Genomic DNA, 56,565 nt, shown 5'->3' on the forward strand with positions numbered 1-56,565 from the left:
TTGCGGGTTTAGCTCATTTGGTAGAGCGCCACCTTGCCAAGGTGGAGGTAGCGAGTTCGAACCTCGTAACCCGCTCCAACAAAGAGAGGCAGATGTGAATAACATAGTCTCTTTTTCCATATACTTGCCGTATATGGAATTCGGCGCCATAGCCAAGCGGTAAGGCAGAGGTCTGCAAAACCTTCATCCCCCGGTCCGATTCCGGGTGGCGCCTCCAGAGCAAGAATGAATCCTGTGTTTTATGACGCGGGGTTCATTTTTTATATCTCATACGTCAGTTAAAGACATAAAAGCCGTCCTGCGGAATTTTTTGTTCCGCAGGACGGCTTTTTTCGAAAGGCATATAGATTTTAAAACAGCGCGTATTGCACGCCGAGGGAAGTGACCGACAGCATAACCCAGCAGATCAGTCCCAGTAAAATCGGCTTGACACCGCTTTTCAGAAGCTTCACCAGATTGGTATTCAGCCCGATCGCGGACATTGCCATCACGATGACAAATTTGCCTGCCTGCGAAAGAAAATGGCTGATTTCAGCGGGCATGTGGAAGAAAGTATTGATAACCGAGGCGGCGAGGAAACCCAACACAAACCATGGGAATATTTTTGCAAATCTGTAATTGCCTTTTTGGGCGCCGGCAGTCTTTCTGGAGGTGTAAATCGCCAGAAAGACGGTAACAGGGACAATCATCAGGGTTCTGGTCAGCTTGACAATCACGGCGAGGTCTCCCGCAGCATTGCTGAACGAATAGCCTGCGGCAACCACCGACGAGGTATCGTTCACCGCCGTACCGGCCCAAAGCCCGAAATTCTGGTCGCTCATACCGAGCAGGTGTCCAAGGAACGGGAACAGGAAGGCTGCAATGACATTGAACAGAAAAATTGTGGAGATGGAATGCGCGATTTCTTCGTCATCCGCATGGATGACCGGCGCGGTCGCCGCGATCGCGGAGCCGCCGCAGATTGCCGAACCGACACCAATTAACGTTTTAGTGTTGCCGTTGAGCTTCAGCAATTTTCCGGCAGCGTATGCAGTTACAAAGGCGGCGGTCAGCGTAAAGGCCATCAGAATCAAGGTCTGTTTTCCGACCTGAAACACTTGAAAAAGGTTCATGTCAAAGCCCAATAAGATAATGGAGTATTGCAGCAGTTTTTTTGATGTATACTGTATTCCCCCATTTAATGATTCGGGCCTCCGCCAGAAAGCGAGCACCATGCCGAACAGGATTCCCAGAACAGGGCTTCCGACAATCGGAAAGACTTTCCCCAGAAGCCATGCGGGAATCGCGATGGCGGCGCAGAGGGCAATTCCGGGGAGCTTGCTAGTAATTGATTTCAAATAATCTCCTCCTCTTCGGTGTTTATCATATACCTTGACAGAGGATAAGTAAAATATTATTATCAAATCAATATCATAAGTGATTCATAATGAGAAGAAGTGATTTCCATGACATTAAGGCATTTTAAAATTTTTATTGCCGTTTGTGATACGATGAATATGACCTCTGCCGCAGAGGGACTTTTTATGTCCCAGTCTGCTGTCAGCCAGGCGATTGCGGATTTGGAACAGCATTACGGCGTGCGGCTTTTCGAACGGCTGTCGAAAAAACTGTATCTGACGCAGGCGGGGAAAAAGCTCCAGAGTTACGCCCGCCACATGATTCGGATGAATGAGGAAACAGAACGTGACATGGTCATGCTGCACGGTCATGGCCTGATCCGCGTCGGCGCGAGTGTAACCGTCGGCGCACATGTGCTGCCGAAGCTCGTGAAGCGGTATCAGGAATTATCGCCGAATGTTCAGATTGAGGTGGTCGAGCATAATACTGAAAAAATTGAGCATTTTATACGGAATGACCAGATTGATGTCGGGCTGGTGGAAGGGGAAACCTCTTCCACCGAGCTTTTGCAGAAGCCGTTCCTGCAGGACGAGCTGATCTTGGTCTGCGGATGCGGACATCCGCTTGCGGGCAGAACTTTCATCGAATCGCCGGAGCTGGAACGGGAGGATTATATTGTCCGCGAGGTCGGCAGTGGAACGCGCAAAACCTTTGAAGATGTGATGGCCGCCAACCGGCTGTCCTGGAAAGCAATCTGGACCTGTAATAATGCCGACACGATCAAAATGGCAGCTGCCGAAGGACTCGGCGTTTCGGTTATTTCCCGCCGTGCTGTGGAAACCGAAGTGGCTGACGGCAGACTGCTCCCAATAGAGGTTAAGGGGCTTCGGTTTCTCAGGCAGTTTAAAATCATTATTCATAAGAACAAATATCTGACGGAACCAATGCAGCAATTCATGGATGTATGTATGGGTTTGAACAAACAGGAGGAGGTATAAAAATGGCAGAGATTTATCTGGCGGGGGGATGCTTTTGGGGGATGGAAAAATATCTAGCATCGGTTTCCGGCGTAGAATCCACACAGGTGGGATATGCAAACGGAAGGACGGAGAATCCGACCTATGAAGAGGTTTGCCGGAACAATACCGGGCATGCCGAAACGGTCAGGGCGGTGTATGACCCGCGCGTTTTACCGCTGGAATTTCTGCTGAATCTGTTTTATGACGCCATCGACCCGACGTCGCTTAACCGGCAGGGAGGGGACGTGGGGACACAGTACCGCACAGGTATCTATTATGTGGACGAGCATGACCGGCCCGTGATTGAGCGCTCGCTTGCAGACCTTCAAAAACACTATCAAAAGCCTCTGGCAATCGAACTCAAGTTGCTGGATCAATTTTACCCGGCGGAGGACTATCATCAAAGCTATCTGGATAAGAACCCCGGAGGCTACTGCCACATCGGCGCGGACAAGTTCCGTAAGGCCAGATGCGCGGTGGCGGTACGCCCCGAAAACTATCAGGCACCCGATCCGGAATCCCTGCGCCGCACGCTGACGGAAACACAGTACCGCGTGACGCAGGAAAACGCAACCGAGCCGCCGTTTCAGAACGCGTTCTGGGATCATTTCCAGCAGGGCATCTATGTGGATATCACCACAGGCGAGCCGCTTTTCGTATCGGCAGACCAGTTCGAGTCCGGTTGCGGATGGCCGAGCTTTTCAAAGCCGATTTCTCCGGAGGTCGTTCAGGAAAAGACAGACCGTTCCTTTGGTATGCAGCGGACAGAAGTGCGCAGCCGCGTCGGGAACGCGCACCTCGGCCATGTGTTTGAGGACGGCCCGCGGGAATCGGGCGGCCTCCGGTACTGCATCAACAGTGCCGCGCTTCGTTTCATTCCAAAGGAAGAGATGGAGCAGGAGGGCTATGGGTATCTGTTAAAGCTGCTTGAATAACAGATACCTCTTTTCGTACTTGATACGGACATAATCGATGATCTTTTTGTGGCACGCAAAGTTGGAAATCCCGCCGACAACGCCGACAATCGGCAGACCCTGAATAAACTTCATCGTGATCATTTCAGCGGCCAGCGAACGGGAGGCCGCCTGCATTTGCAGGGAAAGATCATATAAAAAGGATTGTTTCCGGTTGAGGCCATAAGCGGCGGCGTCAATCTCCGCATTCAGCTTGATGAGCGTTTCCGGGCCGGCAAGCGAGGCTTCGATCAGCTTCAGGATATAATACTGCTCTTCCGGCTCGTCATAGGAAAAGCCGTAGCTGAGCGCGATTTCATAAATGGTTCTGAGCAGCGTGCCGATGAACAGCGGAATATCGGGAAGGCCGATCCCCAAAACGCCCAGAACGCTTCCTTCCACCGCCGCGGTAAGTCTGTTAAACCGCACGCTTTTGTCCGCCTGCCGGCTGATGCGCGACAGGTTTTTCCGGCTTGGTTTTTTCGTATAGCCAAGTTCATGCAGTTCATGGTCCAGCAGGAGCTGCTCTTTGTCGTAGGTTTTTTCCAGGATTCTGGAACCTTTTCCGAAAATCAGCTGAAAGCCCTTATAAAACGCGGCCTCCAGCGTCTGGTTCAGTCCGTCCGGAATCGGGAGCTTCCATTTTGCGGGAGAAGCGTACCGGAAAGCGGCGGGGCGCGACATTTTTGCCAGTAGCCGCGACTCTTTTTGTTCCACATGTATCAGCTGCCTGTTCAAATCGTTCTTCATAGTTTCCCCTTTGCAAAATGCAGTCTTCGTTTTGGATATCTTACCGCCGCTTTCTCTCCCTGTCAACCGGGGCAGAGGAATTCCGGATTTGACGGCTGATACAAAAAAGCACCTACAAGTTGTAGATGCTTCCTCAGAATCAGGCTTTCACAGGAGCCCCATCATTCATAAACGATTTTAAAGCCTGATTTTTCAATGCAGTCTTTGATTTGGGTCGCTGACGCCGGTTCGTTATAATCTACTTTGATGGTGCTTGTGCGCAGATTGACACCTATCTCCTGCACACCTTCAATTTTGTCCAGCGCGTTTTTGATCTGGGTCTTGGATTCCTTATTCGGAATTCCCGATACACTGCATAACATCGTATACATCTTATTCACCTCATTGCTTGCTCGTAAAAGCGGATTTTCTGTCAGCTTTTTTTCTCATGCCTGCTTTCGTGTACGCCGATTTTATGCCCGTCAATGATGCCGGCGTCGGCGTTCCTTTTCGGGTCCATTTTTCTCAGTTCGGGATTGCTTTTTTCCCTGTCCCGCATGCGGTTTTTATTGTTATCCATCCTGTGTTCTCCTTTCCATGCTCCCTGGCCGGCAACTTTAGTATCTGTTTTTCGGAACGGTTTATTCGATTCCGGCAGGCTTCCGATTATGAAGGACGCTTGCAAAAAATTTGTAAAAATCAAAAAACGCCCGGATACAATTTGTATCCGGGCCATTTCAATCAATTGGTTAAGTAGCTTGAGTTCCCACCATTTTGGAGGCGTTGCGTCGGAACTTTTTGACGACCGCCTTGATGAAGAACAGGAGGAAAAGGAGGAGCACTCCCGTCAATACGATGGTGCCGCCGGGTTTCAGCCCGCGATAATAGGCAACAAACAGCCCGACCCCTGTAGAAAGCACCGCGAACGTAATCGACCAGCAGACTGTCTGGCGGTAGCTTTTCGCAACCTGCAGAGAGCATGCGACCGGGACGACCATCAGGGAGGAAACCATCAGCGCCCCCACCGTTCTGGCGGCGACAGACACGGTTACAGCGGTCAAAAGGGTAAAAATGAAATTGACAAGGTCGACCGGCACCCCCGACAACCGGGCGGAATTTTCATCAAAAGCGATGTAGCAGAGCTCCTTATAAAACAGCAGAAAGCAGCCGGCGACGATGATGCTGACGGTGACCACCAGCTTTAGTTCAAAATCGCTGATTGCGACAATGCTTCCAAACAGAAAGCTGTTGAATCCTGCCGCGTTGGGGACGAACCCCGACAGGATTCCCGCGAGGCCCACGCCGGCCGACATCATGATGGCGATCGACATTTCCGCGTAACGGGGGATCTTTTTGCGGATGGCTTCAATCCCGAACGCCGCCCCGGTGCACGCAATCATGGCGCCGACTACCGGATTGATGTTTCCGATCAGTCCTGCCGCAACCCCCGCGAGCGAGGTGTGCGATAAAGCGTCGCCGATCATGGAAAGCCGCTTAAACACCACGATTACGCCGATACAGGGGATAATCACCGCAAGCAGAATTCCGACAAGAAAAGCCTTGCGCATAAATGCAAATTCAAAAATTTCCACTAGCATTCTCCAATTCTGACTTCACAGATCGTCTGATCCTTGAGCTCCAGAAACCGGTTTACATACTGCCCGGTTTCTTTGATATCATGGGTGACCATTAAAATGGTAATTCCCTGCTGGTTTAGGTTTTTCAGCAGGCGAAACAATATTTTTTTGGAATGGGCGTCAATGCCGGAAGTCGGTTCGTCCAAAATCAGAAGCTTCGGCTCGTTCACTAAAGCCTTGGCAATCATCACCCGCTGAAACTGGCCGCCGGATAATGCGCTTAGCTGGCGGTTCTGATAGTCCCCCATTTCGACTGCTTTCAGCGCCTGAACGGCCTTATCTATATGGCGCCTGCGGGGCATGCGCATGAACCTGATATCGGAAAACTCGCTGAGCGTGACAATTTCTTTTGCGGTCGCGGGAAATTCACGGTGGGCGTCGCCGCCTACCTGAGGGACATAGCCGATCTTAGGCCATTCCCGAAACTGGCCGACAGGCGTTCCCAAAATTGTGATTTTACCGGAGACAGGACGAAGCTGACCCAGCAGAAGCCGGATCAGCGTGCTTTTTCCTGTTCCATTTGAGCCGATGACACCGACAAAATCTCCATCCATGATCTCCGCGTTCACATGGTCCAGTATGATTTCCTTGTCATAAGCAAAGCATAAATCCTGAATTGATAATAGCTGTTTCATCGTTCGTTATTCTTTCAAAGAGGCGACGAGCGTTGCCAGATTCTTTTCCATAACAGATAAATAATCTTCGCCGGCCGCGAGCTGTTCTTCGGTGAGGCCTTCCAGTGGGTTGAGCATATCGGTTTTCACACCGATTTCAGAAGCGATGGCTTCGGCGGTTTTGGGGCTGACAAGCTCTTCGAAAAAGATGGTTTTGACGTTGTTGTCCCTTGCAAACCGGATAATTTCCGCCATGCGCGCGGGGTCAGGCTCGGAATCGGCGGACAGTCCCTCGATTCCCATCTGCGTCAGGCCATAATCGCTGCAGAGATATCCAAAAGCTTCATGCGCAACGACAATGGTTTTGTTCGGGAGCGCGGAAAGCTGATCCGTAAATTTTTGATCCAGCTCGTCAAATTTCTTCGCATAGCCGGCATAGTTCTCTTCATAATAAGCGGTGTTATCCGGATCTGCCTGGACAAGCGCATTTTTAATGTTTTCCATTTCCGCCTTGGCATTCCGGATACTGATCCAGACGTGAGGATCGTATGCCGACTCTTCCTCATGCTCATCCTCGTCCTGATCTGTCTCTTCCTCGTCATGGTGATGCCCTTCCTGAAGGGTAATGCCTTTTGAAGCTTCCACCGTAACGAGATCTTTATTTGTCAGAGAACCGACAACCTTATCAACCCAGTGCTCCATGCCCGCGCCACTATACACCAGTACATCGGCCTTTTCCAGATTTGCAAGATCGGTGGTTGAAGGCTCCCAGTCATGCGGCTCGGTCCCGGCGGGAACAAGATTGGTTACATTGACTTTATCACCGCCGACCTTTACCGTGAAATCGTACATGGGGTAAAAGCTGGTGTAAATGTTCAGCTTATTTGCATCCTCCGGAGACTGCGACGGTTCCGCGGTCTGTGAAGAAAGCGAACTGCTGTCGGCAGAAGACGACAAGGTTGCGGTTCCGCAGCCTGCCATCAGAATCACGGCAACAATGGAAGAAAGAATGGGGATGATCTGTTTTTTCATGTTCTGGCTCCTTGCTCAAGATGTAAAAGGTTTTTGTGATACGACTGATTTGCAAATGGAAATCATTTGCATTTAAAGTATAACACTTTTTCTGCCGCAGTCAAGCGTATTTCAAAAAAACATATGACCGTTTGGCGCCGTGCCGTTTTGGATATGGTTCCTATTATTTTTGGCGATAGGGCAGCTCTTATTACCATTTACATGCCAATTAGGAGAAAAGTAGTGTTGTATATCAGCCCGGATGATGTTATAATTTAACTGTTAATATTTGGGCATCGGCAGACACTTTTGGGTCGCGCGGGATGTATTACCAAAATAGAGGAGGAGCCTACGCATGAAGAAAAAGGTATTGGTCGTAATCCGTACGTCGCAGGATGATCGGGACAAAATGATGCAGGCGGCGCCTGACTGGGAATTCCGATTTCTGAAGATTCCGGAAGTTACACAGGAGCAGGTCCGAGAGGCGCATGTGATCATCGGGAATGTGCTGCCGCAGCTGCTGTCAGATGTGCCGAATCTGGAGTGGATGCAGCTTCAAAGCGCAGGAACGGACCCCTATACATCGATTCTGCCATCCAATGTTATAATCACCAGTGCCGCGGGTGCGTATGGGCTGGCAGTTTCGGAACATATGCTTGCCATGCTGCTTTGCCTTTATAAAAAGATTGATCGTTACCGTGACCATCAGGCTCGCTGCGAGTGGTCAGATGAGGGAGATGTCAAAACGATCATGGGTGCGCGGATATTGGTTGTCGGTCTGGGGGACATCGGAGGACAGTTCGCGAAAAAATGCAAAGCATTGGGCGGCTATACTGTCGGGCTGCGCCGTCATGTCGGAGAAAAGCCCGAATGGATGGATGAGCTGCTTTCGATGGAAGCGCTTGATGCGGAACTTGAAAAAGCGGATGTTGTGGCATTGTTTCTGCCCGCATCGGACAACACAATCCGCCTGTTTAATCAGGAACGGATTGCGCGCATGAAACCGGACGCGGTTTTGCTCAACGGCGGACGTGGCAGCGTCATTGATACAGAGGCGCTTTGTGATGCCATGAGGCGCAAAGTGATTGGGGGCGCCGCGCTTGATGTCACGGACCCTGAGCCGCTGCCCGCGGATCATCCGCTGTGGAAGCTGGAAAATGTGCTTATCACCCCGCACTCGGCCGGAAGCAACCATCTTGCTTACACCGTGCGCAGGATTTTTGAGATCAGCTTCAACAATCTAAGAAATTATCTTAGTGGAAAAGAACTGAATAATCTTGTGCGGCGCACGGAAAACTAAATAATCGCACAGATTTGATTTTGTAATTCTGGAAACAGACGTTGGTCCGCTTCCTATCTATATGGAGGAACAGTTGTATGTCAAAAATGGATTTGGTAAGGCAGGAAATGGTCGCTGCGATGAAAGCAAAGGACGCGGCGCGCAAGGACGTTTTGTCTTTGCTGCTGTCATCCCTGAAAGCAAAGTACATTGATAAGCGCGCCGACCTGACCGAGGAAGAAGAAAATGCTGTTATCCTTAAGGAAATCAAACAGACCAAAGAGGCGCTGGACAGTACACCCCCCGAACGTACGGACCTTTTGGAAGAATGCAAATTTCGCCTTGGTGTGCTTGCGGAATTTGCTCCGCAGAGCATGAGCGAGGAAGAAATTCACGCGGTCATTCAGAAGGTGCTTGCGGAACTGGGAATCACAGCTCCCCAGGCAAAGGATAAGGGCCGGATTATGAAGGCACTGATGCCGCTTGTCAAAGGAAAAGCAGATGGCGGCCTTGTGAATCAGCTGGTCGGCGAACTGTTTCAGGCATAAAGAAATCCCCCGGTTACCGGGGGATTTCTTTATGCTTTTTGAAAGCCGACAACCCGTAGGCCCCCATCTGTTTCCTGAAGATAATAGGTGGATGGCATAAACTGCTGATTTCCCGCTTCTATTTGCTTCACCGCGTAATTTTTGATCTCCTGCATAGACATCTTTCCGCTTTCCCAGCTGCCGTCCGGCGTAGACCAGATGCCGTTAAAGTCCCAGTAGCACAGGCGAAGCACTTTCACCGCGATGCAGCCGTCTTTGTCCGGCGTCTTTAGTTCGCCAATAATTACCGGGTAATCCGTTGCGAGTGAGGCGCCGTCCCTGTTCAGATAATAAAGATCAAGATCGGCGTCATATCGAATGGTCAGACCGGCAAGCTTGGGCAGCTCGTAATCTTCCCCGAACAGTTCCTTCGCTTTCGCGCGCACATCGTCCCCGTAAGACAGGAGCCCCACCGCGATGCCGGTATCTTTCTTTTGTTTAAAAAATTTGCCGAGAGCGCAGTCTACGGGTAAATTGCGGAAGGCCGCGCTGTATAAATCGATATGGGGCGCCTGGGATGCCGCGATTTCCACCAGAAAAGCGGGATCCGCCTGTGCGATATCGGAGAGGTCTTCCTCAAAAATCAGCGCGTTATGATAATCCCGATATCGATAAATTGCGCTTGCGATGCGGTAGTATCGTTTATCGTTCTGGAAGAACTGGGCTCCAATGGTCTCATAATTCTGCAGTTCCGCTTTTTTGTAATCGGTATTTTCCAGAGGAAGGCGAACCTGATCGTCTGCCGGCTGGGAAGAAAGACTGCTTTGAGGCTGGCCGTCGGGCGGGCTTTCCGATGATGGGGCAAGGGAAGCAGAGGAAGTATCGGCCTGGCTTGTGCCACAGCCGGCCAGAGGCCAAACAACCAATACGGCGCAGAACAGTACGCCTGCAAGATGAAGGACCCTTAACATATCATAACTCCTATTCCTGGAACTCAAATGAACAATGGCTGTTTTTAAAACTAGTTTCACTGGCCGCAGACCCTTAAAACTGTCCTTATTATAGCATTATGAATGCACAGTTTCTACAAAGATATTGCGTACAGATTTTATCATTTTTATGAACATCCATAAAATGGCAGAAATTTTAAAGAGAAACGGTACATACTAATCGGGACGTAAACTTTCTGTTGCGTCCTGATTTTGTTTTTACAAAAATTTTGAAAAGCCGAATGAGAAAGGGGCCTTCATCAATGATGGATCAAGAAAACATTAACCCGAGCATCGAATGCAGTGTTCGTCAGTGCGCCTACCATGCTCCCAAAGCAAATTACTGTTCTTTGGACTGTATCCAGGTTGGTACTCATGAGAGCGACCCGACCAAGGAACAGTGCACCGACTGTCAGTCCTTTATGCGCAAATAGTAAAATCCAATGAATAAGAGAACGCCTATGGGATTTTTCCATGGGCGTTCTCTTATTCATTACTCCGAAAGCTCTTTTTCAGCCGCAGGGTTGCCATCAGAGGGTAATGGTCCGAAGGATACCTGCCGTTCACAGGTTCTGTCAGGATTCGCGATTCGACAATTTCAAACTCGTCGGACACGAATATATAGTCGATGGGGTCAGCCTTGGAATTGACTTTTCCGCTGAAATTATGAAAGGTATTGGAAAGGGAGGAAGGCTCGAACTTTGAATAGACGTCCGTTAGGTGGACATCGGGGAAATCCAGTACATGGTCGTTTAAAAACTGAACCGGGCGGCTTTTCGGTTTGCAGTTCAGGTCGCCCATCAGAATTGTGGGCAGCGGGTTTTCCTGATTGAATTTAGAAATGTATTCCAGAATCACCTTGACACCCAGCAGCCTGGCAATCCCGCTGATATGGTCCAGGTGGGTATTGAACACCCGGATGGTGCGATCCGGTTTTTCGACATGTACTTCCGCTACGGTGCAGATACGCGGGAAAATTGCAAAATAGGCGCGGCTCAGCTGCTCCGGGCTTTTGGAAAGCCAGAAGGTTTTGATAAAAGTTACTTTTGCATCCTCATTTTTAATAATGATGTCACTGTGTTCGTCATTTTTGGGACGCAGCCCTTTATAGCGGCCGAACCCCAGGACACTGTATTCCGAATCCAATAGATTTCCGACATCCTCACGCATACCGGGAAGAAGTTCCTGCACACCTACAATTGTTGCCCCGCTTTCACGAATGAATTGGGCGGCGATGGAACGCCGTTCCTTCCATCTGCGGGACCGGTGCAGCGCAGGTCCGAAATCACGTTTTAAATTAAAGGAAATTACCCGGATCAAATCATTTTCGTTTTCGTCCATATCATCACCCGCCTGAAAAGTCTTTTGTTAGTCTACCACTTTTCCCATCCCCTTACAATCCAACGTATCAAAAATACGGTAACAATAATTGGAAATCAATTTTTTAAATTTGTGGGCTTAAACGGCGGAGGTTCGGGTTGTAATATGGGAATCAGACCGGTATAATAGAAAAAACAGCTATGAAATCAGGGAGGGTAAAGCAATGAAATTTATGGACGTGCAGGCGGTGGACGGGGTCCTGAAACTGTCAAAAATTGCAAAAGGGGCGGATTATTTCGGCGTCACAATTCAGGAAAAACGCGCGTGGGCGCTGATGGACCGGTATCTGGAACTGGGGGGCAATACCATCGATACCGCGCGCATTTACGGACGGAAAAATGCGGACGACACGATTTCCCGCAGTGAGCCGATTGTAGGCCGATGGATGGCGGCGCGTACAAACCGGAATGACATCCTCTTAGTAACAAAAGGCGCGCATCCGGACCGGAACAATCTGACCAAAAGCCGGCTTTGCCGGGAGGTCATCGATCTGGAACTAGAGACCAGCCTGAGCGAGCTCGGCGTTGACTATGTCGATATTTATTTTCTCCACCGCGATAATCCGGATATGCCGGTCGGAGAGATTGTGGATATGATGGATGAGCACGTGAAGGCGGGAAGGATCCGCGCGCTGGGCGCCTCCAACTGGACAGTGGCGCGCATCAACGAGGCAAACGCCTACGCGAAGGCGCACGGAAAAACCCCGTTTACCATCTCCCAGATTCAGTGGGGAATCGCGTATACAACAGGAGAACTGTGGAACGACCCCACGATGGTCTGCATGAACGAAACAGAGTATCAGGGCTATCTGGAAAACCGGATCCCGGTGATGGGATTTGCGTCTCAGGGCGGCGGTTTTTATTCCAAACTGCTGGAGGGCGGCACCCTGCAGGATAAATTTGTGCAGCGCTATGATAATCCTGTGAACCGGCATCGTCTTGACGCAGTGCGGGCGATGTGCGAAAAAACCGGAAAATCCGCTGCCGCAATCGGGATGGCGTTTTTGACCTCCAACCCGCTCCAAAGCGCGGCGCTGGTCGGCTGCTCTACGATTGAACAGCTTGAGGATACCATGTCCGACTGTGATTTTGCGCTGTCCGCGGAGGAATGCGCGGCATTGGTGAAATAGGATGCCGGGGGTGCTGACTGTCAACCTTGAGGCGGGCATGCCTACGGTTGAGGTTGCAAAATCGCGGATGACCGCCGCGCTGCGTTCCGCAAAGGCGCAGCGGATGACTGCGCTCAAGCTGATTCACGGCTACGGCTCCAGCGGATATGGCGGCCGGATTCGAACCGGCGTGCGCCGGGAACTGAGCCTGATGAAACAGTCCGGAACCATAAAAGAAGTGGTTACGGGGGAGGAGTTCTCCCCTTTTGAGGAGTGCGCGCGCCGCGCGCTCCAGTTATGCCCGGAACTTGCCCGCGACAGGGATTACACCCGCTGCAATCAGGGAATTACGGTGGTGATTTTATGAATGTTCAAGCCGGAGAGAAACATTTGATACATATCTTTTTCAGACGTTGGTGGCCGTTGTTGCTGGCGCTGGTTTCGTTTCTGTTTGTGTTCATCGCCCGAAGCGACCCCGGACTGGTGGAGCGGTATTACTCAACTGGTTTTTACCCTGTGATGGAAAACCTGTTTGGAACTCTGGTTTCTCTGCTGCCGTTCTCACTCGCAGAGTTTTTCATCTGTACAGCAATCGTTTTGCTTCCGACGCTCCTGCTGCTTGCGGCATTTCGCAAGATTCAGATTCCGTGGCGCAGATTACCCGGATGGGGACTGAAACTGGCCTGCTGCGTGCTGTTTGCGTTTGTTCTGCTCTGTGGGTTAAATTACTACCGGCCGGAGTTTACAACGTTCAGCGGGCTGGCGGTGCGGGATTCCTCTTCGGAGGAGCTGTCGGCTTTGTGTTCGGAACTGATTCAGCGGGCAAACGAACTGAGAAATGATGTCAGGCTGGATGAAACCGGTGTGATGATGCTTTCGCAAAACAGCCGCGCCACCGCAATAATTGCAAGGGACTCCTTCGCCCGGCTGGCGGAGGATTACGCGGTGCTGCCCAATATGAATATCACACCGAAGCCGCTGGTGAATTCCTGGTGGATGTCGATGATGCAGCTGACCGGCGTCTTTACCCCCTATACGTTTGAAGCAAATGTGAATGTTGCCTGTCCCGACTATTCCATCCCCGCAACCATGTGCCATGAGCTGGCGCATACAAGGGGATTTATGCGGGAAGACGAAGCGAATTTTATCGGATATCTGGCTTGTGAGCGCAGTGATTCCCCGGATTTCCGCTACAGCGGGGTGATGCTGGCGCTGATACATTCCTTAAACAGGCTTGCTTCCGACGACTGGGAACTGTTTACACAGGTCAATGACTTGCTTTCTGACGGTGTCCGGCAGGATTTTCAATATAACAACGCGTACTGGGCGCGGTATGAGGGGCCTGTCGCAAAAGTCTCGGATGCGGTAAATAACGCTTATCTGCAGGTCAACGCGCAAAGTGACGGCGTTCAGAGCTACGGGCGGATGGTAGATCTGCTGCTGGCGGATTATCGGGCGCGCCATACACTGTCGATTTGATCATTAGTCATACGTATGCGGAAACTTCTATGTTGTTTGCCGACGGTCGATAATAATTTGTAGATTAAGACTATTGAAGCGGTCCTAAAATAGTGATATGATAGTAAAAATATAGGAAAGTAAGCAAACACATGGAAGAAAGAATGGAGGACGTATGCTGAACACAAATACATCTGAGAAGTTTACGAAAGAAGGACTTACCTTCGACGACGTGCTTCTGATTCCCGCAAAATCGGAAGTCGTACCAGCCGACGTCGATATTTCCACTGACCTTGTGAAAGGAATTCGGCTCAACTCTCCCTTCCTGACCTCGGCAATGGATACGGTTACCACATCCAAAATGGCCATTGCCATTGCAAGAGAGGGCGGCATTGGTATCATTCATAAAAATATGAGCATCTCCGCGCAGGCGGACGAAGTGGATACTGTAAAGCGTTCGGAAAACGGGGTCATCGCCAACCCGTTTTATCTGTCCCCGGAGCATTTTGTTTATGACGCGGATGAGATCATGGCGAAGTATAAGATTTCCGGCGTGCCAATCTGCGAGAAAGGGAAGCTGGTCGGAATCCTGACCAACCGCGACCTTCGTTTTCTGGAGGATCATGGCACAAAAATCAAGGATGTTATGACCAAGGACCATCTGGTTACGGCTCCGGTAGGCACCACGCTGAAAGAGGCACAGGAAATCCTGAGACGCCACAAGATTGAAAAGCTGCCGCTGGTGGACGATCAGGGCTACCTGCGCGGTCTGATTACGATTAAGGACATTGAAAAAGCGGTACAGTATCCGAATTCCGCACGTGACAGCGGCGGCAGGCTTCTGGTCGGCGCGGCAATCGGGATTACGCCCGACTTTATGGACCGTGTGGACGAGCTTATCAAATCGGGCGTGGACGTCTTGGTTCTGGATTCCGCCCACGGTCATAATGTGATGATCTTTGACAGCCTGAAGGCAATTAAGGCGAAATACCCCAATCAGCCGGTCATCGCGGGCAATGTGGCGACGGCGCGCGCAACAGAGGATCTCATCAACGCGGGCGCGGATGCCGTCAAGGTCGGCATCGGGCCGGGTTCCATCTGCACCACGCGTGTGGTAGCCGGTATCGGCGTTCCTCAGCTTACCGCGGTTTATGACGCGGCGTGCGCCGCGGCGAAATATGGAATCCCGATCATCGCGGACGGCGGCATCAAGTATTCCGGGGATATTGTCAAAGCCCTTGCCGCTGGAGCGTCCACTGTTATGCTTGGCTCGCTGCTGGCGGGATGTGCCGAAAGTCCGGGAGAAATTGAAATTTATCAGGGCAGGAGCTTTAAAGTTTACCGCGGGATGGGCTCTCTCGCCGCGATGAATGAAGGTTCCAGCGACCGGTACTTCCAGTCCGGTAAGAAGAAACTGGTTCCGGAGGGCGTCGAGGGGCGTGTTCCTTATAAGGGCGCAGTGTCTGAAACCATCTACCAGCTGGTCGGCGGCATTCGTTCCGGTATGGGTTACACCGGTTGCAGCACGATTCCGGAGCTGCATGAAAAGGCGCAGTTTATCCGGATCACGGGAGCGGGGCTCAAGGAAAGCCATCCGCATGACATCTATATCACCAAAGAGGCGCCGAACTATTCGATTAATCCGTGAGAAAATGAAAAAGCGCACCCCGTTGGGGTGCGCTTTTATATAAGCTATTTTGCTCAGGACTTTGAGGGTTCACTCCCGTTTTCATCCGGGGCTTCCTGCTCGTTTTGTTCGATATAATCCAGCTGAACGCCGTTGGGATTAAACCGCTGCTCAACCTGGCGGATGATATCCTGCATGACATCGACGCGGTCATTCAGCACGAAAAGAATCTCCTCCACTGATTTTTGAAGATGCGCGGCGTCACTGCTGAAGGAGGATAATTCAGCGTAAAAGTTTTTCATATAATTCTGCGCCTGCTGGGAGATTTCCTCAGCGCGGACGTTGGCGGCCCGGATAATTTTTTCGGCATTCTGCTTGGCGTCTATAATCGCGTCGCCGATCTGTGTGGACAGGTCGTCATATTTGCGGCTTTTATATTCGCAGCTTTCCACCTTGAACTGAAGCTGGCGGTTCCGTTCAAGCTGAATCTGCATCTCACGCTCGTTATCGTCCAGCTTTTTTTGCAGAGCCTGATTTTTCGAGTCAAGTTCCGCAATCATGCTCTGTGCCTGCTTTGCCAGTTCCCGCTCGTCTTCGAGTTGTTTGGCTACGGCGCTTAATTTGCGGTCCCCGTCGGCAATCTGCGCCTCCAGGCTTTTGATGTGCGCCAGCTGGGATTCCTGCGCCTTTTCAAATGCCTCCAGCTTTTCCTGATAGGCCAACTCGGATTCGTGGAATTCCTCGTTCAGGGAATCTATGTATGTCAGCACTGACTTTTTGTCAAAACCGCCAAATGCAGTCGATTTAAAAACACCCGAGTCCTCCATCGTATGCCACCCTTTCAACAAGTAATGATTCCAGTCTCTTTATGGAACAGTATAACATTTCCGATGATAAAATACAAAGGAAATTTTCAATAAATGACTAAAACAGCGAAAAATGGATGAATATTGTCAGAAACCGTTTTCTGACACCGAAAACCGAGCGAAAAAGCTTTTCAGAAGATGGCTGGATAGCATTTGTATAATCTTAACAGAAGCAATTTGATAAACAGAGAATTATCCAACAACCTGACACTTTACAATAGTAATGCAATATGTTATAGTGTATTTCGTGGCAAAACAAAAGTTTGCAGGAGGCGGACAAAATGACTGACAATGTGAAATTCCTGCTGGTAGATGCGCAGGTGCTGCCGGAAGTCTTTACAAAGGTTGTGCAGGCGAAAATGTATCTTGCTCAGGGAAAAGCCAAAAGCTCTTCGCAGGCGGCACAGATGGCAGACATTTCGCGAAGCGCATTTTATAAATACAAGGACTCTGTATATCTTTATGATGAGCGCATGAATGAAAATATTGTCACATTTTATCTGACGCTGGAAGACCGGCCGGGCGTGCTGTCCTCACTGCTTGGGGAACTGTACCAGGCCGGCGCCAATATCATCACAGTCAATCAGAATATCCCGGTTGACGGTGTTGCATTGGTTTCCGTCTCTGTGCGCACCAGCAGCGCAAGTCTGTCCAGATCCGAAATTCTGGAAAAGCTGGAAGCGCTGGACGGAATTGTGGAAGCCAAAGCAATCTAAACGGGGTTTACACCAAATTTGATTGATCTTTCTTTTCCCCGCGGCCGGGGCAGATGAAACTATGGGAGGCAAATGAGAATGAATATTGCTGTTTTGGGGCACGGCACCGTCGGTTCCGGAGTGGCTGAGGTCTTTTTTAAGAACCGCGCTGCACTGGAAAAAAAAGCGGGGCAGGAGCTTGACCTGAAATATATCTTGGACCTTCGTGACTTTCCGGACCTCCCTTATGCTGACCGCTTTGTAAAAGACTTCAATATCATTGCGGACGATGACAGCGTAAAGGTGGTTGCCGAGGTAATCGGCGGTTTGGAGCCTGCGTACACCTTTACCAAGACCTGTCTGGAGCGCGGGAAAAGCGTGGTAACCTCCAATAAGGAGCTGGTAGCGCAGCGGGGAGCGGAACTGCTTGCCCTCGCGCGCGAGCACCATGTCAACTATTTCTTTGAAGCCAGCGTCGGCGGGGGAATCCCGATTATCCGGCCGCTGCATATGTGCCTTGCGGCGAACAGGATTGAGGAAATCGCGGGAATCCTCAACGGAACCACCAACTTTATCCTCACAAAGATGATTCGTGAAAATATGTCCTTTGGGGATGCTCTGGCGCTTGCACAGAAGCTTGGTTACGCGGAGCGAAATCCCGAGGCGGATGTGGAAGGCCATGACGCCTGCCGCAAAATCTGCATTTTAGCGGCGCTTTCTTTTGGCGAGCACGTCTATCCAAAAGATGTCCATACCGAAGGAATCACAAAAATTACGCCTGAGGACGTTGCTTATGCGGCAGACAACGATTGCGTGATCAAGCTGATCGGGCGCGCCAAAAGGGAAGAAGCCGGCGGCAAGATTACCGCGATGGTAACGCCGGCCCTGATTTATAAGGAAAGCCAGCTAGGTACCGTTGACGATGTTTTCAACGGGATTCTGGTGCGCGGAGATGCGACCGGAGATGTTGTGTTTTATGGGAAAGGCGCGGGAAAACTGCCGACCGCTTCCGCGGTTGTCGGCGATATGATCGACTGCGCCAAAGCAGCCGATACCAGCCCCTCCCTGCGGTGGGCGCCTTCCAATGGCGGCAACGTTGAGGAACAGGGAAAAAACAGAACCGCAATGTACCTGCGCTGCCGCTCTTTCTCAGAGACCCTTGTGCAGGAGGCGGGCCGCCTGTTCGGGGAACTTCACCTGCTCAGGCGAAATAATCAGCCCGCGAATGAACTTGCATTCATTACGCCGGTACTTATGGAATATGATATTGATGCGGCAATTGAAAAACTGGAAGGAATGGGCGTAGAATTCCTTGGAAAAATCCGGGTGCTTGATTACTGATGATTAAAATTCGTATTCCGGCCACCAGCGCCAATATCGGGCCGGGTTTTGACTCCATTGGCCTTGCCGTCAATCTCTATAACTACGTCACTATGGAGGAATCTGACTGCTGCCGGATTACTTCGCTGGACGGGATACCGGTACCAACGGATGAATCCAACCTGATCTATTCCACGGCCCGGGAACTTTACCGCATCTGCGGCGTTCCGTTTTACGGCATGGAAATCGGACAAATTAACAATATTCCGTTTGCCCGCGGGCTTGGCAGCTCTTCCGCCTGTGTCATAGCCGGGCTAAAAGGTGCCAACACCCTGATGGGGAATCCTGTCTCGGACGCCGAGCTGATCAATATCGCCGCATCCATTGAGGGGCATCCGGATAATTCTACCCCTGCGCTTGTCGGAGGCCTTGTGACTGCGGCAATGGAAGGGCGGAGGGTATTTTTTGTCAAGCAGGAAATCAAAAATGACCTGCGTTTTGTTGCAGTCATCCCCGATTTTGAACTGAAAACATCCAAAGCCAGATCGGTGCTCCCGGATTCAATCGACAGGAGGGACGGGGTGTTCAATCTTTCACGCGCCGCCCTGATGTCCGTCTCACTGTACAGCGGCAATTACCACAATCTGCGCGTTGCCGCCGACGACCGGATCCATCAGCCCTACCGTCTCGGCCTTATTAAAGGCGGGGCGCAGGTGATGGAAGCCTGCTACAATCTGGGCGCTTACGCCGCATTTATCAGCGGGGCAGGCTCCACGTTGATGGCAATTGTGGATGCGGGGCTGAGCGATTTTGGGGACTGCGTTGCCAGGAGGCTCCCGGAGCTGGGGCTGTATGGCTGGCGGGTGCATACACTTTCCATAGACAATGTGGGCACTGTGATTGAAAAAGAGGAAGATGGCTCGAAATAAGCAGCCGCGAAACGCGGGGAAGACCGCTTATTGGAGACACGCCTTTAGAATAATGGAGGAATTGGCATGAATTTAGTGGTGCAGAAGTTCGGTGGAACGTCTGTTAAGGATGCGGAACGCATTTTTAATGTGGCGCGGATCATCACCGAAACCTACCAGAAAGGGAATAATGTGGTCGCGGTGGTATCCGCTCAGGGCGACACCACCGATGACCTGATTGCGAAAGCGGAGGAAATCAATCCCAACGCTTCCAAACGGGAAATGGATGTCCTGCTCACGACAGGCGAACAAATCTCCATGTCTTTGCTGGCAATGGCAATTGAAAAGATGGGATTCCCGGTGATTTCCCTGACCGGCTGGCAGGCGGGCTTTTTGTCCGACTCGACGCATGGCGCGGCGCGCATCCGCCGTATCAATAAAGAACGGATCGATCATGAACTGACAAAGCGCAATATTGTGATTGTGGCGGGATTTCAGGCAATCAACCGCTATGACGACCTGACAACCCTTGGACGCGGCGGCTCGGATACCAGCGCGGTTGCTCTGGCTGCGGTACTTCATGCAGACCTCTGTCAGATCTTTACGGATGTTGACGGTGTTTATACGGCTGACCCGCGTTTCGTAAAAACAGCCAGGAAAATGGATGAAATCACTTATGATGAGATGCTGGAACTGGCGTCTTTGGGCGCCGGTGTGCTTCATAACCGCTCCGTTGAAATGGCAAAGAAATATAATGTGAATCTGGAGGTGCTCTCCAGTCTGACCAAAAATCCGGGCACGAAGATTAAGGAGGTTGTCAAGTTGGAAAAAATGCTTGTCAGAGGCGTTGCAAGAGATAATGATGTGGTGCGCATTTCGATCGTCGGGGTTCCCGACCAGCCGGGATTTGCGTTTAAGATATTCTCTCAGCTGGCCGCAAAAAAGGTGAACGTTGATATCATTCTCCAATCCATCGGGCGCGACGGCACCAAAGACATCAGCTTCACCGTCTCCCGCTCCCATAAAGACCTTGCGGTGTCCCTGATGGAGGAGATCAACGACCGTCTGGGCGGCAAGGGGATCCTCTGCGATGAAAATATCTCCAAGGTCTCCATTGTCGGCGCGGGCATGCAGACGAATCCGGGCGTGGCGAGCAAAATGTTTGAAGCGCTTGCCGAAGCGAATATCAATATCCAGATGATCTCCACCAGCGAAATCAAGATTTCCGTGCTTGTGGCGCTTGCGGATTCCGACAAAGCGGTCAATGCCATCCACGACGCGTTCGACCTTTAATCGATCAGCACCCCACAGAATCCGTAAAACCCCGGAGAGCAATCTCCGGGGTTTTTCAGTGCATAGCGGGATCTCTCCGCTTTATAGTTTTTTATTGCGCCGCGTCGGCATCCATCCGCTCGACCTGCAAAGGTTCCTTTGTGGCACCGTAACGCGCTGTAGTGGCAAGAATTTCGCCGACCAGCAGTTTAAAATCATTGGATGAAACGGTGGCACCCGCCACGTTTTCAATTTTAGTCACATCGTTATCGGCACTTTCAAAATTTTTCATGAGCTTTTCAAAGGCCTCAGTAGGGGCAATACCAGCTTTTTCTTTCATTTTGGCGGCATAGTCCTCGTCGCCTGATTTCTTTTTCTTTTCATCATCTTTGGAAATTGCATCGAAGTTGGTAACTTCCACTTTGCCGTTCTTAATTTTAACGGTTACGGTTTCTTTCCAGCCGTATTCATCAAAATCGGCATACTCAGCCTTATAGGTGCCGTCAACGAAGCGGGATGCGACAATATCCGTGCTGCCGCCCGACATCATGTTCGACAAAAGCGGGGTGAGCAGCTTTTTAAATTCTCTGGTTGCTTCCGCGCCGGATTCGGGCGCGCCAAGCTGTGTGAGGTCATAACCGCAGTCTTTATAATTTTGCACAATTTCGGGATAATACTTGGAGGGACTTGCTTCGCTGTCCTCCTTATTCAGGTCGGGATCCTCGGTAATCAGCTTCGCGTTGTCACCTTCGCTTCTGGCGTTATACTCCATGGTGTCGATATCGCCGTCTTTCACGGTAAGATGAACAAATTCTTTCCAGCCGTCCTCATTGAAGTCAGGCATCACAGCTTCATAATCGCCGTCGGCATACTGGCCAAGCTCGACAGGAGATGTTTCTCCTGATTTCGCCTGGCTGAGAACGGTCCGCATCATACGGATAAAACGGTATGAATGCTCTTCCGCGCCCTTAACCGGCTCGAACTGCATGGCATCCAGATCGCGGCCCATCTCTTCGTAGGTATCGAGGATATCCTGCGAATGGTCGGCGGCTTTCTGTTCCGCCTCGGTTGCGGAGGTATCTGCTTCGGGAGAAGCGGCATCGGATGATGCTCCGGATTCCGATGAAGCATCGGCTGCGGGTGCCTCGGAAGAAACAGGCGCGGACGTGTCCTCCTTGCAGCCATATTGATCAACGGTAATCTCATCGCTTTTAATTGTGACAGTCAGATAATCAAGGGTTCTGTCCTGCGCGGGGACCGAGAATTTCACACTGTAAGTTCCGTCCTGATACACCGTGGCGGATTGTTCAGAAGAGGACGAGCTGTTGTCCGGCCCCGCGTTCCGGTTGCAGGCGGTAAATGTACCGAGCATCAGTGTCGAAGCAAGCAGCAGAGCAATGATCTTTTTCATCTATGTAACGACCTCCGTTAATCGAACAGCAGTTGCCATTCAAACAAGAATTCCCTTATCTACGGGATATTCACATATAAAAAAATTATACCATTTTCCGGATATAAAGTCAATTGTACCGCATGTTTTCAGGCGGCACAGGAACAATACATTTGAAGAATCGCGGAAAAAACAAGCAAAGAAAATCCGTATATGGAAAGGATCTTTTATACAGTGTCAGAATTTGTATGATTTACTGCATATTGGAAAAGCGATTGTTGAAAAGTATCGGAGAATGCGTTATAATAACCGCAGCAACAAAATTTTGGCTGATAACAGAAAAGCCTGCAAAGGATAGAATAAGGGGAACAGTTATGCCGAATATCGACTATCTAGTCAAACGCATTGCCGGGATGAATTACCGGGCGATGCTTGATACCGCCCGCAAGGTTCATGAACGCTCCGGAAAAAACACGGTGGCTGCGCTGGCGGACATTATGTATTGCGGGTTTAAATATCAGGCGGGCTATATGGATTACCTTGTGTTTGAATTTTACAATCTCTCGGCGGGTCAGAGAAAAACATATATTACGCGCGGCAAAAACAACTATTATGTCAAGCTGCTGAATCCCCAGGAAAACTGGCACCTGCTGGAGGATAAAATTGAGTTTCTCAAGCGGTTCGACGGTTTCCATGGAAGGGCATGGATTGACCTGCGCGAGACTGACAGGGATACCTTTGAAAAGTTTTGCAGAGAGCATCCGAAACTGGTTGCAAAGCCACTCGACGGCACCTGCGGACGGGGAATCGAATTTATTGAACTTTCAGATGACAGCAAGATTGTGGGTCTGTACGACATGCTGCTGGAGGGAAAACAGTATCTTGTGGAAGAGTTTATTGTCCAGCATCCCGATATCGGCAGGATCTATCCTCTTTCGGTCAATACCCTGCGGCTTGTTACAATCCGCAACGGCGATACCGTTCATCTGGTGTTTTCCAGTATGCGCATCGGCAACGGGAAAAGGGTGGACAACCTCAACAGCGGCGGGATGGCTGTGCTGGTCGACATGAAAACAGGCAAGATTTCCACTCCCGGCGCCGACAAGGAGGGAAAAGCCTATTTCCAGCACCCGATGACCGGAGTGGATCTGGTTGGCGTGCAAATTCCCTACTACCAGGAAGCGGTGGAACTGGTCAGGCGCGCCGCGCTGAGGATCCCCGAGCTGGGCTATATCGCATGGGACGTTGCGGTTACCGAAAAAGGCCCGATCATCATTGAAGCAAACCATTTCCCGGGGCACGATATCTACCAGTTTCAGGTGCATCTCGCGCCCGATAAACTGGGGCTGATTCCGCGGTTCGACAGGGCTGTGAAAGGGCTGTCCCCCCGCTGAAACGGATGATACGCGTGTTTACGATATAGATAAAACACCGCAGACATGGTTCAAAAGAACCATGTCTGCGGTGCTGTTGATACCTTTTGACCGGCGCTGTTCAGGAGAGCAACATCCGGTCGTTATCCAGTTCCTTTTTGCTTTTATCTTTAAACATGGCGAGCAGGTCCGACACGGTCAGCTTGCTCCGCTCGGCGCCTTTGATATCCAGAATCATGCGGCCGCCGTCCATCATGATCGTGCGATTGCCGCAGTCCAGCGACTGCTGCATGTTGTGCGTGATCATCATGGTGGTAATCTTCTCTTTCGCGACGATTTTCTGCGTGAGCAACGCGACTTTTTCTGCTGTGGCGGGGTCCAGCGCGGCGGTATGCTCATCTAAAAGAAGGAGCTTGGGCGTTACAATGGTTGCCATCATCAGTGTGACAGCCTGCCGCTGTCCGCCGGATAAAAGTCCCATTTTGGTTTTCATGCGGTCTTCCAGTCCGAGCCCCAGTTCGGCCAGATGGTCACGGAAGGCCTGCTGTTCTTTTTTGCCGACGCCCAGACGGAAGCTGCTTTTAACGCCGCGCTGATAGGCCATCGTCAGGTTTTCTTCAATGGTCATGTTGGGGGCGGTGCCCTTCAGCGGGTCCTGAAGCAGCCGCCCGATGTTTCTGGCGCGCTTATAATCGCGCAGGAAGGTAATATCCTGTCCGTCCAGCAAAATATTGCCGCTGTCGATCAGGAACGAACCGGCAACCGCATTGAAAAGCGTTGATTTACCGGCGCCGTTTCCGCCGATGATGGTGACAAAATCGCCGTTTTCCAGCGTCAGGCTCAGATCGATCAGCGCTTTGCGCTCGTTGATTGTGTTGGGAAAAAAGGTTTTGCTGACATGCTTAAGCTCTAACATTGCGAGACGCCTCCCTCATCAGTTTCATCAGCCGGTACCGCCTGATAATCAACGGATAGGAGATCGCCAGAGCGACAATCACCGAAGAAATCAGCTTGAGGTCGTTCGTGGGCAGGCCGCGCGCGAAAACAAAAGCAATAATGCAGCGGTAAATGACCGCGCCGAAAACGACGGCAATCACATTTCTCCAGACGTTCGGGCGGCCGAAGATCACTTCCCCGATGATCAGGGAGGCCAGCCCGACAACAACCATCCCGATGCCCATGCTTAAATCAGTAAAGCTCTGATACTGCGAGATGAGCCCGCCAGAAAGCCCGACCAAGGCGTTTGCAAGGCCGAGCCCGATGAATTTCATCCGGTCGGTATTAATTGAAGAGGTTCGCACCATTTCCTCATTGTCGCCGGTCGCGCGGATGCAAAGCCCCACCTGCGTACGGAAAAACAGAACCAAAAAGATGCCGGCGGCAAGTACTACCGCAAGGGCCGCGAACATCTTTCCAAATTTTCCGGTTGCCGCAGAAAAGAGCGTATCGGTGCCAAGCAGAGAGATGTTTGCCCTGCCGCTCATGACGCGCAGATTGATGGAATAAAGCGCCGTCATGGAAAGGATGCCGGCGAGGATCGGCTGGATTTGCAGCTTGGTCTGCAAAAATGCGGTCAGCATCCCCGCCATCCATCCTGCGGCAATCGCCATGACCAGCCCCAGGTAAGAATGGCCGGCGGTGGCGAAAACGGCGGAAACCGCGGCTCCCAGGGTAAAGCTGCTGTCCACTGTCAGGTCCGGGATATCCAGAATCCGGTAGGAAACGAACAGCCCCAGCGCCAGCAGGGAATAGATCAACCCCAGCTCAACGGCTCCCTGAAAGGCAAACATACTCATGTTCATCACTCACTTCGTTAGAATAAAAAATCAGCGCAAGGGGATGCAGCGGATGCATCCCCTTGTGATTTGGCAAAACAGACCGGATTATTTGACAATCTGAGCGGAGGAAGCCAGATCCTCCGGAATTGTGACGCCGATCGCGTCGGCGGTTGTCTGATTGATAATCGTGGAGAAATCAGAAAGGGTTTCAACAGGGATATTCTTTACCGGAGTGCCCTCCAGAATTTTCGCGGCCATCTGCGCCGTCTGCTTGCCAAGCAGGGTGTAGTCGATGCCCACAGTGGCGAAGCCGCCGTCAATGACCATGGAATCGGCGCCGGTATAGATGGGGAGTTTTGCCTGCTTGGCGACTTCGGCATAAGCAGCCATTGCGGAAGCGACGGTGTTGTCGATCGGGGTGTAGAACGCTTCACACTTTCCAACCAGAGACTGCGCGGCCTGCTGGACTTCGCTGGAATTGGTGACGGTTGCTTCCACATAGTTTATGCCGTTCTCATCGCAATATTTTTTTGCCTGTTCAATCACGGATACCGAGTTGACTTCGCCGAGATTGTAGATCATACCGACGGTTTTCACGTCGGGGGTCAACTGCTTCATCAGCGTGAACACCTGATCGACAGGAATGGCGTCCGAGGTTCCGGTGATGATGCCGCCCGGCGCGTTCGGGTCGGTCACCAGCTTGGCGGCAACCGGGTCCGTGACCGCGGAAAACACCAGCGGGATATTGGGGGCCGCCGCTGCCGCCGCCTGCGCGGAAGGAGTTGCAATCGCGACAATCAGGTCTTTTTCATCGCCCGCAAACTTCTGGCAGATGGAGTTCAGGTTGGACTGGTCGCCGGAGGCGTTGGCATATTCAATCTCAGCTTTGTCGTCGCCATAGCCGAGCACCTTCATTTCTTCTATGAAGGATTCGCGGATTTGATTCAGGGAGGTATGTTCCACAATCTGCACAAGGCCGACTTTCACCTTTTCACCGGAAGCGGTCTGGGACGGGGCAGGAGCTTCCGACGATACCTCGGAGGATGCGGGAGCAGAAGCCGATGCCGCAGAAGAAGTGGCAGCGGAACCGCCGCAGCCGGTCAGCATGGAAAGCGAAAGGACAAGGGATGTCACAAGCACAGTTAACTTTTTCATAGTTCATTCTCCTTCATTCCATAAAAACAGGTCTATTTTATGTTGGGGCGGTAGGGCATTCGGCTTGCTGTCTCCGGAAACAACAAAAAACACCTGTCCTCTTGCAAGGACAGGTGTTAAACCTGCGGTACCACCTTGATTGATGCAAAATGCATCCACCTCTTCAGAGCGCCAACACGCCCATCGCCATTTAACGCTGGCTTGCGTTGCGGAATACTTAGCATTTTGCTGTTCACCGCACCCTCAGGAGTCCATTTGTCCGCTCCGCTTTCGTCCGGGTTTTCAGCATCCCCGAATCTCTGTGCGCGCGCTTGCGGTTTTACCTCTCCATCATCGGTTTATGGGAACTATTAAACCACAAAAGTCCTGAATTGTCAAGACCCATTTCTATACTATGCTCTGTGCGGCGCTTGTGCTCCATCCAGCACCGCCGGAATCCTGCCTTCGGACTTGAGGATATCCGTGATGGCAACCGCCGCCGCCGCTTCTACGACGGGAACCGCGCGCACCACGACGCAGGGATCGTGCCTGCCCTTGATGGAAAGTTCCGCAGGAACATTTTTTTGGAAATCCACGGTGCTTTGCGTCCGGGAAATGGAGGGAGTCGGTTTGAACACCGCCCGGAACAGGATCGGCATGCCGGAGGAGATACCGCCCAGAATGCCGCCGTGACGATTCGTCTGCGTGCGCACTGTGCCGCCGTCCATCACAAAGGGGTCATTATTTTCAGAACCGCGCAGGTCGGCGGCGGCAAAGCCCGCGCCGAATTCAATCCCCTTGACAGCGGGAATTCCAAACAGGATGGAGGCAATCCTGTTTTCGATTCCGTCAAAAATCGGGGAACCGATACCGGCGGGAACGCCGATTATCCCGCACTCTATAATGCCTCCCACCGAATCCTGCGCAAGCCGGGCAGCTTCAATCGCTTCCCGCATTCTTCCGCCGGCCTGCTCATCGAGTACCGGAAAATCGCGGGCTCCGGCGCTCAGCAGCGTCTGCGTATCCAGCTTTACATCATCGAAACGCTCGTCGTCAATGCCTGCCGCGCGGGCAATGTGCGCCCCGACGAAGATACCGTATGCGGCAAGAAGCTGTTTCGCAATCCCGCCGGCAAATACCAGAGGGGCCGTCAGGCGGGCGGAAAAATGGCCGCCGCCGCGCACATCGTTAAAACCGCCGTAACGCAGAAACCCGGTATAGTCGGCGTGGCCGGGACGCGCGAGCGAGGAAAGCTCCGCGTAGTCGCCGGAATGCGTATCGCTGTTGCGGATGAAAGCGGTCAGGGGTGCGCCGGTGGTGACACCGTTCAGAATGCCGGACAGCAGTTCCGGTCGGTCGCTTTCTTTTCGCGGGGTACTGGTTTTGTCCCTGCCGGGGGCGCGGCGTTTCATAAAAGCCTCCAGCATTTCAAAATCCAGTTTTAAACCGGCAGGCATTCCGTCGATCACCACGCCGACGCCCGCACCGTGGCTTTCCCCGAACAAAGAGATCTGAAAGGAGTTTCCCCAGTTAGATGACATCGTAACGACCTCCAAGCCTTTTTAGATCTTCAAAGAAATCCGGATAGGATTTCCGGACAGCCTGCGCGCCGCGGATGACGACCGGTTCGTGGCAGAACAGCGCGGCAATCGCGGCACTCATGACAATGCGGTGGTCGTTCATCCCGTCGACCTCGCCGCCCCGCAAACCGCCGCTTCCCCGGATAATCAGCCGGTCGGGAAATTCCTGCGCTTCGCCGCCCAGATTCCGGATCAGCCCGGAAACGGCGGATAGCCGGTCGCTTTCCTTGATACGCAGCCGCGCGGCATTGTAAATTTCGGTATCCCCCTGTGCAAACGCGGCGGTCACGGCAAGGATCGGGACCAGATCTGGAATCGGCGCCGCGTCGATGCGGATGCCGCGCAGCGGCGCGCTTTCAACAGTAATCTGCCCGTTTTGAGCGGATACAGACGCGCCGAATGCCTGCGCCAGTTTCACGATGGCACGGTCGCCCTGCACGGATTGCCCTTGAAGTCCGTCAATCGCAATTGTCCCTCCGATTACGCCCGCGCACAGCCAGAACGCGGCGTTGGAAAAATCCCCCTCGACGGTTTTTCGGCCCGGGCGGTAGAGTTGCCCGCCTTTGATCAGAAAACCATCCCCGGTGCGTTCAATTCGAATGCCCGCGTCCGCCAGTGCGGAGAGGGTCATATCGACATATGCCGCGGATTCCAGCGGCGTGGTCAGGCGGATTTCGCTGTCCTGCATGAGCAGGGGCAGAGCGAACAGCAGCCCGCTGATAAACTGTGAGCTGACATCGCCGGGCAGGGTAAAGACACCGCCGGTCAGCTTTCCTTTGATGGAAAACGGCATGCCGCTGCCTGTGACGGAAATGCCGTGCCGAGTGAGTTGTTCCGTCAGCACACCGATCGGACGTTCAGGAAGCCTGCCTTCCCCGAGAAAGGTTGCGGAAAGCCCCAGCGCGGCGGCAACCGGCAGCAAAAAACGCAGTGTGGAGCCACTTTCGCGGCAGTTGAGTACAACAGGCTGCTTCACCCACGGCATCCCGCGAAACCGGACGGTTTTTCCGTCACGTTCGGTCCGCTGCCCCATGGCGGCGAGCACGCCGAGCGTTGCCGCCATGTCGGTGGAATCGGACACCGGCGCGATTTCGCTTTCGCCTCGCGCCAGCGCGGCGCAGATCAGCGCTCTGTGTGCCGCCGATTTGGAGGGGGGGGCAGTCAGGCAGCCCGAGGGCCTGCCGGGATAAACACGCACGTCACTCACTGCGTTCACCTGCCAGAAAAGAGTACAGCTTCTTCGCTTCCACAGGGTAAAGCGCGGCTTTGCCGATCTTCTCCAGAACTACCAGACTGATTTTGGATCCGGTTCGCTTTTTATCCCCCATGCAGGATTTGCACAGAATTTCCAGCGGCGCGTCGGTTGAAACGGGCAGCCCGTAACGACGGCAGCAGTTCGAAATGCGCGTTGCGGTTCCCTTCGGCGTGACGCCCGCTTTTTCACAGGCCTCGCAGATCATGACCATACCGATGGCGACGCCGCGCCCATGGGGCAGGGTATAGTTGGAGCAGGCCTCTGCCGCATGCCCCAGCGTGTGCCCGAAGTTGAGCCATTGACGGACGCCTTTATCGCGCTCGTCCTGTTCCACAACCTCCCGCTTCAGATCGACACAGCGGCTGATCACCGCTTCAAGATGTTCCTGCAAATCGCCGCTTTCCAGTAATTCAAATAAATCGCCGTCGAGGATGGCGCCGTATTTGATTGCTTCCGCCACGCCGTCGGCGAAGGTCTCCTCCGGAAGCGTCCGGAGCGTATGAGGGTCGCAGACCACCAGTGACGGCTGCCAGAAAGCGCCCACAAGGTTTTTGCCCTGCGGGATGTCCACGCCGGTTTTGCCGCCGACGGAGGAATCAATCATCGCCAGAAACGTCGTGGGAACCTGCACAAAATCAATCCCGCGCAGCCAGCTGGAAGCCGCAAACCCCGCCAGATCGCCCACAACGCCGCCGCCCAGCGCAAGGATAACATCCGAACGCGTGATGCTGTTGGCGGCGAGAAAATCATAAACACGGCTGACAGTTTCCAGTGTTTTGGAGTCTTCCCCGTGCGCAAACGCAAACTTGCAGACCGGGTAGCCCGCATCCGCAAGCTGACGGCATAAGGGTTCCCCATAGAGCGCGTCGACCGTATCGTCAGTGACGATGGCAAGCGCCGGTTTTCTGTTGCCGTAAACATCCGCAAGCAGCTCCGGAAAACGTCGCAGCAGCCCGTCTTCAATCTGAATGTGATAAGGTCTTCCGGTTTTCACCGCGATGGTTTTCATTGGTCAAGCGCCTCCTTGATTTTTCTGCCTTCCTCCAGCAGCGCGTACAGCCGCCGGTCATCCTTTGCCGCAATCGCGTCGCGGTATTCCTGCAAATGTTCCTGAATGGTATCAATTTCGTCCAGCAGGCATTCCCGGTTTTCCAAAAACAGCTCCGTCCACATCTGTGGATTCAGCTTCGCCACGCGGGTCAGATCCTTATAGCTGCCCGCGGAAAATCCTTCATGCTGACGCGCGCGCGGGCTTTTGATATAGGCGCTGGAAACCACATGCGCCAGCTGCGAGGTGAACGCAATCATGCTGTCGTGCGCCTTTGGCGTGGTAACGGTCATGCGGCCGAAGCCGATCCCCGCAAACAGCTTTTCCAGCTGACTCAACAACTCCTGCGGAACCAGAGTATCCGGTGTGATAATCATGCTGGCTCTGCAAAACAGGTCCGCGTCCGCGCTGGAAAACCCCCACCGCTCTTTACCAGCCATCGGATGCCCGCCGATATAGGTGATCTGATGGTCGGCGCAGATACCGCTCAGGTTCTCTGTCAAATACTGCTTCACGCCGCATAAATCGATCACGATGCTGCCCTGACGAAAGCTGTCGATATTTTTCTTCACAAATTCCACCGCATGGCGTGGGTATAATCCCAAAAAGATCAGGTCGCATGCCGAAAGCCCTTCCGCGCCGATTTTACGGTCGATGGAACCTGTGTCCAGAGCGCTTTGGACGACGGAATCGTCGATATCATACCCGTAAACCGTATGTCCGGTATATTTTTTCAGCGCCTTTGCCATCGACCCGCCGATGAGCCCGAGCCCGATGATTCCAATGCGCGCCGTTTCCCACTCAAAATCCAATAAGACCCCATCCTTTCGGTCGGCCGTGAACCGCTCACTCCGATGCTGGACTTTATTATAGCAAAGTTCTAAAGAAAATGGTAGCGTAAATTTTAGAAAAGCAAAAACACCCTTCATTACAATGAAGGGTGTTTTTCGGATTCATGATTCAGTCGCCTGCTTTTGCGATCGCTGCTTTGGAAAGCTCGTCAATCTTTTTAAAATCCTCATCCGACAGCGAAAGCGCTCCCGCCGGGAAATTGTCCTCTACCTGCGGCAGGGTGCGTGCGCCGCAGATGACATTGAAGCTGCCGCTTCTCTTTGCCGTCCAGGCAATCACCAGTTGGGGCAGGGAGCAGCCGTATTTTTCACACAACGGCTTGATCTCGTCCAGCAGTTCGAGTACGAGCGGCAGACGGTCGGATTTGAGCCACTGGATGGTCTCGCGGGAGCTGCCTTTGGGCGGTTCATATCCAAGCTGGAACTTCCCGGTGAGCGCGCCGCGTTCCATCGGGGAATAACATTGGAAGGTGATGCCGTTTTCCTCGCAGAACGGGATCAGTTCTTTTTCCCCGGCGCGGTCGAGCATGCTGTATTTTTGCTGAATCAAATCCAGCTGCCCGTATTTCATATACTCTTTGACCTGCTCTAAAGAAATGTTGGAAGCGCCGATTGCGCGCAGCTTTCCCTCTTTTTTCAGATCCATCAGAGCGCCCATGGTTTCCGCAATCGGCGTGACGAATGGCGGCACGGACTGCCAGTGGGTGATGAAAACATCGACATGATCGGTCTGCAACCGTTTGAGGCTTTGCTCCATACCGGCCTTGATGCAGCGGGCGGATGTGTTTTTATAAACGTCATGCCCGTCGCGGGAAAAATGGTAAGAGCCTTCCTTGTCATCCCACCAAAGGCCGCATTTTGTGGAAATCAGCGCCTGATCATGGTATCCGGCCAGTGCCCGTCCGACGACTTCTTCACTGTGTCCAAATCCGTATACCGGCGCGGTATCAACAAGGTTCACACCAAAGTCCAGAGCACGGCGGATGGACCGGATAGACACCTCATCATCATTATCGCCCCACCATTCCCCGCCGCCGATTGCCCAGGCGCCAAGGGAGAGGGCCGAAGCCTTTAGCCCGGAATGTCCGATTTCACGATACTCCATGTCAAAACCTCCATTACTTTTTAGTCCGGTTTTATTATACCATAATTACAAACCAGTTTATGGTTTGATTCGCCGCAGCGCGGCGACAGCCGACATTGTCGGCTGGATTATGGTTTAACATCCGCAGCGCGGCGCATCAGCGTCGCTGACCACGCAAAGCGCGGCCACAAACAGCTTCGCTGTTTGTTCTGCGGTTATTATAACACGTAGGATGTCTTGCCTGCAACTCAAAAAGGCTGTTTTTATTGGACGATGCCCGGAATTTTGCTGTCAGCCATAAACGCGGAACCGCTTTCATAGACTGTCATGAGGTGATGATGATGTTTGCCGTATATACAGGGAAAAGGTTCGTACTGGTTCTGGCGGTGACGCTGGCAGTGGTATGCTGTCTGCTTGGCACTGTAAAAACCGCGATCCGCACGAACGCGGTCCCGCGGGAACTGCCGATTTATTCGGTCAATACGCCGGAAAAACAAATGGCGCTGACCATTAACTGCGCCTGGGATGACAGCGACGTCGACCAGCTGCTGCAGATTTTAGAGGACAGGAACATCAAGGCGACCTTTTTTATAGTCGGGGACTGGTGTGACAAATATCCGGACGCGGTCCGAAAACTTGCGGACGCGGGACATGAGCTCGGGAGCCATTCAGACACCCACCCGGATATGGCACGGCAGACCCGCGAGCAGATTACGGCGGAGCTGAATGCGTCCAGGCGAAAAATCGAAGATGTTTCCGGGCAGGAGATTCATCTATTCCGGCCGCCTTCCGGCTCTTATAACAACCTGGTGGTATCCGCCGCGCGGGCACTCGGATGGGAAGTCATCCAATGGTCAAATGATATTGGCTATACAAATTCAAACCCCTTTGCAATCGGGGATTAAACCGCATGAGAATGATGGCGTGCGGCGTGCGGGATATACTTTGAAAAAGGATGCTTGCGGGAAAACATGGTTTTTGTCTTGCACATTTTAAGAAAAATAGATATGATGATGAAAAAATAAAAAAGAGGGATCGAAAAATGTGGAAGATATCTTTTCGGGCAAAACTGATCCTCATTTTTATAGTTGTCGCAATCGTGCAGGGAACTTTGATCGGGTATTATTCTCATCAGTATGCTTCAGAAATTGTCATGAGCAATAAGAAAAGTGATATGGCCGATCTTGTCAACAGGATTGATATTAATATCAACGATAAGGTCCGCTATATGACAAGGCAGATTGAAAATACAGTCAGCAGCCATGTGCTTCGTAATTATCTTGATAACAGAAATCTGGCATATGATAAATCGGCCTATTTTTCAGAATATTTCCATTTCATGGCAAATTCTTTTTCCGCAATCACCAATGTGATGATACTGGATGAGAGCGGGATTCTCTATGATCAGGACGGAGGGGCGAAAGGCTTGCAGGGAGCGGATCGTCTGAGCGGCATTTTTCAAGCGGTATCACAAAAAAATGGACAGGCAGTCTGGCTTGGGATGGTTGACGAACTTTCGGGGAAACGGGATGAAGTTGGAAAGCAGGTCATCTCTGTGGCAAGTGCGATTGTGAACCCGGCGACAGAAAAAACAGAAGGGATTTTGCTGATCGAACTGGACCCGGACAGTTTCAGCAGTATGCTGCTGAACAATTACAATACCTATCAGAATCAATACACCTTTATTATCGATAAGAAATGGGAAGTGATCTGCAGCAACAAACTCATCGATTCGCAGTGGGTGGATCTGATTGCCGCGGAATTTGACCTGGGAAACCGCAGATTTGAAATGAACTGGCAGGGAAAGGACTATTATGTTTGCGGCCAGTATAATGGGGTTACGGGCTGGGAGACTTTTTCGGTGATCGCAAAGGATAATATTTTTACACAAACCAAAGAACTGCTCCAGCTGATTAAAGCGTTTGTTATTCTGTGCACTTTCGGCGTGTCGATGATCATTATGGCGATTTCCTACACCATGACAAAACCCTTGCAGCAGCTGTCCGAGGCCATGCGGCGGCTGCAGGCGGGAGATTTTTCCCAACAGATAAAAACCGAACGCAGAGACGAAATCGGCAGGCTGATCAGCTCCTTTAACTATATGGCAAAGAAAATTGATACGCTGATCAATGAGGTGTATCAGGAAAAAATCGCGCAGAAAAATGCGGAGATCAAGGCACTGCAGTCCCAGATTAATCCCCATTTTCTCTATAATACGCTGGATTCCATCAACTGGATGGCAATTGACAGAGGCGCGTATGACGTCAGCGACATCATTATCGCCCTTGGCGACCTGATGAAATACAGCGTGGATCAGCATAGCAGCATGGTCAGGCTCGAGCAGGAGATGCGATATGTCGTAAGCTATCTTCGCATCCAGAAAAACCGTCTGGAAGAAAAGCTGCAGTATGAGATTGAAATCCCGGTAGCCCTCATAACCTGCCTTGTACCAAAGCTGATGCTCCAGCCGATTGTCGAAAATGCCATTACGCACGGGATAGAACCGATGAAGCAGGGCGGGCTGATCCGAATTGAAGGCAGGGAATCCAACGGAATCATCTATATCGAAGTATCTGATAACGGGAAGGGGATGGATCAGGAGACCTTAGAACGGATTATGCATCATATCGACCATGAGGATGAGGGGTTCACCAACATCGGTGTCAGGAACGTGCACAAACGGATACAGCTTCATTACGGCGACGAATATGGTCTGGAAATTGAAAGTGCTCCCGGAAAAGGTACGAAAATTATTATCCGCATTCCACACAGGGAAGGGGGAATCGGCAGTGAAAATTATGATCGTTGATGACGAGGCAAAAATTCGCAACGGGCTGTTAAAACTGTTAAGCTCCTATCAGCAGTGGGAAATGCCGGTCGTGTTCGGAGACGCGGAATCGGCGTTTGAATATCTGCGTGAAAACCGCGTGGATGTGATGATAACGGATATCAAAATGCCCGAAATTTCCGGACTTGAACTCATCAGAAGAATCCGGGAAATCAACGGGCAGGTACAGATCATCATTCTCAGCGGATACAGCAATTTTTCCTACGCGCAAAAGGCAATTGAAATGGGGGTACGCAGATATCTGACCAAGCCTACCAACCCACGGGAGGTCATTTCCATTCTGATGAAGCTGGAGGAAGAATTGGAATCAGATCAAATTGCGGATGAGGAGGAATCCCGTGGAGAGAAGGAACCTGTTGAGGTATCCAATCTTGCGGTGGCGAAAGCAATCCAGTATGTGGAAAGCAACTACGCGAAGAAGATGACGCTCAGGGATGTCGGGGACAAACTGTATCTGTCGCCTAATTATCTTTGCAAGCTCTTCAAAAAGCATACCGGGAAAAACCTGTCCGAATTTATAACTGAATACAGGATCGAAAAAGCAAAGGAATATCTGCGGGACGTTCGATATAAGGTGTCCGACGTTGCCGAACTGGTCGGATTCGGCGATACAAAATATTTCAGCAGCACGTTTAAAAAGCTGTGCGGCATGACACCTATGGAATTCAGAAACGGGAAAAACGCCGATACTGAGTAATATTTTAAACCAAATGGCAATTTTGAATCATTGTTTTCATTTTTTCTGCTCTTTATAATTGATTCATAGAACATATTCTAAGCTTGGAAGCTTGGTTTATCTGGCGGACAGAAGTTTGTTCAATCTCAAAGCTGAAAAGCCGGAGATGTGCAATATGAATTTATGATAGCAGGAGGAATGAAGAATGAAAAAGAAACTGAGTATGCTGTTGGCGGCGCTGCTGGTTGCGTCAACCACCCTGTTGGGTGCATGCGGAAGCTCCGCACAAACCGCGGGCTCGCAGAGCGCTCCCGCAAGTTCCCAAAGCGCGGCCGAGAGCTCGCAGGGTGCAAGCGAGGCTCCGTCGTCCGCCACAGGAAAGAACGCGGAAGACTACAAAATCGTATTGCTGCTGCCCGGACCTATCAACGACCAGAGCTGGAATGCCACAAACTATGCCGGGCTGGAAGCCTGTAACCAGAATCTCGGAACCAAGATGGAATATGTGGAAAACGTGCAGGCCTCCGATTTCGAGTCGACCCTGAGGGAATATGCGGAAAGAGGATACGATTTGGTCATGGCTGCAGGTTCCCAGTTTGACGAGGCGGTTGCAAATGTCGCTCCAAACTACAAGGATACGACTTTCTGTGTCGTGAACGGTTCCAAATGCGACGGCGACAATGTTGCCCCGATCTTCCCGAAGGAATATGAAGCAAGCTATCTCGCCTCGATCATCGCGGGCAATGTCACGACAAACGGAAGCTTCGCCACCATCGGCGGATTCCCGAATGAGCCGATGGAACACCTGATGGATGTCTATGAGACCAATGCGGTCGCAATCGCCAAAGAGCGCGGCATTGCGGATTCCAAGGCGACCAGAGCCTATGCGAACAGCTGGGACGACGTGGCGCTTGGAAAGCAGATGGCGGAACAGATGATTGACAACGGCGCCGACACCCTGTTCGTATACGCGAACGAGGTGGGCCTTGGCAGCATCGAAGCGGCGAAGCAGAAGGGCGCGAAGGTAATCGGCTTCTCCAGTGACCAAACAACCATCGACCCGAACACAGTCGTTGCTTCTGTGGTGTTTGATTTCGAAACGTTCTATGTATGGTCGATTATGCAGTATATGGACGGAACGCTGACCGGCAATACGGTGCACGAGGCAGGCATTAATGAAGATATCTTCAAACCGGTTTACACCGACAGCATTTCGCAGGAAACCAAGGACGCTGTGGACGCGGGGATTCAGAACTTTAAAGACGGCAAGGTTGACCTGAAAGCGATGTTCGCAAAATAATCAGTCATAAAAACGGAAACGAATGGCACTCTTATGAGTGCCATTCGCAAATCCGGAGAAAACAGCCGGGGAGTGATGAGAATGCAAGCACCTTTTTTCGAATTGCGGAATATTTCCAAATATTTTACCGGAGTTGTTGCGAATAAAGACATCTCTTTCTCTATCCAGCGCGGTGAAGTCCTGGCTCTCCTGGGAGAAAACGGCGCGGGCAAAAGTACCATTATGAAGATCCTCTACGGGCTTTATAAAGCCGATGCGGGCAAAATCCTGATGGAAGGCAGGGAGCAGAAGATCACCTGCCCGAAGGACGCGATGGCGCTTGGGATTTCCATGATCCAGCAGCATTTTTCGCTTGTCCCCGCCCATACGGTCACAGAAAATATCATCCTGGGCAGCGTACACGGGAAAATCGATTATAAAAAATGCGAAAGCGAAGTCAAACGGCTTGCGGACCAGTATGGGTTTGAGATTCCGGTGGATGCGAAAATCAGCGAATTGGATGTGGGTGTCCAGCAGAAGGTTGAAATTATCAAGGCACTGTACCTGAACGCCAAACTGCTGATTATGGACGAACCGACAGCGGTCCTCACCCCGCAGGAGTCCCAAAAGCTGATGGACTTTGTGAAGGATTATGTTGCGAAAGGCAATTCCGTCATTTTTATTACGCACAAACTGAAAGAAGTCATGGATGTCGCCAACCGGATTATTGTTATGCGCAACGGGGAGGTCTGCGGCGATCTGAACGCGTCGGAGACAAATGAAGGGGAGCTTTCCCGTCTGATGATCGGCAGGGAGCTCGTCATGCCGGAAAAGGACCGGCAGGAACATTCGGGGCAAAAGGTACGGTTATCCGTAAAAAACATAACGGTTGAAAAAAAAGGCGAAACTCCCGTTTTAAAAGACATCTCCTTTGAAATCCATGAGGGCGAGATTTTCGGAATCGCGGGCGTCAGCGGAAACGGGCAGGAAGAACTGTGCGAGGTGATTTGGGGCGCTTTAAAAGCGGATACCGGAACCATCAGCCTGGATGGGCAGGATATCACCCATTTATCCATCCGCGGCCGGATTGGAAAAGGAATCGGCTATGTGCCGGTGGACCGCCACCGCGACGCGATGGTGATGGACATGACGCTTGCCGAAAATATGATGCTGAAATCGAGCTATGACGCAAAATGGACCCGGCACGGATTGATTGACAGGAAAAAACTCAGCGATTATACCAAACAGGCAATCAGCGATTTTATGATTAAAGCGCCTGGGCCGGATGCACAAGCCAAGGGTCTCTCGGGTGGAAATCAGCAGAAGGCCCTGTTGGCAAGGGAAGTCGGGCACGCCGGCGCGCTGCTGATTCTGAACCAGCCCACCAGAGGGCTTGACCTCGGCGCCATCAATAACATCCATACCACCATTTTGGAAGAACAAAAACATAAAAAAAGCATCCTGCTGGTATCCACGGAACTGTCGGAAATCTTCAAGCTGTGTGACAGAATCGCGGTGATGTATAAAGGCTCCTTTATGGGAATTTATAGCGGCGATGAACTCAATACCGAGAAAATAGGACTTTTAATGGCCGGATATTCTGCGAAAAGAGAGGCGGCGAAGGGATGAATGCGAAATTAAGGGATTTAATCGTAACAAACCTGCTGGCTGTTTTTGCCGGCCTGTTTTTAAGCGGAATACTGCTGCTCTTTTTGAAGATTAATCCGCTGATTGTCTTTAAGCAGGCAGTAGTAACAATGGTAACAGATAAGTATACCCTCGGAGACGTCTTTCTGAAAGCAACGCCGCTCATCTTTACGGCATTGGCGTTCGCCTTTACCTTCAAGGCGAACCTGTTTAATATTGGCGCGCAGGGGCAGTTCTATATGGGCGCAATTGTTGCGGTTGCTGTTTCCCTGAAACTGGACGGAGTGGTTCCGACCCCTGTTTTACTGGTTGTTGTGTGTGTGCTCACCTTCCTTGCGGGAGGGGTTGTCGGCGGGCTGATCGGCTTTTTAAAAGCGCGGTATCACGCCAACGAATTTCTGGTCAGCATGATGTCAACCTATGTGGCACTTGCAGTTATGAATTATCTGCTTCGCACTTTTTTAAAGGAATCAAAAGGAGAATATCCGCAGACGGACGCAATCTCAAACAGCGGCTGGATTCCAACCCTGATCAAGGGTACAAGGCTCCATGCCGGATTTCTGCTGGCGATGCTGACCGCGGTTGCCGTTTGGATTCTGCTTTATAAAACACCGCTCGGCTATCGCATCCGGGCGGTCGGCAGCAATGCCTCGGCGGCTCAGATGTCCGGAATCAATTCCGGCAGAATCTATGTCGCCGCATTCTTCATCAGCGGCGCTCTGGCCGGAATGGCGGGGTTCACCGAAGTAAACGGCGTGCAGCACATGCTGATACAGAACTTTAATCCGGATGTCGGCTCCGCCGGGCTTGGAATCGCAATCCTGGCAAACGCGAACCCAATTGGGATTATCTTTGCGTCCCTGCTTTTCGGAGCGCTAAATGTGGCGGGGAACCTGATGGGACGGATGCCTGGGGTGAATGTCCCGTCCAGCATTATCGATCTGATGCAGGGATTTGTCATGACATTCGTGATCATTTCTTACTTTGCAAGAACTTATCTGGATCGTCAAAGGAAAAAACGCGAATTGCAGAAGGCGGTGGAAAAATGATGATCAGTTTGTTGAGCCGTGCATTAATGATGAGTACCCCCTTGATGCTGGGGTCGATCGCGGAGGTCATTGCGGAACGTTCCGGCATGATGGTGACCGCGATCGAAGGAATTTTTCTGGTAGGCGCGTGGGGTGGCTTTGTCGGGACCTACCTGACCGGAAGCGCATGGATCGGAATGCTCACTGCAATTCTCTGCGGTCTGACAGTTGCCGCCATCTATGGCAGCATCAGCATTTTTATGCGGCAGCATCAGGTTGTGACAGGTACCGCCCTGAATATCCTGGCGGCCGGATTTTGTGCTTATTTTCAGAGGGTACTGTTCGGAGTACCGACGTCTCCGTTGAAAATAACGCCGCTTCAAAGCCTGAGCATCCCGCTGCTTTCCCAAATACCGGTGCTCGGGCCGATCTTTTTTCAGCAGAATGCTTTGACCTATTTTGTCTATCTTTTAATCCCAATCGCATATATTGTCCTTTATAAAACATCCGTCGGGCTGACCATCCGTTCCACCGGCGAAAACCCGGAAGCGGTTGACGTCGCCGGCATTCATGTGAATACCGTCCGCTTTTTGACCGTGCTGACGGCGGGCGTCTTAGGAGGGCTTGCGGGTGCGTTCTATTCCGTCGGATATCTGGGAATGTTTACGACCAACATGATCGGAGGCAGAGGCTGGATTGCGTTCGCAATCTGCTTCCTCGGAAACTGGAATCCGAAAGGGGCTGTGATCGGGACAGTCGTGTTCGGGCTTGCGGAAGCGGTTGCGATTTATATGCAGTCGATCGGCGGCAACGGATATTTCCCGAATGAGCTGTTTATCGCGCTGCCTTACATCCTGACGATCGTGCTGACCGTTGCGCGGCGGAACTTCAATGTCCCTGCCAAACTGGGCGTTGCATATTGCAAGGAAAGCTGATGAGCATACTGATCGGTTATTCTCAGTGCCTTGCATGAAAAACAGATTTCTTTTGACGGAGTGAATTTGTCAAAAGAAATCCGTTTTATTTTATAGATTCTGTAAAAACAGTTGCGGAAAATGGTTTCGTCAAGTAATATGAAAAGCGGAAACTACTTTTTTAGGGAATTTTATTTTGCCTGAAGTTTCAGACAGCCAGGCGGGGAGGAATCGGATATGACAAAAAGAGCGAAATCAATACTGTTCGGTACAGCGGCAGCTTTTTTGCTGATCGCCGTTGTCTGGGGGTTCTCTTATCTGAACAGGGTTTCCAGTTATAAAAACGAGGTTAACACGCTGGCGGTCGGCGATGTTGATTTCAGTCAGGTTGCGGACGGTGTTTATATCGGGGACTGCGATGTGGAGTTCATTTATGCCAAAGTGCAGGTGACTGTGGAGAACGGAAAAGCAACGGATATTCAGATTTTGGAGCACCGGAACGAACGGGGCGCTCCGGCCGAAACAATCATTGATGCAGTTCTGCAAGAGCAAAGCCTGTCGGTTGATACTGTTTCCGGAGCGACAAACTCCAGCAGGGTGATCTTAAAAGCCGTTGAAAACGCGGTTTCGCAAAAACAACAATAAAGACTTAACTATGGCGCATAGGAAAGAACCGTTTCGGCAGAAGCTGAAACGGTTCTTTTACAGTTTCCAGATGACTTCCAGGCTGTCGGATGACAGCAGAATTTTTTCAATGATTCTGAAAGCGACTGCCTTTTTCTCTTCAAATTGCAGCTTTTCAAAGTCAAACTTTGCCGGTTCCTTTTTAAACTCCAAACGTTCCAGTTGTTTTATCTGTTCTCGCAGGGATTGTTTCTGTTGGTCGAGCCGCAGCAGTTCGGCATTTATGTACTTTACTGAAACGGAATTCCCTTCGGCAAGGGCACCGATTAAACGGCAGATTTTGGTTTCGACAGCGGATAAATCCTCCCGAAGCCGCTGGCCGGTATCGCCCGGCTGTTCCGTGCCGGCACAGCCGGAGAAGAGCGCTTTGACTTCTTCGGAGACTGCGTGCTCAATTTCTATGATGGAGAGCCGGAAAGACTGGCTGCAAATCCTGTAGTTGCTGCGTCCGGTACAGGACAGGTATTTCCGTCCTTTGCTGACGGATACCTTGGCGCTGTAACCGCAGCTGGCGCATTTGAGCAGCCCGCTCAGCCAGGTGTGTTTCCCTTTTCCGGTATTTTGAATCTGCCGGTTATGACAAAGCTTATATTGGCAGTTCAGCCACAGATCGGCGGGGATCACTCCTTTGTGGTTGAGAATGATAACCCGCTGTTCCTCCGGCTGCGTATATCGGCTTTTTGCACGGTCACGCCTGCCTTCAATCCGGCAGGCGGAGGTTCCGTCAAATGCCTCCTCAGGGGGAAGTCCCCTGATTCCCTGTGAAGCGAAATAATCCCGGACTGCTGTTGTCGACTGCACATAGGCGGTGTTGTGCAGAATCCTTGAAACGGAAACACTGTCCCAGGCGGGCCTTTTCCCGCAGGGAATTGCTTCTTCATTCAGCTCTTTTGCGACTGTGCTCAGCGAGGTCCCCGGCAAAGCGTATGTTTCGAAGATGCGTTTTACGATTTCACATTGCCGGTTGGGGATCAGGGCGGGGGATTTTTTCCCGGTTTCCTCCGTGACCCTGCCGAGATCAAATCCGAAAGGCGCACTGCCTCCCGCCCATTCCCCGCGTAATATTCTTTGCTGGTAATTATCCCGGATGCGTTCCGCGATGGTTTCTCGTTCCAGTTGGGCGAATACCATAATGATGTACAGCATGGCGCGCCCCATGGGGGTTGAGGTGTCAAATTTTTCATTGATGGATACGAACTCAACATCTTTGCTCTGAAAAATCTCCCAAATTCGTCCGAAATCCGCTATGGAACGGCTGAACCGATCCATCCGGTAGACCACCACTTTTTGAATCCGTCCTGCTTTCACAGAGTCAATCATTTTTTCAAAGGAAGGACGGTGCGTATTTTTCCCGGAAAATCCCTTGTCCTTATATATCATGAACGCATCCCCGATACATTCACTCCGACACAGCTCAATTTGCCCCTCAATGGAAAGACTGTCCTTTTTGTCTACAGACTGCCGCGCGTAGATTGCTGTCAAAGTGTGTACCTCCCCCCGGCAACATTGATGAACGTTACGGAGTTTTCCGCCTTTGTTTTTTGGGGGACCGAGCAGTTACATGAGACGACGGGCTTTCCTTTCCCTGCAGAAGTTGGCACAGTTCACAATAGACGGCGCTGATCTGCTGTTTTCTTGTGTTTTCGTCCGGATAACCGGGATGAATATGCTTTACCGTCATACCGCCGCCTCCTGCTGTGCTAGTTCAATTGTATGTAACAATCTATGGGAACTTTACCTTCCTCCTGAAAAAGATAAAAAGCACAGCAAGAAGAAGCCCACAGCCGGATTAAAGGCTGTGGGCTTCTTATAAAGTAAAAATCAATGTAAAAAAGTTGTCCGATTTATTCGTGCAGCGGAGCGTGCTGCATACCGTCAGAAGTGATATCCAGCATTTTTACGGTTGCCGCCGCTGACTGTCTCATCTGCAAGGTTTCCCAAAAATGATGCGCCGACAACAACAGAATTACGGCCGCGCAGCCCGCAAGCGTTTCCATCAGACTCCCATGGCTCAGCACGACCTGACGCGTAATGGCAAACAGCAGGATTTCCATAATCGACTCCGGCGTACGGTTCAGGAATGTTTTGATAAATTCAATTCCGATTACAAGGATCAGCAGGTCCGCTAAAAAGTTCTGCAGCCCGCTGGGACCGATGAGCGGAGAGGGAATGCAGAAATATTTTTTCAGCAGGCAAAAACCGCAGATGGTGATTCCCGCAAATACCACCCACGAAAGGGCCCCTTCAAAAATTGCCGCAGCAATTTGTAACCCTTGCTGTGATTTTTTTCTGATGATTTGATGCAAAACCATGCTCCCTTCTGCCTGTAAAGATACTTAAGCAGGTCATTCCGGTTTGTGGCTTTTCATGATAGAGATGGAGGCGGAGCCAATCGCAGAACGAAAAACCGTATATGCAGTCGTGCTGCCTGCGGGGATTTTCCAGATGTCCTCCAGAAATAAAGTCATCCATGCGCAGGCCAGCAGGTCCGCGCAGCCTCCTGCGCTCAGGTTCTGCTGGCGCATAAATGTATCGAGCTGCCATGCGGAGGCGGTTTGTTCCTGAACGGTTTGCCGTCTTTGCAGCAGTCTTCCGATCACTTGACTGAACTTGTGCTGGACGCTGAGACTGGAGCGATGGATCAAAGTGCTGTCACTGACATTTGCCATTAAGGAAAGAAGCGCGGCTGTTCCCGCCTCGTCTTTGCTGTATCCGTCCGCCAAAGTCTTTTTCAGGACCGGCAGGGCGAAGTCTTTGACAGATGGAAAGCCGCCTGCGGCTTCTCCGCGTACGCCGGTCAGCCCATATTGGATAAAAAGGCGCTCCCCGGCGGTTTTTGCGCTTTGTGCTGTTATGGTCTTGAAATCATCGAGCGCGCAGGCGGCAATCTGTGCACTCAAAGAGAACATCTTTTCTTCCGACATCTGCTGCCCTTCTCTTAGCAGGCGGCCGCCGGCCGCCACGAGAATTCCGAGCAGAAAAATGGCGCCTTTATGGGTGTTGACGCCGTTTGTTGCGGCGTGCATGGCGCGTTCCGCTTCCACTCCGAGAAGACGAAGTTTCGAAAACAGCTCGGATGGTGTACCGGCAAACCGGAATCCAAGCCGTGCCGATTCGCGGAAGTAGGGGAGGAGCGCTGCCGTACTGTCAAGAAACAGATAGAAATCCATATCCTGATGCGATCCGTTGTTGCTGCGGTCTACAAGCCCGGGTTTGGGGGTTACGGCCACCTCGTAGAGCAATGCGCGGACAGCGCACGCGGCAATCCGGTCGCAGACGGTTTCCCCGAAATAGCGCTTCATGACGGAGATCGTATGTACAGTCAGTTTGTCAACCGTATGAGCGCGGCTTCGCGCGCAGACAGCCGCCGCCTGATCGCAGATCAGGCATTTTCGCTCTGCAAAGCCAACCTCCACGCGCGAAATCTTACTTCCATCGGATTTCAAAACATCAATATCAAAGATGCGCCCAAGCGGGCATCCTTCTTCGAGCCGGGTCATCCACTGCTTTACTTTACGGGCGTCTTCCTGAACCGAGAAAAAAGCTGTTGGCCCGGTTTTATTCAGCTGCTGCTCAAAATGGGCGACAGGCGTTTTTTTCTCCTGTAAAAGTTCGGTGATCTGTGAGACAGCCTCGCGGAACGTCTGAATTGCCAGAGAAAATGCTTTATACGGTCCCGCGATATTAAGAGTCAGGCAGATCAGCGAACCCTGCCATTGCTTCAGGAGTTGCTGTTGGCGGCGCACGCGCGCTTCGCGCGCGTCCAGCATTTCCTCCAACGCTACGGGTTCACAGCCTGACAGTTCCGGTATCATCATAGAGGGTTCCTTTCCGGGGAATTTTTGAGGGAAGCCAAATAAGAAAATGTGGGTTCGGGTACGAGGGGACGAATTTCTTCGAGCTTTCCTTCTGCAAGCAGCCGCCGTACCTGAGAAGCGCTGACGGCCAGCCCGTTCTCTTCCCTGCGCGGAATCGTAATCAGTTCAATTCCGTTTCCGGGAAGGGTTTCCCGCAGGGCCTGATTGTAACGGGCTGTCACCGGGCAAAAAGGTTCCTCCCCGACGTAGCGGCGCGTGATATGGAGCGGCTTGGCAAAGCATTTGCAGAAAACCTCCAAATCCAGCGCACAGTTGACTTCCGCCGTTCTGGATTTGTCTTTCAGAAAATAATTGGGGAAGGTCGCGGAGGAAATCAGATATTCCCCGGTGGGGTGCACGAACACATTCGGGAACCGCGCCGCCGTTTTTTGCGCGAGTTCCATGCGGACTTCGAAAGGAAAGGTACTCTGCTCTTCCGAAAGAATGAACAGATGCAACGTGCCGCATTGGCTTGCGGCAGTTTCGACCAGATACAGGTGCCCGTTTGTAAACGGGTTTGCGTTGGCCACAATTGCGCCGGTGATGCCTTTGGTATCCGGAACGGCGAAAGAAGCCACAAAATCCCGCACGCCGTTTTTTTGATTTTCCATCAGCAGAACGTCACCGGTTACGGCAATGGGATAGAAGCCCAGCCCTGAAAACAGCTCCTGATTCGACGGTGTTGTAAACAAAAACAGATGAGAAAATCCGGCCGCGATTGCATCCTGAACCAGCACTGTCATAACAGCCGCGGCCAGACCTTCCCCCCGCCTTTCAGGGGAAACACCAATGCACTTCAGGAGATTTTTGTCCCGCGAGCCGGTTGCCAGCAGTTCGCCGTCTTCTTCGAGGAGGACTGTAACCTGTACCTTCGGGTCAAAACTGAGGGAAAGGCGGTCTAAAAACCGGATGACGTCCGCTTTTTTCCGGCCGGCAGCCGGCGCCATGACAATTGTTTCCATAGATGTTCTCCTGTTTAAGAGCGGTTTTGCCTGTTGAAATTGATCAGGCATCCCGCAAGCAGAATCCGCTTCTCATCGGGAGTCAGTTCCGCCACGCGCATGGTGAACGGCTGGAACGGGTTACCGACAAGATAGGCCTGGATGGAGGAAGTACCGGACAGAATCGCATCGCGGATATAGGGAACGAGCAGGTAGCTGCCGTTTTCAAACAGGGGCGGCTCCTCCAGAACAAAGGGAACCATCCCCCAGTTGATCAGATTGGAGCGGTAGCGCTTGGTCGCGTATTCTCTGGCGATGTTGGCCGCACCGCCCAAAACGCGCTGGCAGCTTGCGGCCTGCTCGCGGGCGGAGCCGTCCCCCGGCTTGACGGCGTAGATGACCGAACCAAGGCCGGTATTTTCCGTATGGATTCCGACGATTTCCGCTGCCTGAATTTCCGCAAACACGACCCGCAGTTCTTCGGGGACATGTCCGCCGGCGCGTTCCTTTTCCATTGCCTGCACCGTTTTTGCTTTTGCCACATATAACGGGTCCCTGCGGGAGAGGGTAAATTCCGCGAGCCCCAGCGGGTTGGAACGATAGGAAGAGGTTTCACCGGAGGGAATCAGTTCGTCGGTGGTGGTAACGGGGTCGGTAATGAAACTGACGACCTTCAGCAGGAGATGTTCCGGCATCGGATTTATTTTCGGCCAGTCAATGATATTGGGGCCGTACTTGAGTTCGGCGGCCGGGTCAGGTTTGCCAAATCCGTTATAAACGCGGTTATGATATGGCTTCTGGTCAAAATAATAGCCGGAGTGGTCATATTTCACCTCATCAAGCTCGGTAGCCGGCGTCAGCAGGCCGCCGTGAAGCGCCGTGGCCGCGATCGAGCGGGCATCCATCAGGGCCACGCCCGCAGCCTGATTTCCGGAAGGTTTGCTGCCCTCCCGGTTCGGGAAGTTGCGGGTCGTGTGCCGGATGGAGAGAGCGCCGTTCGCCGGTACATCCCCCGCGCCGAAGCAGGGTCCGCAGAACGCGGAACGCACCGTTGCGCCCGCCTGCATCAGTTCGGAAATCGCGCCGTTTTTCACCAGTTCCAGCATCACCGGCTGGCTTGACGGATAAACCGAGAGGGAAAATTCTCCGTTCCCGATGCTGTGCCTGCGAAGGATGGAGGCCGCCGCCATTACATTGGTATAAGTGCCGCCCGCGCATCCGGCAATCACGCCCTGTTCCACCTGTAAACGTCCGTTTTTGATCTTATCGGTCAGGCGGAGCCCTTTCAGGGCAGCCTGTGTCTGTCTTTCCGCTTCACGCAGGATATCTCCGGCGTTTTGATTCAGCGTATCAATCTCGTAGACATTTGACGGATGGAACGGCAGGGCAATCATAGGCTTTATGCTTGAAAGATCGACCTCGATCAGTCCGTCGTAATAAGCCACACCGGCAGGGTGCAGCGGGGCGTAATCCTCCGGACGCCCGTGGACTTCAAAAAACTCGCGGGTGTCCTCATCCGTTTCCCAGATGGAGGACAGACAGGCGGTCTCGGTGGTCATAACGTCAATGCCGCAGCGGTAATCGGTCGGCAGGCTGGAAATTCCCGGGCCCACAAACTCCATAACGCTGTTTTTCACCGTCCCTTTTTCAAACACCGCGCCGATCATTGCGAGCGCCACGTCCTGCGGCCCGACTCCCGGACGGGGCGCACCGGTGAGATAAACCGCTACAACACGCGGATAATTGATGTCGTAGGTGTTGCAGAGCAGCTGTTTGACCAGTTCGCCGCCGCCTTCACCGATTGCCATAGTCCCCAGCGCCCCGTAACGGGTATGGCTGTCGCTTCCCAGAATCATCTTTCCGCACCCGGCCATCATCTCGCGCATGTACATGTGAATCACCGCCAAATGCGGGGGGACGTAAATCCCTCCGTATTTTTTTGCCGCGGACAAACCGAACATGTGGTCATCCTCGTTAATGGTCCCGCCCACCGCGCATAAGGAGTTGTGGCAGTTTGTCAGCACATAGGGAACCGGGAATTTCTCCAGGCCGCTGGCTTTCGCGGTCTGGATAATGCCGACATAAGTAATGTCATGGCTGGCAAGCGCGTCGAACGTGATCTGCAGCTTATCCATGCCGGAGGAACGGTTGTGATGTTTCAGGATGGAGTAGGAAATTGTTCCTTTTTTGGCTTCCTCAATGGAAACTGCTTTGCCGTGCAGATTCCGCAGCTGAGCTTCCGCGTTGCAGTCTGCGTCGATGATTCTGGAACCGCCTGACAGAAAGACACCGTTTGTATGTATCTTGATCATAGCAGCCTACTCCTTTACCTCATAAATCAGATCGATAATGCTGTTGTCGCGGTAGGTCACAATACCTACCACTTTATCGGTATACAGGATCGGGTCGGCTTTCCCCACAATTTTTTCCGCCTTGCTCCGCAGTTCATCAATCGAGCAGACAGGCAGCCGGGCGGCAATGAGCCGGTCTTTCAGATCCGGGCGTGCCGGGTTCACCGCAATCCCCTGATCGGTGACCACAACGTCAATACTCCGCCCGGGTGTGACAATGGTGTTTACATGATTCACAATGGTGGGGATTCTGCCGCGCGTGAGCGGTGCCACAACAATGGAGACGCTAGCGCCTGCCGCCGTGTCCGGGTGGCCGCCGATTGCGCCGCGGATTACGCCGTCGCTTCCGGTGAGCACATTTACGTTGAACCCGGTGTCCACCTCAAGCGCGGAAAGCACCACGACATCCAGCTGGTTGACGGCTGTGCCGGGGTTGGACGGGCTGGCATAATAGCTTGCGGAAATCTGCTGATGGAAGCGGTTGTTCTTCAGGCTTTCGGCGGCGCGCAGGTCAAAACTCTGCACGTCCAGAATTTTGCGCACCAGCCCTTCTTCCAGCAGTTCCACAACGCTTCCGGTAATTCCGCCGAGCGCAAACCCCACCTTGATGTTTTGCTTGATCATGTCCTCGCGCAGGAAGCGGATTGTCGCGAGGGAAGCGCCGCCCGAACCCATCTGCATGGAAAAACCGTCGTAAAAATGACCGCTGTTTTCGATGACTTTGGCGGCGTATTCCGCAATCAGAAGCTCTTTCGGGTTTTTGGTAAAGCGGGTCGCGCCGCTCATAATGCCGGCGGGATTTCCGATCTCCGGAACCTGCACGACATAGTCCACATTCGATTCCGGAATTCCGAACGGAGCGTTCGGGTAAGGAACCAGATTATTGGTGATGATGATGACCTTTTTCGCGTATTCGGCGTCCTGCTTTGCGTACCCCATCGATCCGCACATGATACCGGTGTCGCCTTCACGGGAATATCCGTTTGCGTTTCCGAACGCGTCGCAGGAGGGTGCCCCGAGGAACGCCACGTCAATTGCCAGTTCGCCTGATTCTATCGCGTAAGCGCGGCCGCCGTGACTGCGAAATACCACCGGGATATCCATCAGCCCGTGGCTGATGGCATCCGCCAGTTTGCCGCGCAGGCCGCTTGTCTCAATGCGCCGGATGACGCCGCTTTTGATGTGGTCCATGAGAGGAAAGTGGCAGTCGGTCAGGCTGCTTGCCGCCAGGACCAGATCCTTAAAGCCCATTTCCGCGAGCTTGGCCATCACCATGTTGATGATATAATCGCCGCCGCGAAAATGATGATGAAAGGAGATGGTCATGCCGTCCCGCAAACCGGACAGCCGGATAGCCTCATCCAGATCGTTCACCAGCTTTTTGCTGTGCAGGGAACGCTCCGCCAGTGTCCGCACATCTTTGGGCTGCAGATTTTGTTCGTCGCTGTAACTACCGCCTAAGGCGCAAAATTCCTCCAAATGGGGAATTGATGAAAGTTCTAAGCTCATTTCTTTCGCTCCTTTAAAAAGTAATGCCGGAAGCATGGGCAATTTCGAGAATCCGTTCCGCGCGGGCCACGACCGGCTTGTCGATCATTTTGCCATTCAGGGCAATGACGCCGCTGCCTCGCTCTTTGGCTTCTTTGATGGCGTCCATAATGGCAAGGGATTTTTGGATTTCCTTGTCGGAAGGGGTGTAAAGGCTATGCACAGGCTTGATCTGCCTGGGGTTGATGACCGACTTGCCGTCGAACCCCAGCTGCTTAATGAGCTTTACTTCCGCCTCAAAGCCTTCCATGTTATTAACGTCGCTGTAAACGGTGTCGATCGCGGCAATGCCCGCCGCGCGGGCCGCAAGCAGGATCACGCTGCGGGCGAACAGCAGTTCGATTCCGTCAGAACTGCGGCTGGTTTTCAGATCTGTCACATAATCTTCCGCGCCGAGCGCGATGCCGATCAGCCTTTTGGAACTGACGGCAATTTCCCGCGCGTTCAGAACGCCCAGCGCGCTTTCAATTGCGGCCATCATGCGCGTGGACCCGGCCGGGATACCATTCTCCGCTTCTATTTCAGCAATAACGTTTTCACAGTAGGTGACATCTTCCGCACACTCGGTCTTTGGCAGGCGGATAATGGCCTTTCTGGTGCAGACAATGGCGGTAAGGTCGTCCTTTCCGACTTTTGTCCGGGGGTCATTTATACGCACGACCAGTTCGATGCCATTGTAGTCATAGCAGTTCAGCGCTTCGCTGACCAGGAAACGGGCGGAATCCTTCTGGTCGACCGCCACGCTGTCCTCCAAATCGAACATAATGGAGTCGCTTCCGTAAATATAGGCGTCTTTCACCATGCCGGGGTTGTTTCCGGGCACAAACATCATGGTGCGGCGCAGTTTATATGTATCCATTAATTCTGCCCTCCAAACTGATAGCTGTCACAATTACAGGCACGGTAAGCCGCCGTTTTGACGCGGGCACGCACTGTGCAGTCCAGAGCACCTTTATCCAGAGCTTTCACGTGGGCATTTTTTACATCCAGTTCTGTTAAAACATCCTGAATCGTGCTGCGGATGGCATTTCCGAATTGTTTCTCCACAGAACTTTCCAGTTCGATTTCAATTCCCCCCACGCTGCCGGGAGAAAGCGTTACCATAATATCGCTGGACTCCATTGTCCCGGCGACGGCTGTTTTTTCAATCTTCAATCTGGTCCCCTCCTGTAAAATAATCAGCGAGTCAAGAGGCACTGGCCCGCTCCACTGCACGCTTATTTTAACGCGTGAAACTTAAGATCAAATAAAAATATCTTAAAAAAAAATTAAGATAAATATGAAAAAAATGTCGTTATTTATGCCGAAAATTTGCATCATGAAAAAAATAATACGTCAAAATAGAACAAAATAAACGCTGAATTTGTATAAATGCGTTCAAGGAAAATCAGTTGAACCACTTTTATAAAATGCAAAGCCGATTTGAAAACTGCTGTCAGTTACTACCTTTTATAAATAAGGATTTAATAGAAAGCAATTTCGGAATTCTTTCGTGCAATGTGTGCATTCATGCTATGCGCACATTGCATTTGCTAATTGGTTCAGAATGCTTTTATACTAGAGCCACTGGCTAAACGGCAATATTCAGTGCCGTAGTCTGGAAAAAACAAAAAGGAGAACGAGATATGAAAAAGTTAATGGCAGTTGTTTTGACAGCTGGAATTGTACTGTCTCTTGCGGCGTGCGGTTCCAATTCCAATGCGCCTGCGGCGACGCCGTCTGCACAGAGTCCGGCAGCATCCAAGGCGGAGCAGAGCAGTGCCGCAAGCGAAGAAGAGTCCTGGACATTTGAACGCAATATTGAAATAGTCTGCCCGTGGGGCGCCGGCGGCGGTGCTGATACGACACTGCGTACCTTTGCGGCGGCGCTGGAAAAGGAAATCGGCGTTAAAGTGGTAATCAACAATAAGGCCGGCGCAGGCGGCACAACCGGTGTGGAATATGCCATGCAGCAGCCTGCCGACGGGTACACCTGGCTGCTCTGCACGCAGAGCCCGCTTCTGGCTCAGCTGACGGGCGCATCCAATGTGGACATGGCCGGGATTGAACCGGTTGTCCGGCTGGTCCACGATACCAACGTCATTGTGACGGGAAAAGATTCCCCCTATAACAACTATAAAGAACTGGTTGATTACATCAATGCAAATCCCGGTGTCGTAAAAGCCGGCTGCATGACAATCACAGGTCTTGACGGCCTTGACGTGCAGCTGGCCTTCGACGGCAAGGTTGAACCGATTGCTTATTCCGAGGGGGCGCAGCTGAACAGCGATGTGATGGCCGGACATATTGCACTCGCATCCGTGGGACCGGCGGAAATCGAAGCGCTTGTGGCTTCAGGGGATGTGAAGCCGATTCTGGTCTGCTCCGAAGAACGGATGTCTACAGAATCGTTCAAGGACTGCGAATGTGCCGGCGAGCTTGGCATTGACTGCTATTATGGCCCTTACCGTGGGATTTTTGCGGCAAAAGGCACACCGCAGGCAGCAATCAAAGCATTTGAAGCCGCCGCTGAAAAAGCTGTCGCAAGTGATACCTTCCAAAAATGGGCGGCCTCACAGGGGCTTGACCAGCGTCCCGGCTGGCAGAATACAGCCGACTTCACAGCAACCTGGAATCAGGATGTCGAGAACCTGTCTGCACTTGTTTCGACCATGAATGCCGCAAAGTAAAGGGATTGCATGAGGAGGGAACCTTCCTGTCGTTCCCTCCTCATTTTAAAAGGGAAAGTGAGTTGATTGACTTTGACGATTGAACTGGTTTTTAATGCTTTGATGCTGATCTTTTTCAGTTACTGTTATTTTTATATCGGTGCAACCTTGCCGCCTTCCGCAAACACTGAGCTTGGTGCGGAGCAGTGGCCGCAGATTATTTTGGCGCTGCTGGTCCTGATGCTGATCATAAACATTGTAAAAATTGTAAAAAACCTGAAAACGGTTCCCGCTGAAAAACAGCTGAATGTAAGCCTCCTGAAAGGCTTTTTTACAAGCAAACTGTTTATCGGAATTATCATCGTTTTTGTTTTGGCGGTTCTTTTAGGCAAGATCGGGTTCATACCGTCCTGTATCCTGTTCCTCATCGCATATTCCCGGCTGCTGGGAGAAAAACGGTGGTATATCAGCCTGATCTGCGCGGTTGTGATCACAGCGATTTTGTTTATTCTGTTTTATAAAGGCCTTAGTATTATGCTGCCGCGCGGCGAGGGGATTTTCCGTACGTTTGCCCTCCTGCTGGAATCTATCTAGAGGAAGGAGAGTTAAAATGTTAGATATCTTAATTTCCGGCGCGCAGATTATCTTTCAGCCGCTTACTTTTCTGTTTATTTTGTGCGGAACCTGTCTGGGCGTTGTATTCGGGGCGATGCCCGGTGTCAGCGCATCTATGGCAGTTGCACTGGCACTGCCGTTTGCCTATTCCATGAGCCCTGTTGTTGCAATTGCCTTTCTCGTCTCGGTATATTGTGCCGCGATTACCGGAGGCGGGGTAACGGCTATTCTGTTTAAAATTCCGGGGACTCCGTCCAATGCCCCTACGACGTTTGACGGTTATCCGATGGCCCAGCGGGGGGAGGCCGGAAAAGCTCTGGGCGTTTCTCTGGTGTGCAGCGCGTTCGGCGGTATGATTGCCGCATTTGCGATGGCTTTGATCAGCCCTCAGCTTTCTGCTGTCGCGCTGAAATTCGGCCCGTCTGAACTGTTCGCCGTATCCTTTCTGGGGCTTTCCGTTTTGACCTGCCTTGACAGCGGCAATATCGTCAAAACGATTATATCCGGATTGATTGGTCTGTGGCTGTCGACCATTGGCATGGACCCGATGCTTGGGCTTGCTCGTTTTACATGGGGAAACAGTACACTGCTGGGCGGTGTTGAAATGATCCCGGTTATGATCGGTATGTTTGCAGTTACAGAAGTGCTCAAAGAAACCACGAAGCCGCGGGTAATGAATGGATCAGACAAACAGACCGGTGTAAAAACAACATTCCCGGGAGTCAAAGAGTTCCTGAGCATTAAATGGGTGATGATCCGGGCTTCCATTATCGGGACGATCGTGGGAATCCTTCCCGGTGCCGGCGCGACAATCGCTTCATTTTTATGTTACACAACGGAAAACAAGCTCAGCAAGCATCCGGAAAAATTCGGTACCGGCTGCATAGACGGTATCGCGGCATCGGAATGCGCCAACAATGCCGCTACCGGAGGCTCCATGGTTCCTTTGCTTTCTCTTGGAATCCCGGGCGGCAACGCGGCGGCCATCATGATGAGCGCCCTGGTAATGATGGGCGTGCAGGTGGGTCCACTGCTTGTGCGCACCCAGCCTGAATATCTCTCCAGCGTGTTTACGTCCATGCTGGTTACCAACATTTTGATGGTTGTAATCTCCATGCTGGTTGCTAAGATTTTTGCGAAGATTCTGGCGGTTCCGTACAGCATTCTCGGGCCTACCATCATCATGCTGGCTGTGATCGGTTCCTATGCGCTGAACAACAACGTCGGAGACGTCATGCTGATGACTATCGCCGGTACGATTGGATATTTGTTTGTAAAACAGGGATTCTCTGCCGCCGCACTGGTTTTAGGATTGGTACTCGGGCAGATGTGTGAATCTAATTTGCGCAGGGCGATCAAAATCGAAAACGGAAATTTGCTGGCTGTATTTTCCAAACCGATTACCGCGGTACTGATGACTGCGTGCATTATTATGCTTGTATATCCGGTTGTCAAGCCGATTATTTCGCGGAAATTCGGCAAAAAGGCGAATGTCTCCGCAGTTTAATTTACCTACTCTCTTACCTCTCATTCGTTTTGTAGAGGTCAAAAAGCCACCGCCCGACAGGCGATGGCTTTTTGACGGACAAGGTCAGCTTTTAAACAGATACGGCAGGGCGGTTTTGCAGATTTGTATAAATTCCAGAGCGGCTTCCGTAAGGGAATCTTCGGACAGAAAACAGACAACAAACTCCCAATGCGGGAAGTAACGTTCCTCAATCCTGTAAAAGCGGACGGATGCCGAGATGTTGCTGAGCATGGAACAGTAGCTGGACGGGACGATGCTGACCCCCAATCCGAAGCTGACCAGACGCATAACCGTATGAATATTGCAGGTTTCAAATTTGATTCTGGGACGAATGCCTGCGGCGTCCAAAATGCGCTGTGCGGCCCGTCTGGTTCCCTGTGTCGGGTGCGTAAGAATAAAATTCCTGTTGGAAACCAATTGCAGATCCAAAAACGGCAGGTCACCGATTGGCTGTTCGGTAATCAGGTCATTCACCGCGTCGTTTGAAGGCACCATCAGCAGAAGGTTTTCCGAACAGATTTGCTGATAAGGGATGCCTGTGTTTGCCAGCGGCAGATGAAGAAGGGCAAGATCAACGCTTCCGTCCAGCAGTTTTGCCTCAATGACGTTAGGGTCTTTCTCAACAAGTTCAATTTCAATTCCAGGGTACACGCCGCTGAAGGTGCGCAGTATTTCGGGAAGTACGACCGCACCGAACTGGCTGGTCGTGCCAATGACCAGATGGCCGGACTGCAGATGGTTGATCTGTGAGATTTCGTTTTCCAGGTCGCGGGTCATTTTCATAATTTGTTTGGCGCAGAGCAGGTACTTTTTTCCCGCATCCGTAGGAATAAGCCCTCCCGGAGTGCGCTTAAACAAAGAAACGTTTAAAGAGTTTTCGATTTTCTGTAAACTTCGGCTGAGGGATGACTGGGACATATCCAGCTTTTCTGCTGCGCGGGAAAGACTCCCCGATTCGGCGATGGCAATCATATAAAGCATTTCTTTGCTGTTCAAAGCAGAGAGCCTCCTCATGTTTAAAATTACGAAAGGGAAGTGCGTAAAATGCCGCTCGATTTGCTTTTCACCCTGCTTGCAGCCTTTTGCGGCGGATGGATTTTATTAAAAGTCAAAGTGCCCGGGGGGATGCTTGTAGGGTCGATTTTAGGAGCGGCCGCTTTGAACATTGCGGCAGGGTCGGCTGTAATGACGGCGGGGGCGAAAGTATTCGCGCAGATTGCCGCGGGCGCTTTTATCGGCTGCACTGTTCGGAAAGAGGATATCCGGGAAATGCGCCGTCTGCTCAAACCGGCGGTCATCACGCTTTCCTGTATGTTGCTGCTGAATCTGGCTGTCGGCTTTGCCATTTATGCGGTCGGAGACGGCCTGGACCTGGTTACGGCGTTATTTTGCGCGGTGCCGGGAGGAATCAGCGATATCCCGATTATCGCTGCGGATCTGGGTGCCAGCGCTCCGCAGGTAGCTGTTATGCAGTTCGTCCGCCTGCTGGTCGGCATTGGGATCTTTCCCGGCCTCATTCACCGGATAACCAGGGGGGAGCCGTCTGAGCCCGTTCAGGCTGAAACACAGCCCCCCGCAGAAACTGAGAAAAAGAAACCGGAAAAGCTGTCCTCTCTTGGGGTGACACTTGCCGTAGCTTCCGCCGCAGGCATTTTGGGAAAATATCTGGGGATTCCTGCCGGCACACTGGTCTTTGCAATGCTGGGAGTCATCCTGCTGAAGCTTTCACGTTTAAAACGGCTTGTGGAGGCGGTTTGAATTTGTATGGCCGGGGGATT

General features: G+C 51.9%; 55 protein-coding genes and 2 tRNA genes. 28 read left to right on the forward strand and 29 right to left on the reverse strand.

What is annotated here, in order from left to right:
- Window positions 1-2 precede the first annotated feature (2 nt).
- Window positions 3-78: transfer RNA gene (locus C1A10_RS14405), tRNA-Gly, on the forward strand.
- A gap of 64 nt (window positions 79-142) precedes the next feature.
- Window positions 143-217 (forward strand) — tRNA-Cys (locus C1A10_RS14410).
- A 133-nt stretch (window positions 218-350) separates the two neighbouring features.
- On the opposite strand, the gene C1A10_RS14415 is transcribed toward C1A10_RS14410, so the two are convergent.
- Entirely contained in the window at window positions 351-1,337 is a 987-nt protein-coding gene (locus C1A10_RS14415) for a YeiH family protein (protein WP_101910911.1), read from the reverse strand.
- 108 nt (window positions 1,338-1,445) lie between these two features.
- On the opposite strand from C1A10_RS14415, the gene C1A10_RS14420 reads away from it, so the two are divergent.
- Together C1A10_RS14420 and msrB are read left to right on the forward strand one after the other, a co-directional pair.
- Window positions 1,446-2,336 carry a LysR family transcriptional regulator gene (locus C1A10_RS14420; protein ID WP_101910912.1) on the forward strand — a complete coding sequence of 297 codons (891 nt, stop codon included), beginning with the start codon at window positions 1,446-1,448 and terminating at the stop codon, window positions 2,334-2,336.
- 2 nt (window positions 2,337-2,338) lie between these two features.
- Window positions 2,339-3,292 carry a peptide-methionine (R)-S-oxide reductase MsrB gene (msrB, locus tag C1A10_RS14425; protein WP_101910913.1) on the forward strand — a complete coding sequence of 318 codons (954 nt, stop codon included), beginning with the start codon at window positions 2,339-2,341 and terminating at the stop codon, window positions 3,290-3,292.
- Here msrB and C1A10_RS14430 read toward each other — a convergent pair.
- The 6 genes from C1A10_RS14430 to C1A10_RS14455 all read right to left on the reverse strand — a co-directional run bounded on the left by C1A10_RS14430 (window position 3,275) and on the right by C1A10_RS14455 (window position 7,322).
- On the reverse strand, window positions 3,275-4,060 hold the full coding sequence (locus tag C1A10_RS14430) for an EcsC family protein (RefSeq protein ID WP_101910914.1): 786 nt from the start codon (window positions 4,058-4,060) through the stop codon (window positions 3,275-3,277). The two genes, msrB and C1A10_RS14430, sit on opposite strands and share 18 nt — an antisense overlap.
- Before the next feature lie 161 nt (window positions 4,061-4,221).
- Entirely contained in the window at window positions 4,222-4,431 is a 210-nt protein-coding gene (locus C1A10_RS14435) for a heavy-metal-associated domain-containing protein (RefSeq protein WP_101910915.1), read from the reverse strand.
- Between the two features lie 41 nt (window positions 4,432-4,472).
- Entirely contained in the window at window positions 4,473-4,619 is a 147-nt protein-coding gene (locus C1A10_RS18570) for a hypothetical protein (protein ID WP_180951155.1), read from the reverse strand.
- A 169-nt stretch (window positions 4,620-4,788) separates the two neighbouring features.
- Window positions 4,789-5,637, reverse strand: a complete 849-nt coding sequence (locus tag C1A10_RS14445) for a metal ABC transporter permease (RefSeq protein WP_423241421.1) — start codon at window positions 5,635-5,637, stop codon at window positions 4,789-4,791.
- Window positions 5,631-6,311, reverse strand: a complete 681-nt coding sequence (locus tag C1A10_RS14450) for a metal ABC transporter ATP-binding protein (protein WP_101910918.1) — start codon at window positions 6,309-6,311, stop codon at window positions 5,631-5,633. The genes C1A10_RS14445 and C1A10_RS14450 overlap by 7 nt, the downstream gene beginning before the upstream one ends.
- Window positions 6,312-6,317: 6 nt before the next feature.
- Window positions 6,318-7,322, reverse strand: a complete 1,005-nt coding sequence (locus tag C1A10_RS14455) for a metal ABC transporter substrate-binding protein (protein ID WP_101910919.1) — start codon at window positions 7,320-7,322, stop codon at window positions 6,318-6,320.
- A gap of 334 nt (window positions 7,323-7,656) precedes the next feature.
- Between C1A10_RS14455 and C1A10_RS14460 the strand changes: the two genes are divergently transcribed.
- The gene (locus C1A10_RS14460; protein ID WP_101910920.1) at window positions 7,657-8,601 is read left to right on the forward strand and encodes a D-2-hydroxyacid dehydrogenase; all 945 of its coding nucleotides are present in this window, start codon (window positions 7,657-7,659) and stop codon (window positions 8,599-8,601) included.
- 77 nt (window positions 8,602-8,678) lie between these two features.
- Complete coding sequence (locus tag C1A10_RS14465; protein WP_101910921.1) at window positions 8,679-9,128, forward strand: GatB/YqeY domain-containing protein; 450 nt, start codon at window positions 8,679-8,681, stop codon at window positions 9,126-9,128.
- Between the two features lie 29 nt (window positions 9,129-9,157).
- On the opposite strand, the gene C1A10_RS14470 is transcribed toward C1A10_RS14465, so the two are convergent.
- Window positions 9,158-10,078, reverse strand: a complete 921-nt coding sequence (locus C1A10_RS14470) for a hypothetical protein (RefSeq protein ID WP_101910922.1) — start codon at window positions 10,076-10,078, stop codon at window positions 9,158-9,160.
- Window positions 10,079-10,362: 284 nt separating this feature from the next.
- Between C1A10_RS14470 and C1A10_RS14475 the strand changes: the two genes are divergently transcribed.
- A complete protein-coding gene (locus C1A10_RS14475; RefSeq protein WP_101911683.1) occupies window positions 10,363-10,530 on the forward strand; it encodes a DUF1540 domain-containing protein in 168 nt (55 codons plus the stop codon).
- 52 nt (window positions 10,531-10,582) lie between these two features.
- On the opposite strand, the gene C1A10_RS14480 is transcribed toward C1A10_RS14475, so the two are convergent.
- Window positions 10,583-11,437 carry an endonuclease/exonuclease/phosphatase family protein gene (locus C1A10_RS14480; protein ID WP_101910923.1) on the reverse strand — a complete coding sequence of 285 codons (855 nt, stop codon included), beginning with the start codon at window positions 11,435-11,437 and terminating at the stop codon, window positions 10,583-10,585.
- Between the two features lie 202 nt (window positions 11,438-11,639).
- Between C1A10_RS14480 and C1A10_RS14485 the strand changes: the two genes are divergently transcribed.
- From C1A10_RS14485 to guaB, 4 genes are all read left to right on the forward strand, one after another.
- The gene (locus C1A10_RS14485; protein ID WP_101910924.1) at window positions 11,640-12,605 is read left to right on the forward strand and encodes an aldo/keto reductase; all 966 of its coding nucleotides are present in this window, start codon (window positions 11,640-11,642) and stop codon (window positions 12,603-12,605) included.
- Window positions 12,606-12,615: 10 nt separating this feature from the next.
- Entirely contained in the window at window positions 12,616-12,951 is a 336-nt protein-coding gene (locus tag C1A10_RS18255) for a hypothetical protein (RefSeq protein ID WP_145997746.1), read from the forward strand.
- Window positions 12,948-14,063, forward strand: coding sequence for a DUF3810 domain-containing protein (locus C1A10_RS14490; RefSeq protein ID WP_180951156.1), 1,116 nt, complete (start codon window positions 12,948-12,950; stop codon window positions 14,061-14,063). Before C1A10_RS18255 ends, C1A10_RS14490 begins: the two co-directional genes overlap by 4 nt.
- Window positions 14,064-14,217: 154 nt before the next feature.
- Window positions 14,218-15,690 carry an IMP dehydrogenase gene (guaB, locus tag C1A10_RS14495; RefSeq protein ID WP_180951157.1) on the forward strand — a complete coding sequence of 491 codons (1,473 nt, stop codon included), beginning with the start codon at window positions 14,218-14,220 and terminating at the stop codon, window positions 15,688-15,690.
- A gap of 53 nt (window positions 15,691-15,743) precedes the next feature.
- Here guaB and C1A10_RS14500 read toward each other — a convergent pair whose 3' ends face one another.
- On the reverse strand, window positions 15,744-16,496 hold the full coding sequence (locus C1A10_RS14500; RefSeq protein WP_101910926.1) for a hypothetical protein: 753 nt from the start codon (window positions 16,494-16,496) through the stop codon (window positions 15,744-15,746).
- 320 nt (window positions 16,497-16,816) lie between these two features.
- Between C1A10_RS14500 and C1A10_RS14505 the strand changes: the two genes are divergently transcribed.
- The 4 genes from C1A10_RS14505 (at window position 16,817) to C1A10_RS14520 (ending at window position 20,751) form a co-directional block, all read left to right on the forward strand.
- Window positions 16,817-17,251: an ACT domain-containing protein gene (locus tag C1A10_RS14505; protein WP_101910928.1), complete on the forward strand. Its 435-nt coding sequence runs from the start codon at window positions 16,817-16,819 to the stop codon at window positions 17,249-17,251.
- Between the two features lie 72 nt (window positions 17,252-17,323).
- On the forward strand, window positions 17,324-18,571 hold the full coding sequence (locus C1A10_RS14510) for a homoserine dehydrogenase (RefSeq protein WP_101910929.1): 1,248 nt from the start codon (window positions 17,324-17,326) through the stop codon (window positions 18,569-18,571).
- Window positions 18,571-19,479 carry a homoserine kinase gene (gene thrB / locus C1A10_RS14515; protein WP_101910930.1) on the forward strand — a complete coding sequence of 303 codons (909 nt, stop codon included), beginning with the start codon at window positions 18,571-18,573 and terminating at the stop codon, window positions 19,477-19,479. Before C1A10_RS14510 ends, thrB begins: the two co-directional genes overlap by 1 nt.
- 66 nt (window positions 19,480-19,545) lie before the next feature.
- On the forward strand, window positions 19,546-20,751 hold the full coding sequence (locus tag C1A10_RS14520) for an aspartate kinase (RefSeq protein WP_101910931.1): 1,206 nt from the start codon (window positions 19,546-19,548) through the stop codon (window positions 20,749-20,751).
- Window positions 20,752-20,842: 91 nt separating this feature from the next.
- Here C1A10_RS14520 and C1A10_RS14525 read toward each other — a convergent pair whose 3' ends face one another.
- Entirely contained in the window at window positions 20,843-22,141 is a 1,299-nt protein-coding gene (locus C1A10_RS14525; protein WP_101910932.1) for an FMN-binding protein, read from the reverse strand.
- Between the two features lie 353 nt (window positions 22,142-22,494).
- On the opposite strand from C1A10_RS14525, the gene C1A10_RS14530 reads away from it, so the two are divergent.
- Window positions 22,495-23,514 (forward strand): sugar-transfer associated ATP-grasp domain-containing protein, encoded by a 1,020-nt coding sequence (locus C1A10_RS14530; RefSeq protein ID WP_180951158.1) that lies wholly within the window; start codon window positions 22,495-22,497, stop codon window positions 23,512-23,514.
- 100 nt (window positions 23,515-23,614) lie between these two features.
- Here the strand turns inward: C1A10_RS14530 and C1A10_RS14535 are convergent, their stop codons facing one another.
- The 8 genes from C1A10_RS14535 to C1A10_RS14570 form a co-directional block, all read right to left on the reverse strand.
- Window positions 23,615-24,409, reverse strand: a complete 795-nt coding sequence (locus C1A10_RS14535; RefSeq protein WP_101910935.1) for an ABC transporter ATP-binding protein — start codon at window positions 24,407-24,409, stop codon at window positions 23,615-23,617.
- Window positions 24,396-25,289 carry an ABC transporter permease gene (locus C1A10_RS14540; RefSeq protein WP_101910937.1) on the reverse strand — a complete coding sequence of 298 codons (894 nt, stop codon included), beginning with the start codon at window positions 25,287-25,289 and terminating at the stop codon, window positions 24,396-24,398. The genes C1A10_RS14535 and C1A10_RS14540 overlap by 14 nt, the downstream gene beginning before the upstream one ends.
- An 87-nt stretch (window positions 25,290-25,376) precedes the next feature.
- Complete coding sequence (locus C1A10_RS14545; RefSeq protein WP_101910939.1) at window positions 25,377-26,426, reverse strand: ABC transporter substrate-binding protein; 1,050 nt, start codon at window positions 26,424-26,426, stop codon at window positions 25,377-25,379.
- A 392-nt stretch (window positions 26,427-26,818) separates the two neighbouring features.
- The gene (aroC, locus tag C1A10_RS14550; protein WP_101910940.1) at window positions 26,819-27,946 is read right to left on the reverse strand and encodes a chorismate synthase; all 1,128 of its coding nucleotides are present in this window, start codon (window positions 27,944-27,946) and stop codon (window positions 26,819-26,821) included.
- Window positions 27,936-29,192 (reverse strand): 3-phosphoshikimate 1-carboxyvinyltransferase, encoded by a 1,257-nt coding sequence (gene aroA / locus C1A10_RS14555; protein ID WP_242968941.1) that lies wholly within the window; start codon window positions 29,190-29,192, stop codon window positions 27,936-27,938. Before aroA ends, aroC begins: the two co-directional genes overlap by 11 nt.
- Window positions 29,185-30,249 (reverse strand): 3-dehydroquinate synthase, encoded by a 1,065-nt coding sequence (gene aroB / locus C1A10_RS14560; protein WP_101910941.1) that lies wholly within the window; start codon window positions 30,247-30,249, stop codon window positions 29,185-29,187. The genes aroA and aroB overlap by 8 nt, the downstream gene beginning before the upstream one ends.
- A complete protein-coding gene (locus C1A10_RS14565; protein ID WP_242968942.1) occupies window positions 30,246-31,100 on the reverse strand; it encodes a prephenate dehydrogenase in 855 nt (284 codons plus the stop codon). The genes aroB and C1A10_RS14565 overlap by 4 nt, the downstream gene beginning before the upstream one ends.
- A 148-nt stretch (window positions 31,101-31,248) precedes the next feature.
- On the reverse strand, window positions 31,249-32,244 hold the full coding sequence (locus tag C1A10_RS14570) for an aldo/keto reductase (RefSeq protein ID WP_101910943.1): 996 nt from the start codon (window positions 32,242-32,244) through the stop codon (window positions 31,249-31,251).
- Between the two features lie 245 nt (window positions 32,245-32,489).
- Between C1A10_RS14570 and C1A10_RS14575 the strand changes: the two genes are divergently transcribed.
- The 8 genes from C1A10_RS14575 to C1A10_RS14610 all read left to right on the forward strand — a co-directional run bounded on the left by C1A10_RS14575 (window position 32,490) and on the right by C1A10_RS14610 (window position 41,260).
- On the forward strand, window positions 32,490-33,128 hold the full coding sequence (locus C1A10_RS14575; protein ID WP_242968943.1) for a polysaccharide deacetylase family protein: 639 nt from the start codon (window positions 32,490-32,492) through the stop codon (window positions 33,126-33,128).
- Between the two features lie 137 nt (window positions 33,129-33,265).
- A complete protein-coding gene (locus C1A10_RS14580; RefSeq protein ID WP_180951159.1) occupies window positions 33,266-35,032 on the forward strand; it encodes a sensor histidine kinase in 1,767 nt (588 codons plus the stop codon).
- Window positions 35,022-35,768: a response regulator transcription factor gene (locus C1A10_RS14585; RefSeq protein WP_341456939.1), complete on the forward strand. Its 747-nt coding sequence runs from the start codon at window positions 35,022-35,024 to the stop codon at window positions 35,766-35,768. The genes C1A10_RS14580 and C1A10_RS14585 overlap by 11 nt, the downstream gene beginning before the upstream one ends.
- Before the next feature lie 184 nt (window positions 35,769-35,952).
- On the forward strand, window positions 35,953-37,047 hold the full coding sequence (locus C1A10_RS14590; protein WP_101910946.1) for a BMP family protein: 1,095 nt from the start codon (window positions 35,953-35,955) through the stop codon (window positions 37,045-37,047).
- An 81-nt stretch (window positions 37,048-37,128) separates the two neighbouring features.
- Window positions 37,129-38,655 (forward strand): ABC transporter ATP-binding protein, encoded by a 1,527-nt coding sequence (locus C1A10_RS14595; protein ID WP_101910947.1) that lies wholly within the window; start codon window positions 37,129-37,131, stop codon window positions 38,653-38,655.
- Window positions 38,652-39,722 (forward strand): ABC transporter permease, encoded by a 1,071-nt coding sequence (locus tag C1A10_RS14600; RefSeq protein ID WP_101910948.1) that lies wholly within the window; start codon window positions 38,652-38,654, stop codon window positions 39,720-39,722. The genes C1A10_RS14595 and C1A10_RS14600 overlap by 4 nt, the downstream gene beginning before the upstream one ends.
- Window positions 39,719-40,636 (forward strand): ABC transporter permease, encoded by a 918-nt coding sequence (locus C1A10_RS14605; RefSeq protein ID WP_101910949.1) that lies wholly within the window; start codon window positions 39,719-39,721, stop codon window positions 40,634-40,636. The genes C1A10_RS14600 and C1A10_RS14605 overlap by 4 nt, the downstream gene beginning before the upstream one ends.
- Window positions 40,637-40,852: 216 nt before the next feature.
- The gene (locus C1A10_RS14610) at window positions 40,853-41,260 is read left to right on the forward strand and encodes an FMN-binding protein (protein ID WP_101910950.1); all 408 of its coding nucleotides are present in this window, start codon (window positions 40,853-40,855) and stop codon (window positions 41,258-41,260) included.
- A gap of 57 nt (window positions 41,261-41,317) precedes the next feature.
- On the opposite strand, the gene C1A10_RS14615 is transcribed toward C1A10_RS14610, so the two are convergent.
- The 9 genes from C1A10_RS14615 to citD form a co-directional block, all read right to left on the reverse strand.
- Window positions 41,318-42,781 (reverse strand): recombinase family protein, encoded by a 1,464-nt coding sequence (locus C1A10_RS14615; RefSeq protein ID WP_101910951.1) that lies wholly within the window; start codon window positions 42,779-42,781, stop codon window positions 41,318-41,320.
- Between the two features lie 34 nt (window positions 42,782-42,815).
- Window positions 42,816-42,980, reverse strand: a complete 165-nt coding sequence (locus tag C1A10_RS18575; RefSeq protein ID WP_180951160.1) for a hypothetical protein — start codon at window positions 42,978-42,980, stop codon at window positions 42,816-42,818.
- Window positions 42,981-43,143: 163 nt separating this feature from the next.
- Window positions 43,144-43,611, reverse strand: coding sequence for a phosphate-starvation-inducible PsiE family protein (locus C1A10_RS14620; protein WP_101910952.1), 468 nt, complete (start codon window positions 43,609-43,611; stop codon window positions 43,144-43,146).
- Window positions 43,612-43,644: 33 nt separating this feature from the next.
- The gene (gene citG / locus C1A10_RS14625; RefSeq protein WP_101910953.1) at window positions 43,645-45,117 is read right to left on the reverse strand and encodes a triphosphoribosyl-dephospho-CoA synthase CitG; all 1,473 of its coding nucleotides are present in this window, start codon (window positions 45,115-45,117) and stop codon (window positions 43,645-43,647) included.
- A complete protein-coding gene (citC, locus tag C1A10_RS14630) occupies window positions 45,114-46,118 on the reverse strand; it encodes a [citrate (pro-3S)-lyase] ligase (protein ID WP_180951161.1) in 1,005 nt (334 codons plus the stop codon). The genes citG and citC overlap by 4 nt, the downstream gene beginning before the upstream one ends.
- 14 nt (window positions 46,119-46,132) lie before the next feature.
- Complete coding sequence (locus C1A10_RS14635) at window positions 46,133-48,409, reverse strand: hydratase (RefSeq protein WP_101910956.1); 2,277 nt, start codon at window positions 48,407-48,409, stop codon at window positions 46,133-46,135.
- A 6-nt stretch (window positions 48,410-48,415) separates the two neighbouring features.
- Window positions 48,416-49,957 carry a citrate lyase subunit alpha gene (gene citF / locus C1A10_RS14640; protein WP_101910957.1) on the reverse strand — a complete coding sequence of 514 codons (1,542 nt, stop codon included), beginning with the start codon at window positions 49,955-49,957 and terminating at the stop codon, window positions 48,416-48,418.
- Between the two features lie 13 nt (window positions 49,958-49,970).
- Window positions 49,971-50,855: a citrate (pro-3S)-lyase subunit beta gene (gene citE / locus C1A10_RS14645; protein ID WP_101910958.1), complete on the reverse strand. Its 885-nt coding sequence runs from the start codon at window positions 50,853-50,855 to the stop codon at window positions 49,971-49,973.
- Window positions 50,855-51,151, reverse strand: a complete 297-nt coding sequence (gene citD, locus C1A10_RS14650; RefSeq protein ID WP_101910959.1) for a citrate lyase acyl carrier protein — start codon at window positions 51,149-51,151, stop codon at window positions 50,855-50,857. Before citD ends, citE begins: the two co-directional genes overlap by 1 nt.
- 470 nt (window positions 51,152-51,621) lie before the next feature.
- Between citD and C1A10_RS14655 the strand changes: the two genes are divergently transcribed.
- From C1A10_RS14655 to C1A10_RS14665, 3 genes are all read left to right on the forward strand, one after another.
- On the forward strand, window positions 51,622-52,665 hold the full coding sequence (locus tag C1A10_RS14655) for a tripartite tricarboxylate transporter substrate binding protein (RefSeq protein ID WP_101910960.1): 1,044 nt from the start codon (window positions 51,622-51,624) through the stop codon (window positions 52,663-52,665).
- 72 nt (window positions 52,666-52,737) lie between these two features.
- The gene (locus C1A10_RS14660) at window positions 52,738-53,238 is read left to right on the forward strand and encodes a tripartite tricarboxylate transporter TctB family protein (protein ID WP_242968944.1); all 501 of its coding nucleotides are present in this window, start codon (window positions 52,738-52,740) and stop codon (window positions 53,236-53,238) included.
- A 16-nt stretch (window positions 53,239-53,254) separates the two neighbouring features.
- Window positions 53,255-54,766, forward strand: a complete 1,512-nt coding sequence (locus C1A10_RS14665; RefSeq protein ID WP_101910961.1) for a tripartite tricarboxylate transporter permease — start codon at window positions 53,255-53,257, stop codon at window positions 54,764-54,766.
- 84 nt (window positions 54,767-54,850) lie between these two features.
- On the opposite strand, the gene C1A10_RS14670 is transcribed toward C1A10_RS14665, so the two are convergent.
- Window positions 54,851-55,783, reverse strand: a complete 933-nt coding sequence (locus tag C1A10_RS14670; RefSeq protein ID WP_180951162.1) for a LysR family transcriptional regulator — start codon at window positions 55,781-55,783, stop codon at window positions 54,851-54,853.
- Window positions 55,784-55,831: 48 nt separating this feature from the next.
- Here C1A10_RS14670 and C1A10_RS14675 point away from each other — a divergent pair, with 48 nt between their 5' ends.
- Window positions 55,832-56,545, forward strand: a complete 714-nt coding sequence (locus tag C1A10_RS14675) for an AbrB family transcriptional regulator (RefSeq protein WP_101910963.1) — start codon at window positions 55,832-55,834, stop codon at window positions 56,543-56,545.
- The last annotated feature ends 20 nt before the right edge of the window (window positions 56,546-56,565 follow it).

This window comes from Marasmitruncus massiliensis (assembly GCF_900186535.1).
In the GTDB taxonomy this organism is placed as follows: Bacteria; Bacillota; Clostridia; order Oscillospirales; family Ruminococcaceae; genus Anaerotruncus; species Anaerotruncus massiliensis_A.

What these genes read in the sequence shown, in the direction of transcription:
- C1A10_RS14420 (WP_101910912.1), top strand. Translation starts at nt 1,446, where the DNA reads ATGACATTAAGGCATTTTAAAATTTTTATTGCCGTTTGTGATACGATG.
- msrB (WP_101910913.1), top strand. Translation starts at nt 2,339, where the DNA reads ATGGCAGAGATTTATCTGGCGGGGGGATGCTTTTGGGGGATGGAAAAA.
- C1A10_RS14430 (WP_101910914.1), bottom strand. Translation starts at nt 4,060, where the DNA reads ATGAAGAACGATTTGAACAGGCAGCTGATACATGTGGAACAAAAAGAG.
- C1A10_RS14435 (WP_101910915.1), bottom strand. Translation starts at nt 4,431, where the DNA reads ATGTATACGATGTTATGCAGTGTATCGGGAATTCCGAATAAGGAATCC.
- C1A10_RS18570 (WP_180951155.1), bottom strand. Translation starts at nt 4,619, where the DNA reads ATGGATAACAATAAAAACCGCATGCGGGACAGGGAAAAAAGCAATCCC.
- C1A10_RS14445 (WP_423241421.1), bottom strand. Translation starts at nt 5,637, where the DNA reads ATGCTAGTGGAAATTTTTGAATTTGCATTTATGCGCAAGGCTTTTCTT.
- C1A10_RS14450 (WP_101910918.1), bottom strand. Translation starts at nt 6,311, where the DNA reads ATGAAACAGCTATTATCAATTCAGGATTTATGCTTTGCTTATGACAAG.
- C1A10_RS14455 (WP_101910919.1), bottom strand. Translation starts at nt 7,322, where the DNA reads ATGAAAAAACAGATCATCCCCATTCTTTCTTCCATTGTTGCCGTGATT.
- C1A10_RS14460 (WP_101910920.1), top strand. Translation starts at nt 7,657, where the DNA reads ATGAAGAAAAAGGTATTGGTCGTAATCCGTACGTCGCAGGATGATCGG.
- C1A10_RS14465 (WP_101910921.1), top strand. Translation starts at nt 8,679, where the DNA reads ATGTCAAAAATGGATTTGGTAAGGCAGGAAATGGTCGCTGCGATGAAA.
- C1A10_RS14470 (WP_101910922.1), bottom strand. Translation starts at nt 10,078, where the DNA reads ATGTTAAGGGTCCTTCATCTTGCAGGCGTACTGTTCTGCGCCGTATTG.
- C1A10_RS14475 (WP_101911683.1), top strand. Translation starts at nt 10,363, where the DNA reads ATGGATCAAGAAAACATTAACCCGAGCATCGAATGCAGTGTTCGTCAG.
- C1A10_RS14480 (WP_101910923.1), bottom strand. Translation starts at nt 11,437, where the DNA reads ATGGACGAAAACGAAAATGATTTGATCCGGGTAATTTCCTTTAATTTA.
- C1A10_RS14485 (WP_101910924.1), top strand. Translation starts at nt 11,640, where the DNA reads ATGAAATTTATGGACGTGCAGGCGGTGGACGGGGTCCTGAAACTGTCA.
- C1A10_RS14490 (WP_180951156.1), top strand. Translation starts at nt 12,948, where the DNA reads ATGAATGTTCAAGCCGGAGAGAAACATTTGATACATATCTTTTTCAGA.
- guaB (WP_180951157.1), top strand. Translation starts at nt 14,218, where the DNA reads ATGCTGAACACAAATACATCTGAGAAGTTTACGAAAGAAGGACTTACC.
- C1A10_RS14500 (WP_101910926.1), bottom strand. Translation starts at nt 16,496, where the DNA reads ATGGAGGACTCGGGTGTTTTTAAATCGACTGCATTTGGCGGTTTTGAC.
- C1A10_RS14505 (WP_101910928.1), top strand. Translation starts at nt 16,817, where the DNA reads ATGACTGACAATGTGAAATTCCTGCTGGTAGATGCGCAGGTGCTGCCG.
- C1A10_RS14510 (WP_101910929.1), top strand. Translation starts at nt 17,324, where the DNA reads ATGAGAATGAATATTGCTGTTTTGGGGCACGGCACCGTCGGTTCCGGA.
- thrB (WP_101910930.1), top strand. Translation starts at nt 18,571, where the DNA reads ATGATTAAAATTCGTATTCCGGCCACCAGCGCCAATATCGGGCCGGGT.
- C1A10_RS14520 (WP_101910931.1), top strand. Translation starts at nt 19,546, where the DNA reads ATGAATTTAGTGGTGCAGAAGTTCGGTGGAACGTCTGTTAAGGATGCG.
- C1A10_RS14525 (WP_101910932.1), bottom strand. Translation starts at nt 22,141, where the DNA reads ATGAAAAAGATCATTGCTCTGCTGCTTGCTTCGACACTGATGCTCGGT.
- C1A10_RS14530 (WP_180951158.1), top strand. Translation starts at nt 22,495, where the DNA reads ATGCCGAATATCGACTATCTAGTCAAACGCATTGCCGGGATGAATTAC.
- C1A10_RS14535 (WP_101910935.1), bottom strand. Translation starts at nt 24,409, where the DNA reads ATGTTAGAGCTTAAGCATGTCAGCAAAACCTTTTTTCCCAACACAATC.
- C1A10_RS14540 (WP_101910937.1), bottom strand. Translation starts at nt 25,289, where the DNA reads ATGAGTATGTTTGCCTTTCAGGGAGCCGTTGAGCTGGGGTTGATCTAT.
- C1A10_RS14545 (WP_101910939.1), bottom strand. Translation starts at nt 26,426, where the DNA reads ATGAAAAAGTTAACTGTGCTTGTGACATCCCTTGTCCTTTCGCTTTCC.
- aroC (WP_101910940.1), bottom strand. Translation starts at nt 27,946, where the DNA reads ATGTCATCTAACTGGGGAAACTCCTTTCAGATCTCTTTGTTCGGGGAA.
- aroB (WP_101910941.1), bottom strand. Translation starts at nt 30,249, where the DNA reads ATGAAAACCATCGCGGTGAAAACCGGAAGACCTTATCACATTCAGATT.
- C1A10_RS14570 (WP_101910943.1), bottom strand. Translation starts at nt 32,244, where the DNA reads ATGGAGTATCGTGAAATCGGACATTCCGGGCTAAAGGCTTCGGCCCTC.
- C1A10_RS14580 (WP_180951159.1), top strand. Translation starts at nt 33,266, where the DNA reads ATGTGGAAGATATCTTTTCGGGCAAAACTGATCCTCATTTTTATAGTT.
- C1A10_RS14585 (WP_341456939.1), top strand. Translation starts at nt 35,022, where the DNA reads ATGATCGTTGATGACGAGGCAAAAATTCGCAACGGGCTGTTAAAACTG.
- C1A10_RS14590 (WP_101910946.1), top strand. Translation starts at nt 35,953, where the DNA reads ATGAAAAAGAAACTGAGTATGCTGTTGGCGGCGCTGCTGGTTGCGTCA.
- C1A10_RS14595 (WP_101910947.1), top strand. Translation starts at nt 37,129, where the DNA reads ATGCAAGCACCTTTTTTCGAATTGCGGAATATTTCCAAATATTTTACC.
- C1A10_RS14600 (WP_101910948.1), top strand. Translation starts at nt 38,652, where the DNA reads ATGAATGCGAAATTAAGGGATTTAATCGTAACAAACCTGCTGGCTGTT.
- C1A10_RS14605 (WP_101910949.1), top strand. Translation starts at nt 39,719, where the DNA reads ATGATGATCAGTTTGTTGAGCCGTGCATTAATGATGAGTACCCCCTTG.
- C1A10_RS14610 (WP_101910950.1), top strand. Translation starts at nt 40,853, where the DNA reads ATGACAAAAAGAGCGAAATCAATACTGTTCGGTACAGCGGCAGCTTTT.
- C1A10_RS18575 (WP_180951160.1), bottom strand. Translation starts at nt 42,980, where the DNA reads ATGACGGTAAAGCATATTCATCCCGGTTATCCGGACGAAAACACAAGA.
- C1A10_RS14620 (WP_101910952.1), bottom strand. Translation starts at nt 43,611, where the DNA reads ATGGTTTTGCATCAAATCATCAGAAAAAAATCACAGCAAGGGTTACAA.
- citG (WP_101910953.1), bottom strand. Translation starts at nt 45,117, where the DNA reads ATGATGATACCGGAACTGTCAGGCTGTGAACCCGTAGCGTTGGAGGAA.
- citC (WP_180951161.1), bottom strand. Translation starts at nt 46,118, where the DNA reads ATGGAAACAATTGTCATGGCGCCGGCTGCCGGCCGGAAAAAAGCGGAC.
- C1A10_RS14635 (WP_101910956.1), bottom strand. Translation starts at nt 48,409, where the DNA reads ATGATCAAGATACATACAAACGGTGTCTTTCTGTCAGGCGGTTCCAGA.
- citF (WP_101910957.1), bottom strand. Translation starts at nt 49,957, where the DNA reads ATGAGCTTAGAACTTTCATCAATTCCCCATTTGGAGGAATTTTGCGCC.
- citE (WP_101910958.1), bottom strand. Translation starts at nt 50,855, where the DNA reads ATGGATACATATAAACTGCGCCGCACCATGATGTTTGTGCCCGGAAAC.
- C1A10_RS14655 (WP_101910960.1), top strand. Translation starts at nt 51,622, where the DNA reads ATGAAAAAGTTAATGGCAGTTGTTTTGACAGCTGGAATTGTACTGTCT.
- C1A10_RS14665 (WP_101910961.1), top strand. Translation starts at nt 53,255, where the DNA reads ATGTTAGATATCTTAATTTCCGGCGCGCAGATTATCTTTCAGCCGCTT.
- C1A10_RS14675 (WP_101910963.1), top strand. Translation starts at nt 55,832, where the DNA reads ATGCCGCTCGATTTGCTTTTCACCCTGCTTGCAGCCTTTTGCGGCGGA.